This is a genomic window from Paenibacillus sp. FSL R5-0470, assembly GCF_037975205.1.
Classification (GTDB): Bacteria; Bacillota; Bacilli; order Paenibacillales; family Paenibacillaceae; genus Paenibacillus_AQ.
Genome location: NZ_CP150238.1, coordinates 5,247,538 through 5,305,208, shown reverse-complemented (window position 1 = coordinate 5,305,208; position 57,671 = coordinate 5,247,538). Strand labels below are relative to the sequence as shown.

48 protein-coding genes and 1 pseudogene (2 of these 49 only partly in view) are annotated in these 57,671 nt (G+C 45.6%); 45 read left to right on the top strand and 4 right to left on the bottom strand.

Annotation, left to right across the window (positions count from 1 at the left end; translation table 11 throughout):
• From MKY99_RS23505 to mtaB, 11 genes are all read left to right on the top strand, one after another.
• Positions 1-172: the 3' end of a hypothetical protein gene (locus tag MKY99_RS23505; RefSeq protein WP_042190997.1), read on the top strand. The gene continues 188 nt to the left of window position 1, outside the view; only the last 172 of its 360 coding nucleotides appear in the window; the start codon falls outside the window, past its left edge; it ends in the stop codon at positions 170-172.
• A 39-nt stretch (positions 173-211) separates the two neighbouring features.
• On the top strand, positions 212-391 hold the full coding sequence (locus MKY99_RS23500; protein WP_042130382.1) for a YfhD family protein: 180 nt from the start codon (positions 212-214) through the stop codon (positions 389-391).
• Positions 392-484: 93 nt separating this feature from the next.
• Positions 485-859 (top strand): hypothetical protein, encoded by a 375-nt coding sequence (locus tag MKY99_RS23495; RefSeq protein WP_076299679.1) that lies wholly within the window; start codon positions 485-487, stop codon positions 857-859.
• Positions 860-1,221: 362 nt separating this feature from the next.
• The gene (locus MKY99_RS23490; protein WP_339266617.1) at positions 1,222-2,133 is read left to right on the top strand and encodes a methyl-accepting chemotaxis protein; all 912 of its coding nucleotides are present in this window, start codon (positions 1,222-1,224) and stop codon (positions 2,131-2,133) included.
• A 197-nt stretch (positions 2,134-2,330) separates the two neighbouring features.
• Positions 2,331-2,891, top strand: a complete 561-nt coding sequence (locus MKY99_RS23485) for an RNA polymerase sigma factor (RefSeq protein WP_339266616.1) — start codon at positions 2,331-2,333, stop codon at positions 2,889-2,891.
• Entirely contained in the window at positions 2,851-4,527 is a 1,677-nt protein-coding gene (locus MKY99_RS23480) for a DUF4179 domain-containing protein (RefSeq protein ID WP_339266614.1), read from the top strand. Before MKY99_RS23485 ends, MKY99_RS23480 begins: the two co-directional genes overlap by 41 nt.
• 136 nt (positions 4,528-4,663) lie before the next feature.
• Entirely contained in the window at positions 4,664-5,242 is a 579-nt protein-coding gene (locus MKY99_RS23475; RefSeq protein WP_339271769.1) for a DNA-3-methyladenine glycosylase I, read from the top strand.
• Positions 5,243-5,368: 126 nt separating this feature from the next.
• Positions 5,369-6,424 carry a 50S ribosomal protein L11 methyltransferase gene (gene prmA, locus MKY99_RS23470; RefSeq protein WP_076299675.1) on the top strand — a complete coding sequence of 352 codons (1,056 nt, stop codon included), beginning with the start codon at positions 5,369-5,371 and terminating at the stop codon, positions 6,422-6,424.
• Positions 6,425-6,426: 2 nt separating this feature from the next.
• Entirely contained in the window at positions 6,427-7,110 is a 684-nt protein-coding gene (locus tag MKY99_RS23465) for a site-2 protease family protein (RefSeq protein ID WP_042190984.1), read from the top strand.
• A gap of 278 nt (positions 7,111-7,388) precedes the next feature.
• Positions 7,389-8,153 carry an RsmE family RNA methyltransferase gene (locus tag MKY99_RS23460; RefSeq protein ID WP_042190982.1) on the top strand — a complete coding sequence of 255 codons (765 nt, stop codon included), beginning with the start codon at positions 7,389-7,391 and terminating at the stop codon, positions 8,151-8,153.
• 3 nt (positions 8,154-8,156) lie between these two features.
• Positions 8,157-9,500 (top strand): tRNA (N(6)-L-threonylcarbamoyladenosine(37)-C(2))-methylthiotransferase MtaB, encoded by a 1,344-nt coding sequence (mtaB, locus tag MKY99_RS23455; protein ID WP_339243213.1) that lies wholly within the window; start codon positions 8,157-8,159, stop codon positions 9,498-9,500.
• Positions 9,501-10,200: 700 nt separating this feature from the next.
• Here mtaB and MKY99_RS23450 read toward each other — a convergent pair.
• A pseudogene (locus MKY99_RS23450) lies at positions 10,201-10,526 on the bottom strand (AzlD domain-containing protein).
• Positions 10,517-11,251, bottom strand: a complete 735-nt coding sequence (locus tag MKY99_RS23445) for an AzlC family ABC transporter permease (protein WP_339271767.1) — start codon at positions 11,249-11,251, stop codon at positions 10,517-10,519. The pseudogene MKY99_RS23450 and the gene MKY99_RS23445 overlap by 10 nt, the downstream one beginning before the upstream one ends.
• A gap of 229 nt (positions 11,252-11,480) precedes the next feature.
• Between MKY99_RS23445 and MKY99_RS23440 the strand changes: the two genes are divergently transcribed.
• The 4 genes from MKY99_RS23440 to MKY99_RS23425 all read left to right on the top strand — a co-directional run bounded on the left by MKY99_RS23440 (position 11,481) and on the right by MKY99_RS23425 (position 17,053).
• The gene (locus MKY99_RS23440; protein WP_339266612.1) at positions 11,481-13,691 is read left to right on the top strand and encodes a hypothetical protein; all 2,211 of its coding nucleotides are present in this window, start codon (positions 11,481-11,483) and stop codon (positions 13,689-13,691) included.
• Between the two features lie 158 nt (positions 13,692-13,849).
• Complete coding sequence (locus MKY99_RS23435) at positions 13,850-14,410, top strand: ECF-type riboflavin transporter substrate-binding protein (RefSeq protein WP_339266610.1); 561 nt, start codon at positions 13,850-13,852, stop codon at positions 14,408-14,410.
• A gap of 110 nt (positions 14,411-14,520) precedes the next feature.
• The gene (locus tag MKY99_RS23430; protein ID WP_339266608.1) at positions 14,521-16,290 is read left to right on the top strand and encodes an ABC transporter ATP-binding protein; all 1,770 of its coding nucleotides are present in this window, start codon (positions 14,521-14,523) and stop codon (positions 16,288-16,290) included.
• On the top strand, positions 16,223-17,053 hold the full coding sequence (locus tag MKY99_RS23425; protein ID WP_339243205.1) for an energy-coupling factor transporter transmembrane component T: 831 nt from the start codon (positions 16,223-16,225) through the stop codon (positions 17,051-17,053). Before MKY99_RS23430 ends, MKY99_RS23425 begins: the two co-directional genes overlap by 68 nt.
• A gap of 52 nt (positions 17,054-17,105) precedes the next feature.
• Here the strand turns inward: MKY99_RS23425 and MKY99_RS23420 are convergent, their stop codons facing one another.
• Positions 17,106-18,092: a Na/Pi symporter gene (locus tag MKY99_RS23420; protein WP_339243204.1), complete on the bottom strand. Its 987-nt coding sequence runs from the start codon at positions 18,090-18,092 to the stop codon at positions 17,106-17,108.
• A gap of 99 nt (positions 18,093-18,191) precedes the next feature.
• On the opposite strand from MKY99_RS23420, the gene MKY99_RS23415 reads away from it, so the two are divergent.
• The gene (locus tag MKY99_RS23415; RefSeq protein ID WP_339266606.1) at positions 18,192-19,616 is read left to right on the top strand and encodes a class I SAM-dependent rRNA methyltransferase; all 1,425 of its coding nucleotides are present in this window, start codon (positions 18,192-18,194) and stop codon (positions 19,614-19,616) included.
• A gap of 357 nt (positions 19,617-19,973) precedes the next feature.
• On the opposite strand, the gene MKY99_RS23410 is transcribed toward MKY99_RS23415, so the two are convergent.
• Complete coding sequence (locus tag MKY99_RS23410) at positions 19,974-20,648, bottom strand: DUF4097 family beta strand repeat-containing protein (RefSeq protein WP_339266604.1); 675 nt, start codon at positions 20,646-20,648, stop codon at positions 19,974-19,976.
• 249 nt (positions 20,649-20,897) lie between these two features.
• On the opposite strand from MKY99_RS23410, the gene MKY99_RS23405 reads away from it, so the two are divergent.
• The 29 genes from MKY99_RS23405 to MKY99_RS23265 all read left to right on the top strand — a co-directional run.
• Positions 20,898-21,692, top strand: a complete 795-nt coding sequence (locus MKY99_RS23405; RefSeq protein ID WP_339266602.1) for a MerR family transcriptional regulator — start codon at positions 20,898-20,900, stop codon at positions 21,690-21,692.
• Positions 21,693-22,196: 504 nt separating this feature from the next.
• Positions 22,197-25,709: a helicase-exonuclease AddAB subunit AddB gene (addB, locus tag MKY99_RS23400; protein WP_339266600.1), complete on the top strand. Its 3,513-nt coding sequence runs from the start codon at positions 22,197-22,199 to the stop codon at positions 25,707-25,709.
• 2 nt (positions 25,710-25,711) lie between these two features.
• Entirely contained in the window at positions 25,712-29,830 is a 4,119-nt protein-coding gene (addA, locus tag MKY99_RS23395) for a helicase-exonuclease AddAB subunit AddA (protein WP_339271765.1), read from the top strand.
• 41 nt (positions 29,831-29,871) lie between these two features.
• Positions 29,872-31,053, top strand: coding sequence for an exonuclease SbcCD subunit D (locus tag MKY99_RS23390; protein ID WP_339266598.1), 1,182 nt, complete (start codon positions 29,872-29,874; stop codon positions 31,051-31,053).
• Position 31,054: 1 nt separating this feature from the next.
• The gene (locus MKY99_RS23385) at positions 31,055-34,468 is read left to right on the top strand and encodes an AAA family ATPase (RefSeq protein WP_339266596.1); all 3,414 of its coding nucleotides are present in this window, start codon (positions 31,055-31,057) and stop codon (positions 34,466-34,468) included.
• A 366-nt stretch (positions 34,469-34,834) separates the two neighbouring features.
• Entirely contained in the window at positions 34,835-35,194 is a 360-nt protein-coding gene (locus MKY99_RS23380) for a histidine triad nucleotide-binding protein (protein ID WP_042130338.1), read from the top strand.
• Between the two features lie 139 nt (positions 35,195-35,333).
• Positions 35,334-35,507 (top strand): 30S ribosomal protein S21, encoded by a 174-nt coding sequence (gene rpsU / locus MKY99_RS23375; RefSeq protein WP_036657994.1) that lies wholly within the window; start codon positions 35,334-35,336, stop codon positions 35,505-35,507.
• A gap of 15 nt (positions 35,508-35,522) precedes the next feature.
• The gene (locus MKY99_RS23370) at positions 35,523-35,966 is read left to right on the top strand and encodes a GatB/YqeY domain-containing protein (RefSeq protein ID WP_042190953.1); all 444 of its coding nucleotides are present in this window, start codon (positions 35,523-35,525) and stop codon (positions 35,964-35,966) included.
• 118 nt (positions 35,967-36,084) lie between these two features.
• The gene (locus tag MKY99_RS23365) at positions 36,085-37,470 is read left to right on the top strand and encodes an NfeD family protein (RefSeq protein ID WP_256721658.1); all 1,386 of its coding nucleotides are present in this window, start codon (positions 36,085-36,087) and stop codon (positions 37,468-37,470) included.
• 63 nt (positions 37,471-37,533) lie between these two features.
• Positions 37,534-38,535, top strand: coding sequence for a flotillin-like protein FloA (floA, locus tag MKY99_RS23360; protein ID WP_042190951.1), 1,002 nt, complete (start codon positions 37,534-37,536; stop codon positions 38,533-38,535).
• 18 nt (positions 38,536-38,553) lie between these two features.
• Positions 38,554-39,105 (top strand): hypothetical protein, encoded by a 552-nt coding sequence (locus MKY99_RS23355; protein ID WP_076284785.1) that lies wholly within the window; start codon positions 38,554-38,556, stop codon positions 39,103-39,105.
• Between the two features lie 171 nt (positions 39,106-39,276).
• Positions 39,277-39,570: a sporulation protein YqfC gene (gene yqfC, locus MKY99_RS23350; protein WP_339266593.1), complete on the top strand. Its 294-nt coding sequence runs from the start codon at positions 39,277-39,279 to the stop codon at positions 39,568-39,570.
• Positions 39,567-40,748 carry a sporulation protein YqfD gene (gene yqfD / locus MKY99_RS23345; RefSeq protein WP_042190946.1) on the top strand — a complete coding sequence of 394 codons (1,182 nt, stop codon included), beginning with the start codon at positions 39,567-39,569 and terminating at the stop codon, positions 40,746-40,748. The genes yqfC and yqfD overlap by 4 nt, the downstream gene beginning before the upstream one ends.
• Positions 40,749-40,763: 15 nt before the next feature.
• Entirely contained in the window at positions 40,764-41,735 is a 972-nt protein-coding gene (locus MKY99_RS23340) for a PhoH family protein (protein WP_042190944.1), read from the top strand.
• Positions 41,736-41,749: 14 nt separating this feature from the next.
• The gene (locus tag MKY99_RS23335) at positions 41,750-44,005 is read left to right on the top strand and encodes an HDIG domain-containing metalloprotein (protein ID WP_076299663.1); all 2,256 of its coding nucleotides are present in this window, start codon (positions 41,750-41,752) and stop codon (positions 44,003-44,005) included.
• Positions 44,002-44,499, top strand: coding sequence for an rRNA maturation RNase YbeY (gene ybeY / locus MKY99_RS23330; RefSeq protein WP_076117315.1), 498 nt, complete (start codon positions 44,002-44,004; stop codon positions 44,497-44,499). Before MKY99_RS23335 ends, ybeY begins: the two co-directional genes overlap by 4 nt.
• Positions 44,499-44,894, top strand: coding sequence for a diacylglycerol kinase family protein (locus tag MKY99_RS23325; RefSeq protein ID WP_042190936.1), 396 nt, complete (start codon positions 44,499-44,501; stop codon positions 44,892-44,894). The genes ybeY and MKY99_RS23325 overlap by 1 nt, the downstream gene beginning before the upstream one ends.
• Positions 44,895-45,094: 200 nt before the next feature.
• Positions 45,095-45,514, top strand: coding sequence for a cytidine deaminase (locus MKY99_RS23320; protein WP_149647613.1), 420 nt, complete (start codon positions 45,095-45,097; stop codon positions 45,512-45,514).
• A gap of 665 nt (positions 45,515-46,179) precedes the next feature.
• A complete protein-coding gene (gene era / locus MKY99_RS23315; protein ID WP_339266590.1) occupies positions 46,180-47,073 on the top strand; it encodes a GTPase Era in 894 nt (297 codons plus the stop codon).
• 112 nt (positions 47,074-47,185) lie between these two features.
• Complete coding sequence (locus tag MKY99_RS23310; RefSeq protein WP_076117313.1) at positions 47,186-47,329, top strand: YqzL family protein; 144 nt, start codon at positions 47,186-47,188, stop codon at positions 47,327-47,329.
• 36 nt (positions 47,330-47,365) lie between these two features.
• Positions 47,366-48,121, top strand: a complete 756-nt coding sequence (gene recO / locus MKY99_RS23305) for a DNA repair protein RecO (protein WP_339266587.1) — start codon at positions 47,366-47,368, stop codon at positions 48,119-48,121.
• A 425-nt stretch (positions 48,122-48,546) separates the two neighbouring features.
• Positions 48,547-49,434 carry a glycine--tRNA ligase subunit alpha gene (gene glyQ, locus MKY99_RS23300; RefSeq protein ID WP_042130314.1) on the top strand — a complete coding sequence of 296 codons (888 nt, stop codon included), beginning with the start codon at positions 48,547-48,549 and terminating at the stop codon, positions 49,432-49,434.
• The gene (glyS, locus tag MKY99_RS23295; RefSeq protein WP_339266585.1) at positions 49,427-51,502 is read left to right on the top strand and encodes a glycine--tRNA ligase subunit beta; all 2,076 of its coding nucleotides are present in this window, start codon (positions 49,427-49,429) and stop codon (positions 51,500-51,502) included. Before glyQ ends, glyS begins: the two co-directional genes overlap by 8 nt.
• Positions 51,503-51,741: 239 nt before the next feature.
• Positions 51,742-52,218, top strand: a complete 477-nt coding sequence (locus MKY99_RS23290) for a DUF188 domain-containing protein (RefSeq protein WP_042194373.1) — start codon at positions 51,742-51,744, stop codon at positions 52,216-52,218.
• Between the two features lie 39 nt (positions 52,219-52,257).
• A complete protein-coding gene (gene dnaG, locus MKY99_RS23285; RefSeq protein WP_042190927.1) occupies positions 52,258-54,078 on the top strand; it encodes a DNA primase in 1,821 nt (606 codons plus the stop codon).
• Positions 54,079-54,118: 40 nt separating this feature from the next.
• On the top strand, positions 54,119-55,252 hold the full coding sequence (rpoD, locus tag MKY99_RS23280; RefSeq protein WP_042130309.1) for an RNA polymerase sigma factor RpoD: 1,134 nt from the start codon (positions 54,119-54,121) through the stop codon (positions 55,250-55,252).
• A 106-nt stretch (positions 55,253-55,358) separates the two neighbouring features.
• Positions 55,359-56,183: a hypothetical protein gene (locus tag MKY99_RS23275; protein WP_339266582.1), complete on the top strand. Its 825-nt coding sequence runs from the start codon at positions 55,359-55,361 to the stop codon at positions 56,181-56,183.
• A gap of 5 nt (positions 56,184-56,188) precedes the next feature.
• Positions 56,189-56,959, top strand: a complete 771-nt coding sequence (locus MKY99_RS23270) for a class I SAM-dependent methyltransferase (protein WP_339271763.1) — start codon at positions 56,189-56,191, stop codon at positions 56,957-56,959.
• Positions 56,935-57,671, top strand: the 5' portion of a protein-coding gene (locus tag MKY99_RS23265; protein WP_076284780.1) for a Nif3-like dinuclear metal center hexameric protein. Its footprint extends 379 nt past the window's final position; only the first 737 of its 1,116 coding nucleotides appear in the window; its start codon is at positions 56,935-56,937; its stop codon lies off the right edge, out of view. Before MKY99_RS23270 ends, MKY99_RS23265 begins: the two co-directional genes overlap by 25 nt.

Here is a 57,671-nt window from a genome sequence, read left to right as displayed (position 1 = left end):
TGAGCGTGCACACACAGGCATACTAGCTGCTGCTGATACCAGCGCCAGTGGGATGAGTCATGGCGGAGATGGAGGACCGACGGGTAGAGATATTTTACTTACGGTGATCTTGAATTCGGAGTCCCATGATCAAGCATTACGCTTAATTGAAGAAGCAGGCGGGATGATTTGAATAATAATTTTCTTAATAAGAAGGGAGACGATCGATACTATGGATAGAGAGAACTCGCAAATATTCTCAAAGACCGAGAAGATGAAAATGCTGTACGAGGCGAAGGCAGAGGACGTAGAGTTTTCAGCAGCGGAGGCAGATCTGGAGGATATCGAAGCCCAGGCCCGGGCGTTAGAAGCAGACAAACGTCAGCTGCATGAAATTATGAAAAAAGAATAGATGCTAAAAGCTAAGGCAGATACCTCACATTGTGGGGTATTTTTGCGTTCTGGTGTGTATAATTAGGAGAATAGCCCAAGCAGGGGGGAGAATATGGACAACGTTATTTTATGGATAGGTTTAGCACTGCTTATCGCATTCTTAACTTTTATGAATCAGAAGCAACTGTACTCTTCAAAAGTAAAACAGGCCTACCGTGAGCTGCGGGAGCTAACTGAAAAAGTTCGGCTGGAACGATCTGAGGCAAGCGATTTATACCGTTGGGAAGTAGAATTAGCCGAGATGGAGAAACACCCGAACGAACTTAATAAACTGGATGCTGAGATTGGGGTTCGCCAGGCGTTTGTGATGTATTTGGAAAGACATAGTCCTCTGGATGCAAGACTTCCAAGTTTAAAGGAGGCTGCTGCCCATCAGAAGGATTCAGTATGGGGAATCAAGATGGGAGATTACGGATCCAAGAAATAAGGAAATGTACATATAAGGGCTATGTTTGCTGGACCGTTTGGTATGTGCATTTTCAAGAGACAAATTAGTATTAATAGGAACTTGCTTCGAACCCTGGCTGGAATTACGGCTGGGGTTTTCCAAATTTATCATCACTTAAAAGTATCTCGATATTACTTGCCCCTCGTCAGAAATCGGCGTATAAACATCCGGGATGAAAGCTGGACTCTACCGAACGTTGGTGGGGTTATTTTTATTACGAATTAGATGCATTTTAATGAAAATCATGTATTTCTCTCTGCGCAATAAGAGCGTATAATTGTTCAGATATACTTCATGATGACGCGACGAGTAACTTATAGATATCCAGGAGGAATTATTATATGGGAATGGTACACTCTCAGGGAGTTACCGATGAGCTTGTTGTCCGATCTTTAGAAAAAAATTTAGCGATTATAAGGTTTGATCTTGAGCGACGAGTGGCTTATGTGAATGACGTTTTTGCTAGTTCGATGGGGTATAACAAAGAAGAGATGTATGGGATGCATCATAAAGAGTTTTGCTTTCCTCACTTTGTAAATAGCCCGGGCTATGAGCTGTTCTGGCAGGATCTTTTTTCAGGAAAAAGTGTTCAGGATAAGATCGAACGAATGGATGCAAAAGGAAATGCGGTATGGCTGGAAGCTACATATATGCCTGTCTTTGATGAAAATAATGAACAGGTCATTGGCGTATCTAAGATAGCGACTAATATCACGGATCGACAAAATAACATGAGTGTTGTGGTACAGCGGATGCAAGAGATGTCGGACAGCTTAAATCATAGAGCCGAGAAAGGCATTGAACGTAGTCAAGAACTATTGCTGAGTATCGATAAAATAGCCGAAGTATCCATTGAAAATACACAGACTCTAGCTAATCTGGAGACACAAGCGGTATCGATTCAGGGAATTGTACAAACTATTCGTAACATTGCTTCGCAAACGCAACTGTTAGCGCTTAACGCAGCAATTGAAGCGGCACATGCCGGGGAGTTTGGGCGTGGTTTTGACGTGGTTGCAAAAGAAGTTAGGAAGCTATCTTCCATGGTGCAGGATTCGATCATTCAAGTGAAAGATAGTGTGGATGCCATTACGCTGGAAATCAATAAGATCTCCAAAGGAACAAACCAGGTGCAAGAAAATATAGAAGCTAGTCAACAGCAGATTCAAATAGCCGTAGATGATTTCAATAATATTTCTTCCTCAGCCCAGGATTTAGATACACAAGCACGAGAGGTTATGAATATCATTTAATTTCTGTATGCTGTTAGCGTGAATATAAAGGAAAGCCAGTTCTCAGATTTATGGGGAGTGGCTTTTTGTGTTGCGAGTTTAATTGTTATCTTTCATCTGTTATTACTAGCATCTATAGTTTATGCTCAGAAAAACGAACCTTTTCCAGAGATTGGTTGTCATATAGATATCACAGATAAGAAAGGAGGGCGCGAGATTTGGAGACTAACCGGGAATTATTCGAAGCCTACAACAAGGATGTATATCGGACCTGCTACTATATGGTGCATGACGCCGCGGATGCGGAGGACTTGACGCAGGATGTGTTCATTACCGTATTTCACACGAATCGTGAGAACGTAGAGCATTTGAAGGCTTGGATTATGAAAATAACGGTCAACCATTGCCTGAATCATTTGAAACGGAAGCGTACTTTACAACAAAAAATCTCAGACAATCTTTATTTATTTAAGAAGTCTCCTGAAATCCCTGTAGAACGATTGATTGAGCAGCGGGAGACGACAATGGAATGGGCGAAATATTTGAGCCAGCTCCCAGTCAAACTTCGGATGGTGATTACGCTTAGGTACATGCATGATTTCAGCTTGGCTGAAGTATCAGACCTGCTATCCATCCCGCTCGGGACGACCAAATCAAGGCTGCATAAAGGGCTAAAGGTATTGCGGAGAATTTTGCTGGAGGCTGGGGTTCAAATTGAACGGAAAGAGGGCGAATCTTATGAAAAAGTTGGAGAATATGCTGGAGCATCAGCTAAATGAGGGTCAAAGTGTAACATATCCTGATTTTGAAAGCATGTGGGAGAGAATTGAACATAAAAATACAACATCTTTTCACGCTCGGATGAGCAGTGGTAGCCAGAAACAGGGGAGAAACTGGAGCAAAATAGCACTTGTTTCATCGTTTTCAGTACTTCTAGCGGCGGCGCCAGTATATGCGGCAGTTCATTATAATTGGGATACAATGCTCCGTGAAAAAGGTGGTATTCAGGCGGCACTGGCACAAAACCTCGGTCAAAAGCTGGATCAATCGGTGACAAAGGACGGAGTGACGCTAAAGCTACATACCGCCATTGTGGATGAGAATCGAACGGTCATCTTATTCACATTGGATGTTGGACAACGACAGGACAGTGAAACTTGGCGTGTGACTGAGATGACCCTGAAAGGTACTGAGGGGGGAAATAGTTCTGGAGAGTACAATTATCTGAACTGGGACGAAAAGAACCAAATTTATAACGGTTATTTCGAAAGTGAATGGACACCAGAGAAGGACACCGTGAATGTTCAGCTAGTTACAAATGATATTCAGGCTTTTAGTGAACAATCGTTAGATTTGCCGCTGGATATTCACTCGACGGAGACACAGAGCTTCCCTATTGGACAGGAGGGGATGCGCAGCATAGAGGTGAAGCCGTTTACCCAAGGTCAAGAGAAAATGTTATTCTCTTCAGCGATCATTTTTGATCAGCCAGAAGCAAAAGAATGGGCCTATCCAAATATTGTCGGTTACAAAAATGGAACGCTCATAAATTCGCTGCCTGGAGGTACTTTCGGTACACCAGGAGAAAAAGGGGAGTATACAGCGCAGCAATACTTTAAGGCGGAGGATGTTTCCGGTGGTCAAACGACTTATAAGCTGCAATATATGAAGAAAGAAAAAGATGTTAATGGACCACTTTCATTCGATCTTCAATTAAGTAAAAAGCAGATGGAGAGCGGGACGATAAAAACCAGTCTAAATCTGCCGCTCGAGGCAGGTGAGACTGATTACACGCTGGAGAATATGGTTGTGTCGCCTACTCAAATTCGAGTCACAGTTAGAAGTAAGGATATAGACAATGGCTTCCCTTATAAAAAGTATGCTCTTGAAGTAGCAGGCAAGACGCTTGAGGGGAATTTATGGAGATCTCCAGAGGGTGAGCCGGAGCTGACAGTGCTTCGTTTCGAGCGGCCAGTCGATCTTGAAATTACGAAAGAGACTCCGATTACCTTTGTAGCTAAATATAAGGTGACTCAGCATGGCAGCTATAAAATTACCAAAAATAATGATGACAAAATACCGCTTCTTTTAACGAACATCTCTCAAAAGAAACAGACGATTATCCAGCAACTCAACGGGTATCCGGTGAAGTGGACATACTATATGCAAGGATCCGATCTTTATGTAGAAACTGGAAGTGAAGATGCTCGCTTCGGTGGAATTAACCAGACACACATCGGGTTGGGTAAGGAGCGCATCCTAGGTAAACCGCTAACCGTCAATTTCGCGGGGGATGGAAACAACAAGGCCATTGATGTGTATAAGGATTTTAAAGGTACAGAAGCTACTATCTATATGTTCTACTATACAACTGATGATCCGGATAAAGAAACGAGAGTGCAGATCCAGTTATAAGAGTTAGAAGAAGCATAATTAAAGGAAATAGAATAACTTTTTTAGGGGATGAACCTTGTGTTCTTCCCTTTTTTTCGTTTACAGTGAGTAGACGTTGTAAAGGTTTAGCTATGAATAATTAAAGGGGGAGGAAATGATGGAAGTCACTCGCTGTGCTTGGGTCAATGATGATCCTCTATATATTGCCTATCATGATGAAGAGTGGGGAAAGCCTCTTTATGGTGACCAAAAGCTGTTTGAATTGCTTATGCTGGAAGGGATGCAGGCAGGGCTGAGCTGGTACACGGTACTAAAAAAACGGGCGCGTTTCAGAGAGGTATTTGACGGATTTGATCCGAATAAGATTGTCCATTATGATGAAGCCAAAATGGCAGAGCTAATGAGTGATCCAGGGATTATTAGAAATCGATTGAAAATTGATGCTATCATTCGTAATGCGGGTGTGTATTTGCAAATTTGCGAGGAATATGGCAGCTTTGCAGAGTATCTCTGGAGCTTTGTCGGAGGTGTGCCAACTATTAATCATTGGAAGACTCGTGCAGATGTACCTGCTTCGACGGCTCAGTCTGATGAGATGAGTAAGGCATTAAAGAAGAAAGGCATGAAGTTCGTGGGTACTACAATATGTTATGCTTTTATGCAGGCATCGGGGATGGTGGATGATCATTCGCTCAACTGCTTTTGTAGGTGTAAAGAGGACGTCGTAGGTCGTTGAGCTGTAGTTTGGCGTTACACCAATAAGAAATGTTATACTATGAAGCGAATGCTTTCGAAGCGAGTTTTGCACGAAGTAAATCAATGAAGCAAATGCTCACAAAACTTTTAGGAGGATTACATAAAGATGTTATGGCATGAAGTGACGATACATACAACAGAAGAAGCACAGGAAATGATTTCGAATTTTTTATATGAAGCTGGTGCGGGTGGGGTTTCTATCGAGGAATCCGGCACACTGAATAAAGAACGGGATACACGTTACGGTGAATTGTACGACCAACCTTTGAATGATATTCCTGAAGGGGAAGCGGTCATAAAAGGGTATTATGCCGATTCCACAGATATGGATGCTGTTATAGAAGAATTGACTCCACGGGTAGCCGAATTGCATGAGTACGGGATTGATCCAGGCAAAGCGTTGATTTCTTGGAAGACTGTGGATGAAGACGAATGGGCGCATGCTTGGAAGCAATATTTCAAACCGCTACGCGTATCCAAACGTCTTACCATTAAACCAACCTGGGAGGAATATACGCCTGAGAGTCCAGATGAAGCCATCATTGAGATCGACCCTGGCATGGCATTTGGTACTGGGACTCACCCTACAACAGCTCTGTGCCTCCGTGCACTTGAAAAGAATATTAGCGGCGGTGAAGAAGTTATCGATGTCGGCACCGGTTCAGGAATTCTGGCTGTAGGTGCGATGCTGCTAGGTGCAAAATCCGTATTGGCCTTAGATTTAGATCCGGTGGCTGTGGAAAGTGCACGGGAGAATGTAGCCCTTAACAAGCTTGAATCATCCATAACGGTAAAAGAGAGCGATCTTCTATCGCTGCTGGGCGGGGAAGGCGTAGCGGATACAGCGGCTGGAGAGATGTGGCCATCCGCTAGACCTGGTCACTCACTAGAAGGAGCCGTTCCTGCTAAGCAAGAGCAAGAAGGCAGCCTTGGCGTGACATTGCCTGTACAAATTGTAGTTGCGAATATTTTGGCGGAAATCATCGTATTGTTTACGGATGATGTGTACCGCGCGCTTCAGCCTGGAGGCCTCTACATTACCTCAGGTATATATAAAGATAAAGAAGGACTTGTAGCGAACGCGCTGAAAGCGTCTGGTTTTGAGATTATTGAAATATCCCGTGAGGAAGATTGGGTGGCGTTTACAGCCGGAAAGAGGTAAAGATGGATATATTACAAAATATAATTCGAGTAGATTTAGATCAGCTTCCTTTCCTGCTCATTACAATTTTAATTGCTTTTACAGTACATGAATTCAGTCATGCATATTTCGCGAATAAGTTCGGTGACCCAACAGCAAGATTACTTGGCCGCATGACGCTTAATCCTGCTGTTCATTTCGATTTCTTTGGTATTTTGCTGCTGCTAGTTGCTGGCTTCGGTTGGGCACGTCCGGTTCCGGTAAACCGCGATAACTTTAGTCGTCCTCGTCTCATGGGAGTCATCGTGTCGGCTGCGGGACCAATCAGTAACCTGCTCTTAGGAATTATTGGTGCTATAATATACGGTGCACTTGCGGCAACTGGAGTTCTAGATAATATCTCGAATGATCGCATGCTTGAGGCTGTATACTTATTCTTTGGCACCTTCATTCAATGGAACTTCTTTCTGTTTCTGTTCAATCTTATTCCGCTGCCGCCACTGGATGGCTATCGGATTGTGGAAGATATCGCCCCACGTTCGATCCGCGGCAAATTACAGCAATTTGAACAATGGGCTGTATTTCTCTTTTTATTGATTCTGTTTATTCCTGGGCTACGGACGTATACGATTGATCCGCTCGCAGGCTGGGCTAGTGAAATGTCGAGAACATTTGTACAGTTGTCTCTAAGAATTTTTGGCAGCTAAGGCAAGGGATGAAGTCTGTTCAACCTTTGTCAAACATTGTATTATGTAATTTGATCAAAATTTTATCGTTAATTTTCGTCTGACCGAACCTTATATTTCTTGAAGAAACGGGTGATGTCCTTATAAGGGCGACTAAGCCGTTTCTTCAAATATAAGAAAGTATAAGTACCACTCTATACTTTATGACTTGTATTTTTCGATTAAACGCTTACCGTCCTTATAAGGACGCCGAAGGCGTTTATACTTGTTACTGAATTTATGAACAGGATGATGATGAGATGCAGCGATATTTCGTTACACCGGAGCAGTTTGGTGCGGATACCGTGAGAATTGATGGGGAAGATGCCCGTCATATCGCTAAAGTGATGCGTGGTAAGGCAGGGGACAAGCTTATTGTTAGCGATGGTGTTTCCCGTGAGGCATTAGTAGAGATTGCGCAGATTGAAATTGGGGAAGTCACTGTGAACATTTTGGAGTCCCTGGAGATGACGCATGAACCTCGAATTAAAATTACAGTTGCTCAGAGCTTGCCTAAAGCCGATAAGATGGAAACTGTCATTCAGAAGTGTACAGAGATTGGTGCTGTAGGCTTTGTTCCTTTTCTGTCAGAACGCACAATAGTGCAATACGACGAGCGTAAAGAAAGCAAACGACTGGATCGCTGGCGTAAAATTTGTAAGGAAGCTGCCGAACAGGCTCATCGGAACATCGTTCCGTCTGTAGGGTCACCGTTGTCCTGGAAGCAGCTTTTGCAGACTTTTAGTGAGTATGATGCTGTTTATTTCTGTTATGAAAAAGAGGAAGGCTTACAGCTTCGAAGCAGCGTCGCTCCATGGTTAGCATCGCTTTCGCCGCAGTCTGGCGGGAAAGTTATGGTTGTGGTAGGTCCTGAAGGAGGTTTTACTCCGGAGGAATGCCTCAAGGCAGAAGAAGCCGGGGCAGTATCCGTAGGACTAGGACGGCGAATTCTGCGCTGTGAGACAGCGGGCATGGTTGCCGCTGCTTGTATATTATATGAATCTGGAGAAATGGGAGGAGCTTAAGAGATGCCATCCGTAGCGTTTTATACTTTAGGTTGTAAAGTGAATTTCTATGATACCGAAGCCATTTGGCAGCTATTTAAAAATGAAGGTTACGAGCAGGTTGATTTCGAGGGTCCCGCCGATGTATATCTGATTAATACTTGTACAGTAACTAACACAGGTGACAAAAAAAGCCGTCAAATGATCCGACGTGCCGTGCGCCGTAATCCAGAGGCCATCGTAGCCGTAACAGGCTGCTACGCACAAACCTCTCCTGGGGAGATTCTAGATATTCCTGGAGTTGACCTTGTCATCGGTAACCAGGACCGCGATCAGATCATGACACATGTGAAGAATATTGAAGCCTCACGTCAGCCGGTCAATGCTGTGCGTAATATTATGAAGACACGTGAGTTCGAAGAGATGGATGTGCCAGGCTTTGCGGATCGGACGCGTGCTTTTATGAAGATTCAGGATGGTTGTAACAACTTCTGCACCTTCTGCATCATTCCATGGTCGCGTGGACTTTCTCGCAGTCGTGATCCAAAAAGCATCGTAGCTCAAGCGCATCAATTGGTAGAAGCAGGGTATAAGGAATTTGTACTAACAGGTATTCATACCGGAGGTTACGGTGATGATCTTGATAATTACCGTCTTTCCGATTTACTGTGGGATCTAGATAAGGTAGATGGTCTGGAACGGGTGCGTATCAGTTCTATCGAAGCTAGTCAGATTGATGAGAAGCTGCTTGAGGTGCTGAACCGTTCCTCCAAAATGTGCCGTCATCTGCATATTCCGTTACAAGCCGGACATAATGATGTACTGAAAGCGATGCGCCGTAAATATACGACAGAAGAGTATTACGCCAAAATGCAATTGATCCGCCAGGCGATGCCAGATGTCGGGATTACCACTGACGTTATCGTTGGATTCCCGGGTGAGACCGATGAGATGTTCCGTGCCGGATACGATTTCATGAAGGCTGTAAATTACTCGGAGATGCATGTATTCCCGTATTCCAAGCGGACAGGTACTCCTGCAGCGCGGATGGAGAATCAGATCGATGAGGAGATCAAAAATGTACGCGTGCAGGAGCTGATTGATCTATCCGAAGAAATGCAATTAGCATATGCCCGTAAGTTTGTAGGACAGACGCTTAGTGTGATTCCGGAAAGATCCGCTAAAGGAGCTCCGGGCCGCAATATCCAGCATGGATTCAGCGACAACTATTTGCAGGTCTTCTTTGATGGAGAGGATTCACTTCAAGGAGAACTTTGTGAGGTGAAGATCACCGAAGCAGGTGTGAATGAATGCCGAGGCGAATTGGTCGGGGTTAGTCAGAGCGGTCTTAAGCTGGCTGTTCGTTAAGGAATAGACGTTAGTTAAAAGACAGCAAAGGAGCAATTCTCCCGTTAATGGAGAATTGCTCCTTTGTGTGTTTGGCGTTAGCTGAGAAATGCAACCGCATAGCAGAGGAATAGCTGCTACATGGGAGAAGTATAGCTCTCTCCTAATCTTGCGGTTTTCTATGGAGATACCAGCATACTTTTTAGTCATTTGAGCATACTTTCGGACTCCAGGGACAATATTCTTGGAAAAGTGGTACATATATTAGCAGTGATTTTGTAAAGAAGCCCAAAACTGCGCCCGTATCGTCCGGAAGGCGCGAAAGGTGAAAAAGAGGGGTATAAGTCCCCCACATATCGCCCGGAAGGCGCGAAAGGTGTGAAACGTGAGAAAGAGGGGTATAAATCCCCCAGATATCGCCCGGAAGGCGCGAAAGGTGAAAAAGAGGGGTATAAATCCCCCAGATATCGCTGAGAAGGTGGTGCGGAGCGCCTGAAAGAGAAACTCTCGCTTACAATCACTATAAATGACTTGTACTATGTCATCTTTTTAACTCTTTTATGGACGAAACTGGCATGATGAATCCTGATCGTTACGCAGAAATAATGAAGCTATTCCTGATAACGAATTCTTACGAGTAGCGCCAAGAAGTGGTCAGATAAGAGACGGGGGGGGGAGCAGCAGCCACGGTAACTCATTGCTTTTGGGGTCCCCTGCATGATCAAAAAAACATCCGCAGGATCATGATCGAAACAATCCCAACCAGTACAGTTCCTAGCAAACTCCAGGTCTTAATAGCGATCCAAAAGTAGGGATTGCCGCAAAAAGCTCAACGTTATTAGCAATAGGCGAGAATTTTCCATCATTTAAGAGGATCTCCTGACCTATTAGTGCCGCCATAACATAGATAGGAACATAATTTAACCAGCGCATTCCCCATTCAGGCAATTCGAATCGGCTTAGAATCATTAATGGAACCACCCTTGGTATGAAGGTTACCAAAGCCGCCCCTAGAATAATCCAAAATACATCCCATCTCACTTCCATTTTTCAAGCACCATCCCTACTGTTGACGCAATGACCGTTGCAATAATGACACCCACACTACCGGAGAATACGAAGGAGCTAGCTACAGCGATGATTACTGCTAGGATTGCGACAACTAAATCAAGTTTTATTTTATTACGATCAATCATGGAAATAACAAGGATGCCAATGAACATGGCAGGTAAAGCAAACTGTAGACCGAATTGATCTGGATCAGAAATCCACTGTGCCAAAAAAGCTCCTGCTATATTCGCAATAAACCAATTTAAATAGGCAGTGAGATTAAGGCCATGCATCCATTTTTCACTGATTTGTTGCTTATTCACTGTTTGATTAATAGCAACTCCAAAGGTCTCATCTGTCAGCAGGGTTCCAACCAGCATATTTCTCAGTGGGGTAAGATGCCGGAAATAAGGTGAAAGAGCTGCACTAAGCAAAATATGACGAAGATTCACGATAAATATCGTAACGATAATAGCAACAGGCGAGCTGCTTACAGCTATCATTCCAGCAGCTATAAACTGTGCTGAACCGGCATAAAGCATCAGACTGATCAAGGCAATCTCAGCAATGCTCAGCCCGGCGGTCTTTTGAACAACACCTGCTGCAAGTCCAATGCTCAAATAACCGAGTAGTGTAGGAATGCAATCTTTTACCCCTTTAAGGAAGCTATTCTCCTCTTTTGGAGTAGGGATTGTCTCTAGTTGAAAGTTCTCTAAACTCATCATAGCCCCCTTGGTTCAAAAAAAGAATGTAGTAGCTAGCATATTACTTCCTAATATATTGATCAACCTATCACCTGATTATCTAGTCTGAAAGTCCTGAATTTGGCTTTATGGAGTTATAGGGTAAACACTTGGTGTACAATTGTCGATATAAGTAAAAGAGTGTGGGGATAAACCACCAAACGACATTATAACCTAAGGGAGAGAACAAATGACTGTGTACAGGAAAATGACGAAAATGCTCCTCATCATGATATTGTTAGCTACTGCGGTTTTTCCGGTAAGTGTCTTTGCAGCTGCCGGCGATATCAACTCGATTGAGTTTGAAAGCTCAGCCAAAGTGCAGCTTACGGTTGGACAAACGCCAAAGCAACTGAAGGTATATGCGAATGTGGAAGGGTCCTCCTCCAAAAGAGATGTGACCGGTGCAGTGGTATGGAATTCTTCTAACACTAACGCTGTAAAAGTAGTAAATGGCTTATTGACTCCAATAGATAGCGGAAAGGCTATTATTACAGCTACTTATAATCATGCACTCGCTACTATAGAAGTAGAGGTTTCACATCCGATCAAAGAATTGAAGCTTGAATATAGCTCCGAAGGGAACTATAAATTGGGTGACGAAGAGGATAAACTGTTGGTCAAAGCCAATGCGATTGGTGGCGAAACAGCGACTTCTGCCAAGGATGTTACGGCTGATACCACTTGGAGCAGCTCCAATACAAGCGTATTGACGATTGCAGAAGGTAAAATCACACTGGCGGGTGAAGGTACCTCAACCATTACTGCCAAATACAAGGATCTAACAGCAACCTTTAAAGCTGTAGTCAAATTGCCTTATTCTGAAATTGAGCTTAAAAATGATAAGGGTATCGTAATTAAGGAAATTGAAATGCTCGTTGGCGATAATCCGGTGAAAGTAGCTGCGTTTACCAAAGAGACTACAAAGACGACCGCAAATGATATTTCAGAGAAAGCGGAATGGTCATCTTCTAATACAAGTGTCGCTACTGTAGACAAGGGAGAAATCAAAGTACTGTCCGCAGGAAAAGCTGTAATTACAGTATCTTATCTGGGGATTACACAAACTGTGGATGTATATGTACGTGCTCCTTACGAGGCGTTATTGCTTACTCCATCAGGCGATCAATTCTTGTTTATGGGTGAGAGCTTGAACGTTAAAGCAGAAGTTAGAGATGCTGCGAATTCCACTCCGAATGTATCCAGTAGTGCAGTATGGAGTTCGGACAACCAACTCGCGGCGACGGTTACTGCGGGTACTGATGCTGCAGCGATCACCGCAAAAGCAGTGGGAACATCGGTTATTAAAGCAGAGTACAGAGGGATTAGTAAAAGCTTTAAGTTGACGGTATATCCTACGATTACTGAGTTGGAAGCTGATAAAAAGGAACTGGACATGTACACAGAGGATTCCGTTAGTTTGCCAAAGATCAACGGAACCAAGCTAGATGGAACGAAGCTGGATCTCAGTCAAGAAATCGAGTGGACTTCTGCCAACGATGAGATCGCCACCATCAAAGATGGCAAGCTCGTTGCTGAAAAGGCTGGTACTGTTAATATTGTCGGCAAAATAAAATCAGAGAATCCTACCTCCTCCAAAGCGGCTATCCGGGAAAAAAGTGTTGTAGTGAGTGTTACAGTTAAAGATAAGGTTCATATCCTGCTCGGACCAGAGGAAAACGTTGTGATTGTTACTGGTGAAGAGAAGGCTGTTCCTGAAGTCAAAGCTGTGATGGAAAATGGGAATGAACTCGATGCTACAGGTACTATGGAATGGGAGATTACCGGTACGAATGCAATTATCAAGACAACCTCTTCCGGCAAGGTAATCAAAGGACTGGTGAAGGGTTCTGCTACTTTAAAGGGAACCTACGCTAATAAGACTATTAGTATCCCGGTTACTATTGAACAAAAGGTTACTAAAATTGTTGTAGAACCGAATGCGATTGAATTGAATATTAAAGGTTCTAAATCCATAAAGGTAACGGCTTACTACTCTAATGGTAAGACGGGGAATATCTCCAGCAGCATGAATTGGGAGTCCTCGAATGAAGCAGTTGCCACGGTTAAAAGTACATCTGTTAAAGCCATAACAGAAGGAACTGCGACGTTATCAGGTTCTTACCAAGGGCTCGCTGCTAGTGTCAAAATTAATGTAGTTCCTAAGCTAATGAAGTTGACTGTCAACGAGAATAGACTGAAGATGGCTCCGGGAGCTGTTCAGAATGCAGTTGTGATTGCGCAGTATGATACGGGGAAGACCGCTATTGTTACTGGAAGTGCGGCGTGGACTAGCTCTAAGCCTTCTGTAGCTAGAGTATCTGCTAGCGGCCAGATTGTAGCTGTGAGCAAAGGAACGGCATCCATTAAAGGAAAGATTGGCACCAAGACAGTGACGGTAACCGTTACTGTGAAATAGATAAAGCAAATCATATAATAACTCTATAAGTGGTCTGGGTCTGCAAAGCCAACATTAATGTTGCTTTGCAGATTTTTTTATTTTAATCTATATTAATTCCGACTATTCCGATGTATAATTACATAAAATAAAAGAGAAGCGTTGGGGGAGATGAAAATATGGCAAAACAAAAGGTGTTATCGATTAAGACGATTGTTGCGATTGGTATCGGTTCTGCTTTATTCGTTATTTTGGGCAGGTTCGGTTCGATTCCATCCGGAATTCCAAACACTAACATTGAGACTACATACGCTTTACTGGCATTGTTTGCACTGTTGTACGGTCCGTTTGCCGGATTACTCATTGGCCTGATCGGACATACACTGAAGGATGCGATTTTTTATGGTTCCCCTTGGTTCAGTTGGGTGATCGCTTCTGGAATTGTTGGGCTCGTTGTTGGTCTGCTTGTGGCTAGAATTGGGATTCATGACGGGGAGTTCGGACGAAAGGAACTGATTCGTTTTAATCTGGCCCAGATTGTAGCAAACGCAATCGCCTGGTTCTTAGTAGCACCTGTACTGGATATTCTAATCTATGCAGAACCAGCGAATAAAGTATTCACACAAGGACTTATCGCCGGAGTATCCAATATCGTCACTGTAGCAGTGATTGGCTCACTACTCGCAATTGCATATGCAAAGACAAGAACGAAGCAAGGCAGCTTGACCAGAGAAGCCTGAGTAGCATATAATCCAAACCAAAAGCCGGTGGAGATCACCGGCTTTTTTATGGCTGTAAAACATATAATGGAAGTGAAATTTTTCAAACGAAGCTAAGAGGAAGGTAAAGGATGAAAAAAGCAGTGATTGAATTTAAGGATTTTAGTTTTCAATATCGAGCACAGCAGGAGCCTACACTCATAGATATCAACTTAACGATTGCCGAAGGGGAGAAGGTACTTATTGTGGGACCCTCTGGTTCTGGAAAAAGTACGCTGGCTCATTGTATAAACGGACTCATCCCTTTTGCCTATAAAGGTGAAATGTCTGGGTCATTGCGAATTATGGGTCTGGAGCAGAAAGAACTTAGTATTGCAGCATTGTCGGACCAGGTAGGGACTGTATTGCAGGACCCGGACGGACAATTTGTTGGATTAACGGTTGGAGAGGATATCGCCTTCAGTCTGGAGAATCACGCAGTTCAACAGGCTGAAATGATAGAAAAGGTAGTGGCTGCGGCAACAGCAGTGGATATCCACGAATATTTGGGAGCGTCACCTCAGGAATTGTCAGGCGGTCAGAAGCAGAAAACGACCTTAGCTGGTGTTCTAGTTGGTGATGTGGACATCCTGCTGTTTGATGAGCCTTTGGCAAACTTAGATCCATATACCGGCACAAAAGCGATTGAGCTTATTGACCGAGTGCAAAAAGAGACCGGTAAAACGGTTATTATTATCGAGCACAGACTCGAGGAAGTACTTCATTGTGCGGTGGACCGCATTATTGTGATCCATGACGGACGCATTGCTGCGGATATGCCAGCCGCTGAGCTGTTAAGCACTGGCTTACTTTCAGAAGTAGGCATTCGGGAACCTCTTTATTTAACGGCTTTAAAGTATGCAGGATGTACGATTGCATCAGATATGAATCCACAGCATATAGATGAAATTTGGCTGGTCTCTTGCTCCAGCAAGCTTGAGTACTGGTATGATAATAATAATTCGCAGCAGGATAAACGTGAGAGTCTACCTATCCTTGAGCTACGTGATGTTTCATTCGGTTATGAGAAGAACAGACCAGTACTTCATAAACTTAACCTTCTTATTCATAAAGGAGAAATGGTCTGTATAGCTGGGAGAAATGGTGCTGGGAAATCGACGGTCTCTAAGCTTATCTGTGGCTTTTATAAGCCCACTTCCGGTTCGATATTGATGAACGGAAGGGATATTGCCAAGGATACGATTAAGGAGCGGGCAGAGCGGATCGGTTTCGTGATGCAGAATCCTAATCATATGATTTCTAAGACGCTTTTATATGATGAGGTTGCACTAGGCCTTAAATTACGAGGGGTGTCTGAGGAGATTATTCGTGAGCGAGTGCATCATGTTTTGAAAATATGCGGTCTATACGCTTTTCGTAGCTGGCCCATCTCTGCGCTCAGCTACGGTCAGAAGAAACGTGTGACTATTGCTTCTATTATGATCCTGGAGCCGGAAGTGATCATATTAGATGAGCCGACTGCAGCACAGGATTATAGGCACTACAACGAAATGATGGAATTTCTTTTGACGCTTCGGGAACAGGGAATGACGGTCATTATGATTACCCATGATATGCATCTTATGCTGGAGTATGCCGATAGAGCTGTAGTGTTGTCTGATGGTGTTAAGCTTGCTGATGATAGCCCTGAGCGAGTATTAACCAATATAGAAGTAGTGAGGAATGCTAATTTGAAAGAGACCTCACTATTTACATTGGCTATGAGGGTCCAATTGGATCAGCCAGAAGAGTTCGTAAGAAGATTTATTGCATACGACAGGAGGAGCCGGGCGGATGAAGGCCACAATGTTAACTTTTACGAAGCAAGATTCACCTATTCACCGTCTTACAGGCGCTACTAAGCTAATTTTATTTATAGTGTGGTCTGTGACAGGGATGATTACATATGATACAAGATGTCTAATTGTGATGCTATTATTTAGTTTGATTGCCTTTAGAGTCTCTAAAGTTCAATTTCAGGATTATGCTTTCGTGCTATATTTTATCCTGATCTTCTTTGTGCTTAATCATATAGCTATCTTTATTTTTTCTCCTTTGGAAGGTGTAAAGGTTTACGGTTCACGTCATGATATTGTTCATCTTGTAGGTCGGTATACCGTTACATATGAGCAGCTATTCTATCAATTAAATATTGCCCTTAAGTATGCAGTAGTCATTCCCATGGCACTGTTGTTCCTTCTAACGACAAATCCTAGTGAATTCGCAGCGTCTTTAAACCGGATTGGTGTGAATTATAAAATTGCATATTCTGTATCGCTTGCGCTGCGGTACATTCCGGATATCCAAAGAGATTATGAGAATATATCGTTCTCTGCTCAGGCACGGGGAATAGACATCTCTCGAAAAGAAAAGCTGCCTAAGCGGCTTAAAAATATCATTTCGATTCTAATGCCCTTGATTCTGACTAGCATTGAGCGAATTGAGAATATTAGTACGGCTATGGAGTTACGTGGCTTCGGAACTAATAGAAAACGGACTTGGTACAGCAGTCGTCCGTTCTCAAGAAATGACTATATTGCTTTAATCTTATTCGCTCTGATCGCAACATCTTCGACGGTAATCACTTTTTACGATGGATCGCGGTTTTATAATATTTTCGATTGAAGTATAATAGTACAGTTGTGGAAAGTTTGGGATCAGGCGTTACAGTATATTGTTACGATTGAAGACGTTTCTCCAGTCTTGACCATACAGGCAGGTAACATAATGGCAGTGCGATTAGCGAGCATACTACGTTAAAAATAGTCTGTGCATGGGCGATTTGTGAGGCGGCTCCTCCGCCAATCCATGCAGCAGTTGCTTGTAGGGGCCCAATAAGAGGTAGGAACAGTAGCGCACCGCTTACATTGAGGACAACATGCGACCAAGCGACAAAGACGCCAGAAGACGAGCCGCCGATGGAAGCGATGACTGCCGTGACGCAGGTACCGACGTTGGCACCGAGCACGATGGCTATGCCGAGCTCTGGTGGCATGGCACCCGAGGCAGCAATGCCCATGGCCATGGCGATAACTGCTGCGCTGCTATGTAACAGGGCAGTTAAGCAGGCACCAGCGGCGAGTCCCCATAGGGCACTTGTGGTAGCATGATTCAGGAACCAAAGGAATAGGCCACTCTCCTGAAGCGTCCCGCCAATGGACTGCATGACTGCGATTCCCCATAGGACTAGGGCGAATCCTGATACAGCCAGGCTGATGAATTGCAGCGGCTCTGATATTTTCCGGCATAGTGCTGCTGCCCGTGATGTATGCGGTAACTCGCCAGCTATAACCGCTGCGGCCCACAGACTCAGTGAGGCAGCCAGCAGTGGCGATGCCATGGAATTGATCTGAAGTCCGATTAACTCTGTGGTCAAAGTGGTGCCGATGTTGCTGCCTAGGATAATGCCAAGTGTACGAGCATAGGTGAGCAGGCCGGCATTCACCATACCGATCGTTAGCACAGTTACAGCCGTGCTGCTCTGAAGCAGGGCTGACAGTACACTGCTTGCGATCAAGCCTTTGATAGGTGTAGAGGTTGCCTTATTCAGGCTTGTAGTTAACAGTGGCCCTGCAAGCTTGGACAACGCTGTTTCCATTAGCTTCATGCCAGCCAGAAAAATGACAAGACCATATATAATAGGGAAAAGCAGATCACGGAACATTGGGCATACTCCTTTGGACGAGGGTTGTACACCAATATATGAAAGTAACGTGTAGGACATGTATAAAATCATTTTTAGAGAAACAGGGAGTTGAAGTCATTGGCATCGGTTATTTTAGAACGCAATCGCAAAAAAAGATTAGAACAGGGCCATCCATGGGTCTACGCAGGTGAAGTTGCATCAGTTGAAGGAAACCCAGAAGCAGGGGGATTAGTAGATGTCCTAAATCATCAAGGCCGGTTTTTGGCCGTGGGCTATTACAATCCAGCATCGCAAATCCGGGTGAGAATTGTATCGCAGGGACCACTGGCGATCATGGATACAGCTTTTTTCGTAGAACGGTTTACGAATTGTCTGCAACATAGAGAACGTTTCCTCCCTGGGGCAGATGCATATCGTTTGGTTTATGGTGAGGCGGACTTTTTGCCAGGGCTTATTGTGGATCGGTTCGGAGATATTTTGGTTGTACAACTCCTTACACTCGGAATGGACAAGCGCCGTACAGAGATTGTTGAAGCACTTGTACAGGTTATGGCACCGCGTGGTATTTATGAACGCAGTGATGTTAGCGTGCGCGAACTGGAAGGGATGGAGCAGACTACAGGTGTGCTGTACGGGGAATGCCCACGTCATGTTACCGTAAGTGAGAATGGCCTTAAGCTGGTAGTAGATATCGAAGAGGGCCAAAAGACAGGCTACTTCTTTGATCAGCGTGAGAATAGAGCATCCATTGCCCCACTCATGAAGGGCTGGGGTGGACGAAGTGGCATTACGCTGCAAGAAATCGAAACAGAAGATGGCTCGTTACAAACTTTGCCGGTAAACAAGAGTGGTAAACACGTAACTTTCCCTTATTGGGATGGTGCTACAGTGCTGGAATGTTTCTCGCACACAGGTAGCTTCACTCTGCATGCTTGCAAGTACGGTGCGAAAAAAGTAACCTGCCTTGACGTTTCCGCTCATGCTATAGAGAGTGCCAAGGTCAATGTGGAGCTGAATGGCTTTAGTGATCGAGTGGAATTTGTAGTGGATGATGCTTTTGCCTACCTGCGCAATCAGGTAAAAGGTCTGGAGGAACGTTCGGAGCGGGCGACGATTGCAAGCGGAACGGAATCAACAGTAGCGTCTACAAATGCTAAATCCGGAGGCAAAACAACCAAAACAGATACCTCCAAGCCGATGACAGCAGGTGGAGGTAAAACTTGGGATGTAGTTATCCTAGACCCTCCAGCGTTTGCGAAAACTAAAAGTGCAGTAGCAGGTGCTTGCCGTGGTTACAAGGATATCAATCTACACGGCATGAAGCTGGTGAACGAAGGCGGATATTTGGTTACTGCAAGTTGTTCTTACCACATGCAGCCGGATCTATTCCTTGAGACGATTGCTGACGCAGCTAAAGATGCAGGTAAAGTATTGAGACTTGTGGAATGGCGTGCCGCAGGCAAAGACCATCCGCAGATTCTAGGCGTTAACGAAGGACACTATCTGAAGTTTGCGATTTTTGAAGTGCGGAGTAAGAAATAAGCTGGCTGTTCATATATAGGCAATGGATTTTAATCCGTAAAAGGAGTCTTCGATCGAGGCCTCTTTTTACGGATTTTTTGCTGTGTTCTAAGAAGAGTAGGATTCGGGATTAACAAGGTATGTCCGCTTAGTCCGATAAGTTGCCAAAACAGCACGAAATTCATGAATAGCGACTCCTGAGTCCGAATGTAATCCAGAAAGTATAAGCCGCTGTTTTCCATTACAAGACGGATATTTTATCGGTTATAGGCCGGTAGAATAGTCGAAGAGGTAGGACCAGAAGTTTCAAAAGTGAAACAGGGGTTATCCCTTTCAATATTGTATCTGACTTCATACGATCCAATATTTAACTACTGGCTACTCAGAAAATTGTAAGGTAATATCGCCGTTATTTGTATAAGCAGATAATTTTTTCGAACCATTCTCTTTATTGGCAGGCAAATTGCTTTCTCCTTTTTTTACCTTGCTTAAGATCGCGAAATCATCATATGACCCTGAAATTGAACCGCTAATATTTCCGTTTTTTGTTTCAAGGGTTATAGCCGTCCCTACATTCAATTTGTCCAGTTGGATATTTCCGTTATTTATGTTTACTTCCACTGTCCCTAAAAACACGATTGTTGGTAATACAATACTTTCATTTGATGTTTTTAAAGTCAAATTTTTTAAAGTTGCATCAGGTATCGATACCTGAATAGTTCTGGTTACTTGCGAGCCTTTTCCTCCGATATAGTCGTTCCATTCCTTATTACTGTCACTTACCATTGACAGTTCTTTATCGTCAGATAGATCAATCTTGTAAAAATCTTTCTCACTTTCATAGTAAACAATATGAATTTGTTCATCTTTAGATTGGAGGATATTTATTTTTTTGTCCTTTACATCAATTGTTAAGGTATCAATCTTTTGGGCAGGTATGGTGTAATTTTTTTCCTCCATGGAAGTGGAGTCGGAGGAACATCCTGCTAATGATATCAATAGTGTCACCAATATGCCTGTAGTAGTTAGTAATTTTTTTGCAGTACTTTTCATTATAAAACGCTCCTTCGTTAAATCACTTTTCTTTTAAAATATTGCCAGTCCTACGAATGCCAATCTTAAGCTGCTATGCAGACAAATTCCGATATGCAACAAAGGATAATCCTTTGATACATGATTTAGTTCTTCATATTTGCCTTCTTCTCTGGTAATAAATTCATTTTGTATTTCGTTGCGTTTATCAGTCGCATATGTTTTAATCATCATAAACTTTTGTGTTACAAAAAGGTCAAGAGGGTAGATATGAACAACTATTTTACAATTAAGCAAGCAGCAGAGATCGTAGAGATGACCACTGAGACCTTGCGGCACTATGATCGTATTGGATTAGTCAAGCCATGCCATAAAGATGAAATGTCGGGATATCGATATTATTCCGAGCAGGAGCTCGTAAAGCTGCAAACCATTGAACTGCTCAAAGCAATGGATCTTACTTTAATGGATATTAAAGATATTTTGCAGCAGAATGATCTCTCTAAAGTAATTGCATTTCTAAAACAAGCAGAAAAAAGAGCAGACGATAAAATTGCTCGACTGCAGTATGCAAAATCGAAAATTAAACGTGCCTATCTACATTATGAAAATAAGTTCCACGACGGCTATAGTCAAAGTGAAAATTACTTTGTCAGACACATAGAGGAAAGGGTAATTATGCTTTCGAATAAAATGGAAAGCCCCACACTTAAGAATTTATGGGACTATCACAGACATTTCTATCAACAAATTGAAACGTCTCTGCATTCACAATTTCTGTTTGAAGATATGGCAGGAATGTTCACGACTGAAGGAATAACACGATTATTTGCTGTTTGCTTGAAATATCCATCTTTAGAGGGGCTGACTGTGCTACCAGAAGGGGACTATCTGTGTGCAATTTGTACCGAAGAGAATAAGAATGCTGTATTACAAAATTTACTTGAAAGGGCAAAGACGGAATACGATGTGTGTCCAGATTTTGTTCTTCATAACATTATTGTGACTGGAATATTGCAGTGGGATTATCAGATACAACTGTTCATTAAGAAACACTCATGTTAGATTAAATACAAAGGAAAAGGTTTAGGAAAAGAAAAATGTTGATTGAAAGTCGCTATTTTAGCGGCTTTTTTTTGATTAAGGAATCATGTTTCTTGCCCCTGACTTAGGACAAGAACGTTATACTTCATCGATTAGATAAATATTTAACTATAGTTCAATGTTATCTATTAAGCTAACTGGCAGATTAACGCTATAAGTGAACCCGAATCTCGAACCCTAACTCAACGCTCCAAACAGAAAGCATCGAACGTTGCGCACCAGGTATTAACAAACTAGAAATACTAAACAGCAAGTCACCAAAATACGTTAGTTGCTGTTTACTTCGTAGCTTTTTTATTGTAAATCATTAGAAAATACTAGCAAACGCATGTTCTGATTTGTGCAGCTATGTTATACTGAGGGGACGAGGAACGACTGAACTTTTTCATTTGAACATTATCAAACGGTGAGTATTTCACCTTGTTTCATATACATTTTCTCCGCTACGGAAGGAGTCTATCATTTATGACGGTAACCTTTTTACTAGGCCGCTCTGGTAGTGGCAAGACAACAAAAATATGGGAGTCTATTTCTTCTTCATTAGAGAAGGAGCCTCTTGGCGCGCCGATCATTATTCTTGTACCGGAACAAGGTTCCTTTGGAGCAGAACGGGGGCTTTTGACCGTAGGGAATGTGAAGGGAAGCATTCGGGCGCAGACACTGAGCTTTTCTCGGCTTGCCTATCGAGTGAAACAGGAAACTGGAGGCAGCGCTAGTCTGCCGATCAGTGAAGAAGGTAAAAAGATGTTGATTTACAAAATCATAAGTCGCCGTAAAGAGGAACTGAAATTGTTCGGTGCCTCTGCCGACAGACCGGGTTTTGTGGAACGGTTGAATCAACTGCATACGGAGATGAAGCGTTGCTGCTTGGCTTCCTCTGATTTAGAGGAGCAGTTATCCGCAATGCGAGGCGCTATTGCAAGAAGTCCTATTCTTGAAGGCAAGCTGGATGATTTACAGCTGGTATTCAGCGATTTAGAGAAGGAAATGTCACGCCTCTATATCGACGAAGAGGATCGTTTAGCGGAACTAGCTGAGCATATTCCTGATTCCTCTTACATTCGCGGGGCGGAGATTTGGGTAGATGGGTTCCACGGCTTTACCCCGCAGGAATTCGTAGTGCTTCGAGAATTGATGCAGCAAGCATCGAAGCTGACCGTGTCCCTTACACTTGATCGTTCGTATCCCTATGGAGATCAGTTGAATGAGCTTGAATTGTTTCACCCAACTGCGGTTACTTACATTAAACTGCGTGGAATAGCTGAAGAGCTGGGCATTGATGTGTGGGACGAGCTTCTGGAGCCAGCGGTTCTTCCGCGTTTTGAAGAAAGTCCTGTTCTTGCTCATCTCGAAAGGGGATATGACCGCCGAAAGGTCTGGATGGGTGCAGATGAACTGGCAAATGAAGCGATATCTATAGGCGCAGCAGTTTCTCACAGAGCAGAGGTTGAGGGAGCACTGCGTGAAATGATCAGACTGGCGCGAGATGAAGGTGCAAAATATGGTGAAATGGCCGTATTGATGCGTAATATTGGAGATTACGAGCAACTGATTAAACCGTTGTTCCAAGATTACGGAGTACCTTTTTTTCTGGACCAGAAGGTAAATGAGCTGCACCATCCATTGGTAGAGTTTGTACGCTCCGCATTGGATGTGGTGCGTCGACGCTGGCGCTTCGAGGATGTATTCCGCTGTGTAAAGACAGAGCTTTTGCTACCGCTGGACGGTAGTATTACGCGTGAGGATATGGACGCCTTAGAGAATTATGTGCTGGCTTGTGGGATTCAAGGGTATCGCTGGACGGATGGCCGTTCATGGAAAGGGATTCCTAGCTTGTCGCTGGAAGGCGGCAGACAGATGGATGAAGAACTGCTTGCTACAATGGAGCGATGCCGTGCTAGTATAACGGGACCTCTATTTGCTTTTGAGAAACGGATACAGAAGAGTAGAAGCGGCCTTGAACTATGTACCGCAGTGTACAGGCTGCTTGATGAAACGGATGTTGCCCGAAAGCTGGAGAAACTTAGTGTCGGTGCTATGGAGAAGGGGCAACCCGAGAAGGCTAGAGAACATAGTCAGCTTTGGGGTGCAGTGCTTGATCTGCTAGATCAGATCGTCGAGATGATGGGCAACGAGAGACTTGAATTTGATGTGTTCACCGGAGTCCTAGAGACAGGACTTGCTGAGCTTAAGATGGGACTTGTTCCTCCCGCGCTCGATCAAGTACTGGTTGGTAACATGGATCGGACTCGACCAACGGGAGTTAAATACGCTTTTTTGCTTGGATTTAATGAAGGTGTTGTGCCTGCGCAGTTTAAGGAGGATGGAATTCTCTCGGAAGGCGAACGCTCTGTGCTTGAGAACGCCGGTATGGAGCTTGCTCCTGGTGCTTCTCGTAAGCTGCTGGACGAGCGGTTTTTGATCTATAATGCGCTAACGACAGGAAGTCGAAAGCTCTGGATTAGCTACGCCACTGCTGATGATGAGGGCAAGGCGCTTCTTCCCTCTGAGGTAATCCGTCATTTGCATAGAATGTTCCCAAGTGTTCATGAGCACAGCTTGGCAGCACTTCCACCTGCAGGACTACTAGAAGAAGTCAGAGATTCCATTCACCTCGGTTACATTGGTCATCCAGAACAGAGTCTTCGTGCATTGATTATGCAGCTACGCCAGTGGCGCCAGGGGACGGAGATACCTGAATTATGGTGGGATGTGTATAACTGGTTCGCTGCTGATGATATTCGTAGTCTCGAATTGAAACGTCTGCTCAGTTCATTGTTCTACCGTAACGTGGGAACGAAGCTAAAACGTGGAACAAGCCTTAGATTGTACGGTGGATCGACACTGCGAGGCAGTGTGTCCCGGATGGAGAAGTTTGTTGCTTGTTCCTTCTCCCATTTTGCATCTTACGGACTTAGACTGAAGGAACGCCAGCTATATAAGCTGCAAGCACCTGATATTGGACAACTGTTCCATGCTGCGTTAAGTGACATGGCGGTAAGACTGAAAGAAGAAGGCCGCGGCTGGGGAAGCTTGTCTCCAGAGGAATGTCGGCGTGAGGCAAGTGAGACGGTAGAACGTTTATCGCCGATGCTGCAGGGTGAAATTCTGATGAGCTCTAAACGTTACGGATACATCTCACGCAAGCTGAAAAATATTGTTGGACGTGCTTCTGTAATTCTGGGCGAGCATGCCCGCCGAGGCAGCTTTGAGCCGGTAGGGCTGGAGCTGGATTTTGGACCGGATAAGGAGTTGCCTCCTTTAAGAATTACGCTGCCGAATGGCTGTGTGATGGAGGTTGTTGGACGGATTGACCGTGTAGACATGGCCCGAGGAGAGAATGGAATTCTTCTGCGGGTGATTGACTATAAATCGAGTCAAAAAGACCTCAAGCTGCACGAGGTGTACTATGGATTATCGCTACAGATGCTGACCTATCTGGATGTGCTGCTTACGTACTCGGAGCAATGGCTCGGGCAACCGGCGCTTCCAGCAGGGACACTGTATTTCCACGTACATGACCCACTGTTAACCTCATCTAACGGGATGAACAAGGAACAGGCAGAACAAGAATTGCTGAAACGCTTCAAGATGAAAGGACTGCTTACAGCAGACCGCGAGGTAGTATCCCTGATGGATACGACTTTAGACAAAGGGTATTCTTCTATCGTGCCTGTAGCAGTAAAAGCTGATGGCAGTTTTTATAGTAGTGCTTCTGTAGCTACACCAGAGCAATGGGGATACTTATTATCATCCGTTCGGGGAACGATCTCGGATATCGGGACACGCATTACGGAAGGTGATGTGGCGATTGAGCCATACCGGATTGGGCAAGAGACAGCCTGCACATTCTGTTCCTTTAGACCCGTCTGCCAGTTCGATGAAGCCGTGGAAGGCAATGGCTACAACAATCTGGGTAAGCCAGGGAAGGACGTTATTTGGGATCTGCTGTCCCGCAAAGGAGGAACTACACCGTGAGTATGAAGTCTGAAATAGAAGCGAAACCGGAAGGAAGCATATGGAGTGATGACCAGTGGCGCGCCATCGCTGAGAGCGGTGATGATATTCTCGTTGCCGCGGCGGCAGGTTCCGGTAAGACAGCGGTACTTGTAGAACGGATTATTCGCAAAATCAGCAAGGAAGAGAATGTCTTTAGCGTAGATAGATTGCTAGTAGCTACGTTTACCAAAGCTGCTGCTGCCGAGATGCGCCAGCGGATTAGGGAAGCACTAGATCGGGAGCTTGAGGAGAATGGAGAGAATGACCATTTACGCCGTCAGCTGTCGTTGCTCGGGAAAGCCTCGATTACAACACTACACTCCTTCTGTCTGGAAGTGATCCGGCGTTACTATCAGATTATTCCTATAGATCCTGGTTTCCGTATCCTGAACGAACATGAAGCAGAGATGATGCGGCAGGAGCTGCTTCAAGAGCTGCTGGAGGAAAAATACGGTGAAGTAGGTGAAGATGGCGCGGATAGTGTATTTGTACAGCTTGCTGACTGGTTCAGTGGTGAACGAAGCGATGATGCGGTACATGCGCTCATACAGCGACTGCATGATTATGCCCGCAGCCATCCTTGGCCAGAGCAGTGGCTTCGTGATACCGCAGCTGATTTCTCATTACCAGACACAGATAGCTTAGGTGGAACTCCTTGGGTGCTAAGTATTCTTGAAGAAGCGAAGCTGACCCTTGCGGGTGCAGCCAGTCAGCTTATCCAAGGCCGGGAGATCGCGCTACAGCCGGGTGGTCCGGCGCCTTATGCCGAGAATTTGACGACTGACCTTGAGATGGTAAATGCATTGCAGGAGGCTGTGAATGAACGGCCATGGGCAGAATTATATGATATTTTCATGGAAGTATACTTTGGAAAATTGAAAGCTTGTAAGAAGGATTCGACAGATCCTGGACTGCAGGAAATGGTTAAAGAACTGCGCGATAGTGTGAAGAAGAGTATTTTAGATCTTCAGAAGGCATTGTTTGGCCGTCCTGCAGATGTTTTTTTGAGAGAACTGAACGAGGCGGCTCCTCTTATGGCAGAGCTTGCTGAGACGGTGATAGCGTTCGGTGAACGTTATCGAATCGAAAAAGCAGGACGGGGTCTCGTTGACTTTAGTGATTTGGAGCATTATTGTCTGCAAATTTTGCGCCATCCTGATTCTCTACCAGGCCATTCCCTGCCTTCTGATGCAGCGATGGAGTACCGTGCTCAATTCGATGAGGTTCTGTTAGATGAATATCAGGATACGAATAGTGTGCAAGAAGAGATTGTGCGGCTTATCTCCCGCGAAACACCTGGTAACCGATTTATGGTCGGAGATATGAAGCAAAGTATTTATCGGTTCCGTCTGGCAGAGCCGGGGCTGTTCCTGGATAAATACCGTAGCTTTGGCTCTAAGAATGCCGGAGGTGGCAGCAATACAGTTGGCGAATCCGAGTTAAGCGAGTTATCTGAGAAGCCTAATGAATCGTCCGGCGGTTCGGTTATCGATCTAGCCCGTAATTTCCGTAGTCGTATGGAGGTTGTAAATGCCGTAAATATGATTTTTCGGCAGATTATGAACGAGACAGTGGCGGAGATTAATTATGACGAACGTGCTGAGCTTGTGTATGGAGCGAATTTCCCGGGTGCAGCAGAGAAGGGGCCAGATACTTTTTTTGCACCAGAGCTATTATTGATCGATCGCGGAGCGGCAGCAGGTAAAGTAGAAGAGACTGAGGACAGTGAGACTCCACTTCAGGAAAGCGAAGCTATTGAGAGTGAGACTGCGCAACTGGAAGCACGGGCGATTGCTCGCCGCATTTTACAGATGACTGGCCTGAATGGCGGAGCTCCGCTACTGATTTATGATAAAGGGCTTAAGATTATGCGCCCAGTGATTTATGGTGATATCGTGATTTTGCTTCGTTCGGCGAGAATATGGACCCCTTTAATTATTGAAGAGCTTCGGATGGAGGGAATCCCTGCTTACGGGGATCTGAATAAAGGCTATTTTGAAGCTACAGAAGTAGAAATTGCACTCTCACTCTTAAAAATAGTCGATAATCCTCAGCAGGATATTCCACTCGCTGGTGTGCTTCGTTCACCTGTTGTTGGTTTAACTGAAGAGGAACTGGCTAAAGTTCGGATGTACAGCCATGGTTCTTTCTATCGTGCTGTACAAATGGCAGCAAACATGCAAGATGCAAACGAAGCTGAGGAAGAATACGATCTTTTCTCGGCTCATGTGATAGAAACAGCAAGTGCAGCGGAAGAGAAAGTTACCTCAGATAATAATGATGAAGTCATTAATGAGGTGGAATCTGGAAGTGGAGCTTTACCGCAAATCAGCCTAAAGCTGAAGCAAAAGCTTAAGAATTTTCTAGAACGGCTTGAAAGCTGGAGAGATGCGGCTAGACAAGGCAGTCTCAGTGAGCTGATCTGGCGTATTTATGGTGAGAGTGGCTATCTGGAATGGGTTGGAGGCTTGCCTGGTGGCTCACAGCGACAGAACAATCTTAAAGCTTTGTATGATCGGGCTGTTCAATTTGAGAATGATACTGCGGCGCGTGGGTTGTTCCGTTTTCTGGTGTTCATTTCACGGCTTCGTGAGAATGGCGGAGATCTTGGTGTAGCTGGTAGTGGCGGTGAAGAGGGCAATGGGGTCAGAATTATGACCATCCATAAATCCAAAGGCTTGGAATTCCCTGTTGTTTTTATAGCGGGCATGGCGAAGCAGTTTAATCGACAGGATTTGCATTCTCCTTTCCTGATGCACAAAGAGCTTGGCTTCGGGCCACGTTTTGTGGAGCGGGAAACACGGGTCAGCTACCCAACGCTTCCTTATTTGGCTATTAATCGTCGTACACGACTTGAATTATTGGCTGAGGAAATGCGGGTATTATATGTAGCTTTAACTCGTCCGAGAGATAAGATGATTCTAGTCGGTACCGTAAGAGATTTACCACGGAAAATTGCTAGCTGGAGCAGTGTGCAGAATCGGGATGAGCTACTGCTTGCTGATCATTTACTAGCCCGGGGTCGCAGCTATCTGGACTGGGTTGGACCGGCATTGATCCGGCATCCGGCGGCGGCTATTCTTCGGAAGCTAGGCGGCTCTGAAGGTACCGTCTCGACAGTGCTGCACAGCGATGTCTCGAACTGGAGCATCAGTGTGCAGAATGCTTCCGAACTGAATTCCGGGGCGTTCCTTCCTTCGGATGACTCAGAGGACAAAGCAGAAGAACGTCAATCTGTACTCAAGGCGCTGCAAAAAGGTGAATCTGTAAGCGTCTATGGATCAGTGAATAGCGATGAAATTGCTAGAAGACTAGAATGGCCTTATCCGTTTGCGGCTGCCTCTGGTATTCCGGCCAAAACCTCTGTTACAGAGTTAAAATCTTTGTTGTCGATGCAGGACCAGCCTTCTTATGATCTTCTAGAGGAAGGTGGCTATCCTGTCACCTCAACAGAAAACAATAAACGCACAGATGTGGCAGGAGCAGACAGTCTGCACTTGCGGCGTCCGAAATTTATGGAAAAGCGCAGTCTAACCCCAGCGGAGCGCGGGACAGCCTTCCATACGGTTATGCAGCATATTCCGCTGGAGGGTTCTGTTGATCCTAAAGTTGTGGAAGAAACATTAGCCCGTTTGCAGAGATTAGCTATTCTTACTGCTGAGCAGGTGGAGGCGGTAGCCCCTGATCAGATAGAGACTTTTTATGCGAATGAACTTGGTCGTAGATTAATAGATTCTTCTTGGAAGCTTAGAGAAATGCCATTCAGTTATATGCTTCCCGCAGGCGAGGCTTATATAGGGCTCGATTATATGAATAAAGCCGTCTCAGAGCTAAGCCATGGAAATAATAATGAAGGCTTTAGTGAAGGAGTGCTGATCCAAGGGGTGATTGACTGCCTGTTCCGCGAGGAGGACCGGATTATTTTGTTAGACTATAAGACGGACTCTGTTTTAGAACATCAGGGTGGGTTAGAAGCGCTTAAGGAAAAATATCGTTTTCAGCTAGAGTTATACAGCAAGGCATTACATGATATTTTGGGAGAACCGATCAGCGAGATTTGGCTGTACTTTTTTGACGGCGGACATGCTGTGAAATTATAAATCTATTCATTACCGCATAGGAGCGGGGAAAGAGGACGAAGATGCGGATATTGCACACGGGAGATTGGCACCTCGGCCGAACGCTGGAAGGAAGAAGCCGGCAGAAGGAGCAAGAGCAGTTCATAGATGAATTGGTGGAGATCGCCGATTTTCATAAAGTGGATTTGATAATGATGGCGGGAGATGTGTACGATTCCGTTAATCCACCAGCGGCTTCAGAACAACTATTCTATGAGGCTGCCGCAAGGCTGACTTCAGGGGGCAGGCCCCTTGTTGTGATCGCCGGAAATCATGATCAACCGGAGCGCGTATCTTCAGTTTCACCGCTTGTACTAAGGCAGGGGATTACATTAGTGGGGCTTCCTACCTCAGAGCCAGTGACTGTTCATGCTGCACGCACGGGTGAGATCGCCAAAATCGCAGCTCTTCCTTATCCCTCCGAGGCGCGTCTCGGTGAACTGCTTGCAGGAGATAGCGGAGAAGAGGAGCTTCGACTGGCTTATAGTGCACGGGTTGGCAAGCTCATGCAGCTGTTGGGACGGGAATTCACGCCGCAGACTGTAAATTTGGCGATGAGCCATATTTATGTGCTTGGTGGTGTGGAAAGTGATTCGGAACGTCCAATTCAAGTGGGCGGAGCGTATACCGTTGATCCTTCTGCTTTGGCTTGTGGAGCGCAATATACTGCACTAGGTCATCTTCATCGCGCACAACGTGTCAAAGGGGAAGGAATGATCCGTTACAGCGGATCTCCGCTGGCATACAGTTTTTCTGAAGCAGGACAGGCTAAATCGGTGACGCTTATTGATGTTGCGCCGGGTGGCGAGCCAACCTTTGAAGAGATTTATCTTCGCTGTGGGCGTCCGCTTGTAAGATGGAGCTCCACTGGTGGATTGCAGGAGGTATATAACTGGCTGGATGAAGGTAGAGATGCTTCTGCTTTTATAGATTTGGAGATTCGGCTTAGTGAAGCCATGTCGATGAATGATATTCAGCGCCTGCGCAAATCACGCGAGGGGATCATTCATATTCGTCCAATCTACCCGCAAATGGAGATGGAGCTCGAACAAACTGCCCGTTCACGAATGCCGGTGCAAGAATTGTTCCGTAAATTCTATCAGCGTCAGACAGGTGGAGCAGAACCGGAGGATAGCTTGATAGAGCTGTTCTTACAGCTAACCGAAGAAGAACGGCGTCAGCCGGAGGAAGGAGAGGAGAACTAAGGTGAAGCCTATTCTATTAAAAGTAGCAGGATTACAGAGTTATAGAGAAATGCAAGAAATAGATTTTGAAAGTCTGTGTGAGACGGGTCTGTTTGGGATTTTTGGACCTACGGGCAGCGGCAAGTCTAGCTTGCTGGATGCTATTACTTTGGCGATGTACGGGAAAGTGGAACGTGCCGTTAATGGAACACAGGGGATTATGAACCACTCTGAAGATTCACTCAGCGTGGCGTTTACCTTTGAGCTCACTTCTTCCGTGGGGGCACATCGTTATCGTGTTGAAAGGAAGTTCAAGCGGACTGGTGAACAAACTGTCAGCAACACGATTAGCCGTTTCATTGAAATCACACCTGACGGTGATAATGTTATGGCGGATAAGCTCGCAGATGTTACACGCTGTGTGGAGGAGCATATCGGTCTAAAAATGGATGACTTCACGCGAGCGGTTGTATTGCCGCAGGGGAAATTTGCCGAATTCTTATCACTTCGTGGCGTAGATCGTCGGCAAATGCTGCAACGCCTGTTTCATCTGGAACAGTATGGCGATCAGCTTGCGATTAAGCTTAGTCGCCGGGTGAAGGAGAATGAGGCTGCGCTCCGCGCGCTGGAAGCGGAGCAGCAGGGTCTTGGCAGCGCAGGCAAAGGGGATGTAGAGGCAGCGGCGGAGCGCCTCGAGCAGTCCACCCTTTATGCTGCGGAATGCCGCCGCAAGCTGGAGGCGGCGCTGCAGGTCTCGGAGCGTTTCGCGCGTATACGCGAGCTCCAAGAGGAACGGACCCGCCGCGAGTTGCAGCGGCAGGGGCTGCTCGCCAAGGAGGAGGAGATTCTCCTCCTTGAACAGAAGCTCGGCCAAGCTGACGAGGCCGAGGCAAGGCTTCCCGCGCTGAAAGCATGGCGAAGCGCGGAAGAAGCCTTTAAGAGCCGATTGGCCCGCGCGGAGGGCCAAGAGGTGCTGGCCGCCGCTGCCGAGCAGGAGGTGGCGCGTGCCGCTGCCGTCGCGGCTGCTGCGCAGGCCGCGCTTGCGGCGGAAGAGCCGGCCCTCCGGGAGGGGGCCGGCATCTACCGCCGCGCGCTCGAGCTCGAGTCCGAGCTCGGCGGCCTGCGGCGCGAACTCGCGGCTCTGCGCGAGCGCCGCGAAGAGGCCTCCCGCAAGCTGGCGGAGCTGCGGGAGGGCATGGCCCGGGAGCGTGAGCTTTTGGCCAAGGGCCAAAAGCGCCAGCAAGAGCTGCAGCAGAGCTTGCAGCCGCTCGGTGTCCGCTCCCAGGAGCGGCAGTCTCTGCAAGAAGCGATGCAGAGACTGCAAGGGCTGCACTCCGCCGAATCCCAGTGGGATAAGGCGGAGAAGGAGCGCCGCGAGCGTGCCGCTGCACTCGCGGCTGCGCAGGCGCGACTCGCGGAGGCCGAGGGCCGTCGTGAGCTGCAGGAAGCTGCTCGCGGGCAACTGATCCGCGAGGCGGCGCTGCATCAAGAGAAGCTGCTGGCGACAGAAGAAGCTGCGCGCGCCGCAGCGGAGCGCCTGGAGCAACATGTCAGCACTTTGGAAGCGGCTATGAAGGATCAAGAGCTTCACAGATTATCGTTAGCACTAGCTAAGGAGCTGGAAGAAGGACAACCCTGCCCTGTATGCGGCAGCGAGCATCATCCTTCACCTGCATTATTGCAGGATAGCTTAGAGCAACAAGAACTGGAAATGAAGCTTCAGCAAGTCCGAACATTGTCTAGACGGGCTTTGGAAGCTCGTCATCTGTTCCGTGGTCTTCGTGAACAGGATCAAGTATGGCTGGAGCAGGTATTTGGAAATGAAGTCATCGAAGCGGCAAATCACCCTGCAGCTGCAGGTTCAGAAGTAAGTAGTGCAGTTACTTCCACCGATTTAATCATTCCAGATGAAAAAGCCTTGGCAGAACTTGAAGCTGCACATTTGGGATTAAAAGGACAGTCAGGTGAAGTACGCCGAACTGCGGTACAGTGGCAGCAATCGATGCAGGAGGTCCAGCAGCTGTGCCTCAAAGAAGCGGCAGCTGTCGCAGGTGAACGGAGCTGGGTAGAAGGAATTGCTGCCAAAGCTGAGGAACTCAGCGCCCAGCTAACGGCTCTACGGCAGAATTGGACACAGCAGTTACCGGATCTGGCACCTGGAGAAGTGGAACAAGCTTACCGTGATCTGTTAGCTAAGGATGCACAAGCTGAAGAAATTAGATCTCGACTTGATATCAGTGTCAAGTTTCTGGAGGAGAAAAGTGCTTCAGTGCAGAACCTTCAAGAGACCATAACGGGGCTGGATAAAGAGCTGGCTCAGTGGATCACACAGATCGAAGGCAAGGAAGAATTGCAGCGTGAAAAAGAACAGCGTCTACTGGAGTGGACGAATGGTCGTGCTGCTGCTCCTCTTCTAGCGGAATGTGAAGGACGTATGCAGGAATTGTTAACTGCTCTGGAGACAAGCAAGCAGTCACATCTCGCAGCGGCGGAGAAGGCTCAGCATGAGGTTAAGGAAGCAGCGATTACTCGCCAGGCTGCGGAATCTGCGCGTGAACATTACGTAGCAGCTACCAGTCATTGGGAACAAAGCTTGGCTTCTTCACCGTTTAGTTCAGCCACCGAGGTTGAAGGAGCAGCGCTCACATCCGAAGCAAGGGAAATGGCTTATTCCCGCGTACGTGCTCATCGTGCCGAAGAAGCTGAGGTCTCGTTGCAACTGCGTAATATTGAAGAGAAGCTTAACGGAGCCAGCTTAAGTGAAGAAGAATGGCAAGAAAGTCAGGGGATCTTAAGAGAAAGCAAGGCTGAGGATGAAGTATCTCTTCAGTCAAGAGCACGTGCAGAGCGTGATCTGGAGGACCTGCGGCATCGACATATTCGCTGGATGGAGCTCGAAGCTAAACGGATTGAGCACGCTTCTATGCAAGATCAACTCTCCAAACTACAGACGGTCTTACGTGGGAACGCCTTTGTTGAGTACATTGCTGAGGAACAATTGATGCAGGTGTGTCAGTCCGCTTCCCAGCGGCTTCGATTCCTGAGTAAGCAGCGTTATGCATTAGAGGTTGATTCGGGTGGCGGCTTTGTGATCCGTGATGACGGGAACGGCGGGGTGAGAAGACCTGTCTCAACCCTATCTGGTGGAGAGACCTTCTTAACATCCCTTTCGCTGGCACTTGCGCTTTCAACTCAGATCCAGCTGCGTGGGCAATATCCGTTACAATTTTTCTTCTTAGATGAAGGGTTTGGTACTCTCGACCCAGAACTGCTGGATACAGTGATTACTTCACTTGAAAGGTTGCATAATGACCAGCTGTCTGTCGGTATTATCAGCCACGTTCCAGAGCTTCGTGCAAGGTTACCGCGCAAGCTGGTGGTAGTTCCTGCTGAACAAGGTGGAGGGGGATCTCGTATCCTTTTGGAAAAAATGTGAAGCATTTTAAACTGTGTGATCGATATCACAGATACAGCATCAACGCGCTGTTATAATACAGCTAAGCCGACATTACTTTAGAAACACCTCGGCGGACGTATGACCGGGAATGTACTCCTTTTCATACGTCCGCCGCCGAATCAGCTTTATAAGCTGTGAAGGGTGTTTCTCTTTTTTTTGCCTTTTTAGGCCCTACGGGTATATATATAGCTCAACTTCATTTGTAAACGGATTTCATTCTGTAATAGATACAGTTTTAGAGTGTGGATGTTGAATCTTCTAGCGTCTTTCGTAATTGGTGATTATCCTGTATGATTATCTTATGATGAAGTGGAATTTCACCAATTTTTAGGAGGCAAGCACTCTATGGAGACCGTGTTTAGCAAAATTATTGAGGGTACTATTCCTTCCAAAAAAGTATTTGAGAACGAACGTATTCTTGCATTCTACGACATCGAGCCGGCTGCACCGGTACATGTGTTGATCATTCCAAAGAAGTTCATTGCTTCCATGAATGATGTCACACCTGAGGATCTTCCGCTAATTGCAGAAATTCACAGTGTAGCGCAACAGATCGCTATCGACCTTGGGATTGCCGAATCTGGTTATCGTTTGATCAATAATTGTGGTCCAGATAGTGGACAAGCTGTGCCTCATCTTCATTATCACTTGCTTGGTGGGGCCAAGCTGGGAGCTCTCACAGGAAACTCAGCTTCTCACGCATAGTACAATCATTAAATGTTGAAGAACTTGCCAGAAAAAAAGAATAACACGAAGGTTGACACCCTATTTCCGTTTGACCTATAATGGAATTTGATAAACCGTGTTATGCTCTTGGACGGTATGGTCGGAGGGAGGGGAAACTGTGTCTGAAACGAAAGTTCGCAAAAACGAGACAATTGATGCTGCACTTCGTCGCTTTAAACGTTCCATCGCAAAAGATGGTGTCTTGGCTGAGGTGAAGAAACGCAAACATTACGAAAAGCCAAGCGTTAAGAAAAAGCTGAAGTCTGAGGCTGCTCGTAAGAGAAAGTTTTAGGAGGATTACCCACGCATGAATCTTAGCGAGAGATTGAACGAAGATATGAAGCAAGCGATGAAGAGTAAGGACAAGTTCACGCTCTCCACGATTCGAATGGTTCGTTCTACAATAAAGTATCTTGAAATAGATTTGAAGAGAACATTGGACGACAACGAAGTGCTTGATATCCTTAGTCGTGAAATCAAACAGCGCAAAGATGCCCTCCAAGAATTTGAATCAGCGGGTCGCGACGAGCTTGCCGCGAGTACGAAGGCAGAAATCGAGATTATTATTAAGTATCTTCCCGAGCAACTTTCCGAAGAAGAAATTAAAGCAATTGTACAGCAGACCATCCAGGAAACCGGTGCTTCTTCGAAAAGCGAAATGGGTAAGGTCATGAGCGCACTGATGCCTAAGGTCAAAGGTCGCGCCGATGGTAAACTCGTGAACCAAGCGGTTCAGCAATTTCTGCAATAATATAGCGCCAGCACCCCTTGTAAAAGGGGTGCTTTTCTTTGTTTTGAAACGTAATTACGCTTACAACGTAATATAGTTTATGTGTCCCGGGTCAAGTTGAAGAAGGGAGGTAAAAACATTGAAAAGATTACGGAAAATTATGTTAGCCAGCATTCCAGTTGTTTTACTGCTACTGCTCTTAACGCCGTTTATCCCGAATGTCAGCGCTGATGTAACAGTACCAAAAGCACCGAATGCTGCGAATGGTGAGATGAAGAAAGGCCCTGTGTTTATTATTCCGGTTGATCAGAAAATTGAAAGAGGTCTGCAAAGCTTTTTGGAAAGAGGGTTCGCAGAAGCTGCTAATTATGGAGCGGTTCTAATTGTACTGGAGGTGGATACACCGGGTGGACTGGTGAGTTCAGCAGAACAGATTGGGACGATGGTAAGAGATAGTGACATACCTACGGCTGCTTTTATTAAAGGTGATGCCGCTTCCGCAGGCAGTTACATAGCACTTAACGCAGGTGCAATCATCATGAAGCCGGGCAGCATGATCGGTTCTGCATCTCTAGTAGATAGTAGCGGCCAGAAAGTAGATGACGCGAAGATGGTCTCCTACTGGAAATCAAAAATGATTGGAGCCGCTGCTCTAAATGAGCGTGATCCTGATATTGCTGCGGGAATGGTCGATAGTAATTTGGTTGTGGATAAGCCAGATCTTGGCGTATCTAAAGCGCAGGGCGAAATTATTGCCTTGTCTAGTGACGAAGCTTTAAAAGCTGGTTATGCTGATCAAATTACAACCACTCCAGAAGAGGCGATTACTTGGTTAGGTTATACTACAGATGACATTTTTCGTGTGGAGCATACGGGTGCCGAGAAAATGTCGCAATTTCTGACGAATCCGATTATTATGACGATTTTGCTATTCATCGGGATCACAGGCATTGTGATTGAGTTGATCGTTCCGGGCTTCGGTGCACCTGGGATTATTGGGACATTAGCCTTTGTTTTATATTTTTTCGGAAATTCTGTAGCAGGGTTTGCCGGATCAGAGACTTGGCTTTTGTTCATAATCGGACTTGTCATGCTTGTGCTGGAGCTATTCGTGCCGAGCTTTGGGATATTGGGGATACTTGGTTCCGTGAGTCTTGTGGCAGGTGTCGTACGCGCAGCATACAGCTTCACACATGCATTGTTTAGTCTCGGTATCGCATTCGCGGCTGCAACAGTAGTCATTGTGATTGTGGCTGTCGCATTTAAAGAACGTGGAATTTGGAATAGGTTTATTTTAAAGGATACGCTCTCTAAAGATCAGGGATTTGTACCTGTTGAAGAAAAGTTAAGCTTAGTTGGAGCTATAGGAAACAGTATTACTCCACTTCGTCCATCCGGAACGGCTATGATTGGCGGCGAGCGAGTAGATGTCGTTACTGAAGGCAGCTTTATTAGCGTTAATGCACCGGTCTCTGTTGTAAAAGTTGAGGGCGGACGGATTGTGGTGAAGGAAATTAAGGAATAAGGTAAAAGATAAAGGGTATGGCGAATAGTAGCTCCACAATAATTTACTGGAGGTTGTAAAGTTATGGAAGCATCTTTAATTACTTTTTTGTTGATTGCGGTAGTCGTAGTCATTTTGTTGAGTGTCTTTTTAAGCTTCTTCCCGGTCATGCTCTGGATTTCTGCACTGGCGTCAGGGGTTAGGATTAGTATTATTACCCTAGTAGCGATGAGACTGCGTCGTGTAACACCAAGTCGAATCGTTAATCCAATGATTAAAGCGACTAAGGCAGGTCTTGGACTGAATATTAATCAACTGGAGAGCCACTATCTCGCAGGTGGTAACGTAGACCGGGTGGTTAATGCGCTTATTGCAGCACAACGTGCAGATATTCCTTTGGAATTTACACGCGCAGCGGCTATTGATCTTGCAGGACGCGATGTGCTTCAGGCTGTGCAAATGAGCGTTAACCCTCGTGTAATTGAAACACCAGTTGTTGCGGCTGTCGCTAAAAACGGGATTGAAGTTAAGGTAAAAGCACGTGTAACTGTACGTGCCAATATCGACCGTCTCGTGGGTGGTGCGGGTGAAGAAACAATCATTGCCCGTGTTGGTGAAGGGATTGTAACGACAGTAGGTTCAAGTGATTCACATAAAGATGTCTTGGAAAACCCGGATTTGATTTCTCGGACGGTATTGTCGAAAGGTCTGGATTCAGGTACTGCTTTTGAGATCCTCTCTATTGATATTGCGGATATCGATGTAGGCAAGAACATCGGTGCGTATCTTCAAACCGAACAAGCAGAAGCGGATAAACGTATTGCACAAGCTAAGGCAGAAGAACGCAGAGCAATGGCTGTCGCTCATGAGCAAGAGATGAAAGCGCGTGTAGTTGAGATGAAGGCGCTGGTTGTGGAAGCTGAATCTCAGGTGCCTATGGCGATGGCTGAGGCACTCAGAAATGGTCAAATCGGTGTGATGGACTACATGAACATCAAAAATATCGAGGCAGATACCCAAATGCGCGGTTCCCTCGGCAAAATGAATGATCAGGACGATAATAACCGTCCTAACAATAATAAATAAAAGGGGATGTGAATCTCCATGAGCTGGATCTATATTGTTGCGGTTATTATCTTCGCGATTGTATCCAATGTGAACAAAGCTACGAAGAACAAACCCAAAGGTACTACACGCGGAGGGATGCCTACCTTTGGCGGAGGAGACGGGAATCCTCTCCACCGTAATAAGGATGTAGACGGGAACAGAGATCAGCCAGAACAGTCTGGTAGCGGGTTTCCTGCTCCTGTTACTACATCCTCCCGTGAGTATGACGCATCACCTGCCTTTCCAGAGCCTGCGTACATCCCGACACCAGATTATTCTACTGGAGAAGGTATGTCTTTGGAGCATGCTGATGACGGAGTTGAGTTACGCACACAAAGAATGCAGGAAGAGGTGCGGCGTCTTCAATCTGCTTTTGATGGAATAGCGGGAGCAGATCCCAGGTCGAAGAAGACGAAGAGTTCATCCCCTGATACAGATGTTCAGTCAAATAGAACAGGGAATAGGGATGAGCTGCGTAATGGTGTGGTTTGGGCGGAGATTCTAGGACCTCCGCGTGCTCGCCAGCCGCATTCCTCCCGAAGATCGTAATTTTCGCTCAAGTAAACAATTAAGCCTTAGCTTTCTTATCTTAACGATAGGAAAGCTGAGGCTTTTTTTATGTTTTTTATACTTGAAAGGTGCTCCTTTATGAGTTCTTCTCATAAACAAAAGCGTTGCCGCATAAGGTGTACAGAAGGCAGGAAGGGGGAGCGTCTACTTATGACCCGTATTGGCCGCAGGCTGCGGGGATGGACAAACGGGGTGTTGGATTTACCACAGGACTTACTACAGGAAATGCCCCGGATCACCCTGATCGGCAATAAGGAACTGTATATCGAGAATCATCGCGGCGTGCTGCATTTTTCCTCAGGCCAGCTTAAGCTCGCGTTAGCTAAAGGATCGCTTGAAATCATAGGCGAGGATCTTGTCATTCGCAATATTCTTGGTCAGGAGCTGGCGGTAGAAGGCATTATCGGAGAGATCAGATATAAAGAAAGCGAGGGGAAATCATGAAGGAACCACCTCTTTCATCACTGCGGGGATTCGTTACACTGCATGTGACGGGGCCTCAGGTGGAGAGATTCATTAATGTCATTTCTGAAGCAGGTATAGTGATTTGGGATGTGAGGCCCGCTGAGGGCGGCGCTTCCCTTAAGCTGCTTCTGAATGATTTTTATGTCCTCCGTCCGATTTTAAAGAAGACAGGCTGTCGGATGCACGTTACAGGAAGAAGCGGACTGCCTTTTTTGATGGCGCGGCTTTGGAAACGTAAATTTTTTGGCATGGGAATATTGATATTCGGGATTATGCTCTTTATGTTATCTACGATGGTATGGAGCATTAGAGTCGAGGGGAATGAAAAAATTGCCTCCGAGGATATATTGGCAGCTGCTCGCCAGGAGGGGGTGTATCCTTTTCAATGGATATGGCGTCTGGATGAGCCGGACAAGCTCTCTAAGGGGCTCCTGGCCCAATTACCCGGCGTTTCATGGATAGGGGTGCAGCGGACGGGGACGAGCATTAAAATTCAGGTGGTAGAATCTAAACAGCCGGATATCAAACCTCTGCTTAGTCAGCGGCATTTGATTAGCAGAACAGATGCGGTGGTAACTGAAATATATGCGGAGCAGGGCAGACCGGTTGTGGCGCGTAACTCACGGGTTAAAAAAGGGGATATCCTGATCTCGGGTGCTTTAGGCGACGAAGAGAATGTACAGTACGTGGTGGCTAAAGGTGAGGTTAAGGGTCTAGTGTGGCATGAATACAATATAGAGGTGCCTCTTACAACAACAAATAGCTCATATACAGGGGAGCGTAAAGATCGAACCTATCTGGTGCTTGGTAAATGGGCTATCCAGCTATGGGGTTATGGCGATTCTCCTTTTGAGAAATCACGAACACTTACTGAGCACGATCCGCTGTCCTGGCGGTCCATTAAGCTGCCGCTGGGCCTAATGACTGAGAAAGAAATGGAGATTAGTGAAACAAGTGAGACATTAACTCCAGAGGCTGGATTTGAAAAGGGAATAGAGCGAGCGAAGAATGATATTTTGGCGCGTTATGGCGTTGATAGCGTCATCAAAAGTCAAAAAGTTTTGCATGAGAAGAAAGAGAATGGTAAAGTTTATATGAAAGTGATCTTTGAAGTAGAAGAAAAAATTTCCGAAGAACTGCCAATAGTAAACAATTGAGGAGAATGAGGCTACTTGTCAGAACAGACTGCAAGCATTCGTATTACTTTGCAAAATGCGGGAGAAGCGCAATCGCTGTTCGGCCCGCAAGATGGATTCCTAAAAATCATCGAGAGTGAAATTCCTGCTATTATTGATTCCCGTGAAGCAGAGTTAACGATACGTGGTGCGGAGCGGGAAGTAGACATGCTGGGACAATTGTTTAATGTGTTGCTGTCCCTCATTCGGAGCGGTTACATACTTACTGAACGTGATGTGCAGTACGCTGTGGAGCTGGCGAAAGACTTTCGAGTCGATCAATTGCTCGATTTGTTCAAGGGAGAAATTACAACAACTTTTCGTGGAAAGCCTATCCGTGTCAAAACGATTGGCCAGAAGCATTATGTGACAACGATCAAGAAGCGTGATATTGTATTCGGAATCGGTCCTGCAGGAACGGGTAAGACCTACTTGGCGGTAGTGCTTGCAGTTACGGCACTAAAAGAAGGTTCTGTTAAGCGTATCATTCTTACGCGCCCAGCAGTAGAAGCAGGAGAGAGTCTAGGGTTCCTCCCAGGGGATTTGCAAGAAAAGGTAGATCCATACCTCCGTCCGTTATATGATGCCTTATACGACGTTATGGGGCCCGATCAGGTGGCTAAGGCACTTGAACGGGGATTGATTGAAATTGCTCCGCTCGCTTATATGCGTGGTCGTACGCTGGATGATTCATTTATTATTTTGGATGAAGCCCAGAATACAACGCCTGAGCAAATGAAAATGTTTTTAACTCGACTCGGCTTCGGCTCTAAAATGGTGATTACGGGTGACGTTACCCAGATTGACCTGCCTCGCGGCAAGAAATCCGGTTTGATTGAGGCTAAAGCGATTTTATCCGGCATAGAAGAACTCGGTTTTGTTTATTTTGCGGAGCAGGATGTAGTACGGCATTCCCTGGTGCAGAAAATTATCGTTGCCTATGACCGCTCTGCCGAAAACCTCCAATAAAGGGGATTGTCTTCATGGCTTCAAAGCAACCATCTAAATTAAGCGGATTTGTATATACGAACAACGGATGGAAGTATAGCGCGGCGACACGCTATGCTCTTTTCCTGTTACTCGGACTTGTGTTCTACTTCAGTCTGTCGCCCGATCTACTACCTAAGCGGTACGATATTAAAGAGAATACGCTCAGCGCGAAGGAGATAACAGCGCCTAAGCAAATTTTGGACAAGAAGGCAACACTAAAGGCGGCGGAAGAAGCGGCCGAAGGTGTATCTCCAAAGTATAAAATCATCCCGATGAGGGCCGATAATCTTGTGACATCGCTGCTGGACCGGATTGATCGCCTGAATCAGGATGATTTGATTTCGCAAAGCGATAAGACTGAGATTTATCGTGATGAGATCCCGCAGAGAGCCAATGATTTTATTTTGAATTTCATAGCCTCAAATCGGGGTGGAGGCACTTATTCCGATCATCTTTTGGAGGAAATGCAATCTGTCATAAAAGAGCAGACCTATGTCATTCCAGATGAAACTTACATTAAGATTCCGCGACTGACCTCTCAGGACATTATCGAAATGAAGCCTGTTGCTCGTGATATTGTGACTAGGCTGATGAACGATCAGATCACAGATGCCCAGACTGCGCGCGCCAAAGTGGCGGAGCAGGTCAGTATCAGCTCTCTGAGTCAGCGTACGGCACGTGAGGTTGTGCAAGAGTTAGTCCGGCTCGTTATTACAAGCAATAAGTTCTATGACGAAGATGCAACGAAGGAAGCGAAAGTACAGGCTCGTGAGAACACACCTGATGTGTTTATTGAGCAAGGGGAGGTTCTTGTCGCTAAAGGGCAAAAAATCACCCCTGAGCTGTACGCCCTATTGGATGAGAATGGCCTGCTAAGCAATGAGGTCAACTATTGGCCTCAGGTTGGATTGCTATTACTTGCTACCATGCTATCTGCGGGTCTGATGGTGTTTATCCGTTACTCTGGCGGAACTGCGGGCTTCAAGTATAATAATTCCCAGTTATTAATGCTGGTGCTTGTGTTTGTTATTACGATCATCTCCATGCGGTTGACCGCAATTTTGCAGACGGATGTCCATTCCTATCTCGGGTATCTGGCTCCAGTAGCCATTGGTGCTATGCTGATTACCATGCTTCTGGATATGACATTAGCGTATTTCTGTTCTATTCTGATCAGTATACTCGCCAGTATCATTTTGAATGTTCAGCAGAATTCGGTGTTTGATTTTACCTTTGGCTTCTTTTCAATTGTTGTTTGTTATGTAGCTATTTTTGCCACTCATCGTGCAGGCCAGCGTTCCACATTATTAAAAGGCGGGATTATGGTATCCCTTTTTGGCTGTGTGACCGTCTTTATGCTGACCCTCTTAGCTGGTGGTGAATGGAAAGATGTAAGCACGCTGTATGCCGTTGGTTTTGCTTTTGCGAGTGGGCTTTTGACTGCAGTGCTTGTGATTGGTCTGATGCCTTTCTTTGAAGCTACCTTTGGTATTCTATCTGCCCTGAAGCTGGTAGAGTTGTCTAATCCGAACCATCCCTTATTGCGCAAGCTTCTTACGGAAACACCAGGAACCTATCACCATAGCGTAATGGTAGGTAACTTGTCAGAAGCGGCCGCAGAAGCGATTGGAGCAGATGGTCTATTGTGCCGGGTAGGATCGTATTATCATGATATTGGTAAAACAAAACGTCCGTTTTATTTTATTGAAAATCAGAATAATATGGAAAACCCACATGATTCTATTGAACCGAAGCTTAGTAAATCTATCATTGTAGCTCACGCCCGCGATGGGGTGGAGATGCAACGAGAATATAAGCTGCCCAAACCGATTCGTGATATTGCTGAGCAGCATCATGGGACGACGTTCCTGCATTATTTTTACCATAAAGCCCTGAAGCTGGCGGAAGAAAAAGGTGTAGAGCCTGATTTTACCGAGGAAGATTTCCGTTATCCTGGCCCGAAAGCCCAGTCGAAGGAATCGGCTGTTGTAGGAATTGCCGACAGTGTTGAAGCTGCGGTGCGATCCTTGCGCAAACCAACCGTCCTTCAGGTGGAAACGATGATTGAGAAAATTATTAAAAGTCGACTGGATGATCATCAGTTTGACGAATGTGATTTAACGATTAAAGAATTGGACATTATTGCACGGACGCTGAAAGAAACGGTCATGGGGATTTTCCATTCACGGATCGAATACCCAGAAGATGTGCGTAAGCCGAAAAAAGAGGAAGGGGCAGCTAACCCATGAGTTTGGAGATCGTTTGGGATAACGAGCAAGAAGAATACGAGATAAAGGACGATCTCATAGCACTGCTGGAGAGCATTTTGCAAAAAGCAGGTGAAGCGGAAGGGATTGATCAGGGAGAGGTTGCGCTTACTTTTGTCGATAACACTCGTATTCATGAGTTGAACTTGGAATACCGGGGAATTGACCGTCCGACGGACGTACTTTCTTTTGCGATGAATGAAAGCGGAGAGGACGAGCTGGACATTATATACGAAGTAGAAGAAGGCGAAGCGCTGGAAGATGTTCCGGATGTACTGGGAGATATCATCATTTCCGTAACTCGTGCTCAGGAGCAAGCGCAGGAATATGGTCATTCGCTGGAGCGTGAGCTTGGTTTCCTCTTTGTGCACGGATTTCTGCATTTGTTAGGATATGATCATCAGGATGAAGCTTCAGAGGCTGAAATGATGTCTAAGCAAGAGAAAGTACTAGCTCAGGTTGGGTTGACTCGCTAATGGTGAAGAACACGGCGGTAGGACATAAGAAGTTCTGGCACTCTTTTCGGTTTGCATCGCAAGGTATCGTGTCGGCATTCAAATCCGAGCTTAACATGAAGGTGCATTGCTGTTTGGCTGTGGTTGTACTTGTTGCCGCTGCCGTGTTCAGACTTCCGCTGGCCAGTTGGATGTTGCTGCTCTTCTCCATCACGCTTGTCTTAACCGCCGAGTTGCTCAATACAGCAATTGAAGCGACGGTAGACTTGATCTCGCCGGAGATTCACCCACTGGCTAAGAGAGCAAAAGATACCGCCGCAGGAGCTGTGCTTCTTACGGCGGTGTTTGCTGTCTTAGTCGGGGTCTATGTTTTTTACCACCCGGTGATGGACTGGATTACCGGACTTATGTCATAATCAGGTTACAATTCAGGGGAGAGGCGGACCCGCGTTTTGCGATTCCGCCTCTTTGGTTACTGGATGTTTAGGAAGCAAGTTTTGTACGAAGAAAATTCAATGAAGTATTGCTAACAAAACTAAGTGGATGCTTTCGAAGCAAGTTTTGTACGAAGTGATTCCACGATGTAGCGCTAACAAAACTTTAGGAGGACCCAAATATGGATTCCGCTCTTCTTATGCAAGAAGCGATTAAAGCACGTGCTAAGGCATATATTCCTTACTCCCGATTCGGAGTTGGAGCCGCCCTTCTTGATCAGGATGGTCATATTCATCACGGATGTAATGTAGAAAATGCTGCTTTTGGCCCAACCAATTGTGCAGAGCGCACCGCGTTATTCCGTGCCATCGCTGACGGTCATGCTATCGGTTCTTTCAAGGCAATTGCCGTTGTTGCCGATTCCGATGGCCCCGTATCTCCTTGTGGTGTATGCCGCCAAGTTCTAATTGAGTTGTGTTCACCCGACATGAAGGTTATCCTTGGAAACATGAAGGGCGATATTGTTGAAACGACGGTGGGAGAATTACTTCCCGGCGCTTTTGGTCCCGTAGATCTGAAGCAAGGACAAGCTCCAGAGTAAAATGAGAGTTTGATTTAATGCCTATTTAAAGGAAAATCAGGTATAGTTAGACGAAGGTTGCTACTTTAATTGCACAATGTACAGTTAAATGCTACTCTTTCGCACAACAATGAATTTAGTTGCAGATAGTGCAATTAAATTTATGATATAGTCCATATTTGGCTCTTAAGACAGGATTTAATTGCACAGAATACAACTAAAACACCAAAAGCATAACTCAAACTCAAATTAGTTGTACAAAATACAATTAAAAGTGTGCGCTAACAATCAAGTTAGGCTAAAATCGTGCAAATTATGTGTTGTTAGAGTAACATTACGAGGTAAGCGCCGCGGCAACGCCGCCAGCGATTCTAATTACGTAAGGTTACTTGTAACACAGCCTAAAGCCAATCATCTCAGTAATCTCTATCCATGGTGAGCTTAATGCGAACCGTGTGAATAAGCGACAGTGAAGCGTGTCCCCGATAGGGGACGAAAGCGCTCATGCACAACCGTTTCTAATCCCGCCGAACGTTGCAGGTACGCCTATTTCCGGGTGTCCAGAGGGCCGGGGCCCTTGGGGTCCCCCTTGGCTAAGGGGGATTTAGGGGGATCGAAAAAGCTTTGAAAAAGATTGAATGATTGAAAAAGATTGAACTAGAAGGAAAGTATGGAAGGAAGATAATATGAAATTCAAATCAGGCTTTGTCGCAATTATCGGCAGACCGAACGTAGGCAAATCGACACTCATGAACCAGGTTATTGGACAGAAGATTGCAATCATGTCGGATAAGCCACAGACCACTAGAAACAAAATCCATGGGGTCTATACAACGAATAATTCGCAAATCGTGTTCCTGGACACACCAGGTATTCATAAAAGACAGTCCAAGCTAGGCGACTACATGAACCAAACTGCAATGAGCACGCTGGGTGAAGTTGAGGCTGTGCTGTTCCTTGTGGATGCTGCAGATGGCTTGGGCGGTGGAGACCGATACATTGCTGAGCAATTAAACGGACTTAAGACGCCAGTTATTCTTGTACTCAACAAGATCGATAAAATAGAGCCGGAAGCATTGCTCCCACTTATGGCTCAGTATAACAAGCTGCATAACTTTGCTGAAATTATTCCAATTTCTGCCAAGGTGGGTAGCAATGTTAACACGCTGTTAGAGCAAGTCGCTAAGTATTTACCAGAAGGTCCGCAATACTACCCAGAAGATCAAATTACGGATCACCCTGAGCAATTTGTGTGCGCAGAACTAATTCGTGAGAAGATTCTGCATTTGACGCGCGAAGAAGTACCGCATTCCATTGCTGTGGCTATCGAAGATATGAGGGTTGAGCCGAATGGTGTTGTGCATGTGTCTGCCGTTATTTTTGTTGAACGTGATTCTCAGAAGGGGATCATTATCGGTAAGCAAGGTGCGCTGCTGAAAGAGGTTGGCAGACGCGCTCGGACAGACATTGAGAACCTTTTGGGTTCGAAGATTTTTCTGGAGCTATGGGTAAAAGTGAAAAAAGACTGGCGTAATCAGGACCGCGTTCTGCGGGATTTGGGCTTCCATAAAGACCTTTAAGATCTTTATCCGTCATTCCTCGTTTGGCAGGAATTGCAAGGATAGAACCTGGCTCATCGCACATCCTAATTCTTGAAGAGACATCGTCTTTCCCAAGAAAGGATGAATACGAATGCGAAACTTTTCGTGGAAGTATTTTGCAATGACAGGAGACGTCGATGCTTACCTGCTATACAAGGAAGCTGGCTATCCACTTGAAGACAGTGGATTACAGCTAGTGGAAGAAGAGAAGGTCTGTGATGAAGAAGCGCAATAAGGACTGGTTGCTTGCCGAATGGTTGGGGGAAGAGGCATGCTACACAGGGTGGAAGGGATCGTCATCCGCAGCATGGACTACGGCGAGGGGAACGCAATTATTACGCTTTGCACCGAGAACGCCGGGAAAGTAGGAGTTCTGGTACGAGGTGCTAAGAAGGTTAAGAGCCGCCATGCTGCCCTGATCCAGCTGTTCACCGTCGGGGAATTTGTTTTTTTTAGAAATAACGGAGGTCTTGGGACGCTGAATTCCGGCGAGATCACGAAGTCTCACCATCCTCTGCGTGAGGATTTGTTTAAAGCAGCATATGCATCATACGCTTGTGAACTGCTTGATAAAGTCCTGCATGATGAGGAGACGGGGAGCTTCTGGTTTCGCCAGCTTACGGCCTGCTTGAACGCACTTGAAGAAGATAAGGAACCTGGAGTTATCATAAATGTTTATGAAATGAAAATTTTGCAAGCAGCCGGTTATGGTCCAGAGTTCGACACCTGTGTGATATGTGGAGCTGAAAAGCCTGATGAACAACTGCTGATAAGCCCTCGCCTTGGTGGAGCACTCTGCCGCAGCTGTAAACATAATGATCCTCCAGCAATGGAGGTCTCTGCTCGTGCGTTGAAATTACTACGCTTATTCGCCAGACTTGATCTAACTAGATTAGGGAATGTGGATGTCAAAGAAAGCAGCCGTGATGAGCTAAAAAAAATTATGCGTGCCTTTATGGATGTGCAGCTTGGATTAAAGCTAAAATCACAGAATTTCCTGGATCAGCTCGACAAGTACAAGATTTGACGAAATCTGATTTTTCCGTTACTATAGGAACAGTTTAATTATAAGATTATCGCCGTTTTGCTCCACTTCGGGAGAACGTGCATTGATCGGGAAAGTAATGAGCGATATTGTCGCGATTCAGCGAGCTGGGGGTAGTGAGAGCCTGGCGGGACAATGTTCATGAACATGGCACCCGGGAGTACGGATACGGCGAATGAAAGTGGATTTCGTTCTTGTCTTTAGCAAGTGATATTGCTGAATCAAGGGTTGGAATCAAGTAGGGTGGAACCGCGGGAGAATAAGTTAAGCTCTCGTCCCTATGTCTGTTAATCAGGCATGGGGGCGGGGGTTTTTTGTTGCTGTCAGGAGCGAAAAATGCCGCCTCCATGGTAAGAAGTTTTAAGCAAGATGAACTAAAAAACTTGTAAAGCGAAGGAGACGGTATTATGAACTTTCAGCAGATGATTTTGACGCTGCAGCAGTTCTGGGCTGAACAGAACTGTATTATCGTACAGCCTTATGACACTGAAAAAGGCGCCGGCACGATGAACCCTATGACATTTTTACGCTCACTAGGTCCTGAACCATGGAGAGTTGCGTACGTAGAGCCTTCACGTCGCCCATCCGATGGACGTTATGGGGAGAATCCGAACCGTCTGTATCAGCATCATCAATTTCAAGTCATTATCAAACCATCGCCTGATAACATTCAAGAGATTTACTTGGATAGTTTGAAAGCACTCGGCATTGATCCGCTCTTGCATGATATCCGTTTTGTTGAGGATAACTGGGAGAACCCTTCGCTGGGTTGTGCAGGCCTAGGATGGGAAGTATGGCTAGATGGTATGGAAATCACTCAGTTTACGTACTTCCAACAGGTCGGTGGAATTGAGGCCAATCCAGTTGCCGTAGAAATTACTTACGGAATGGAGCGGCTAGCATCCTACATTCAAGATAAAGAAAATGTATTTGATCTTGAATGGGTTAGCGGCATGACTTATGGTGATGTTTTTCATCAACCGGAGTTTGAGCATTCTACTTACACCTTTGAAGTATCTGATGTAAAAATGCTATTTTCACTGTTCAACATGTACGAAGAAGAAGCGCGTAGAGCGATGGAGCAGCATCTTGTGTTCCCTGCCTATGATTACGTGTTGAAATGCTCACATAGCTTTAATCTGCTGGATGCACGTGGAGCCATCAGTGTTACTGAACGGACTGGATTTATTACCCGAGTGCGTAATCTTGCCCGCTCTGTAGCGGCAACATATCTTGAGGAACGCGAGAAGCTTGGCTTCCCGCTGCTGAAGAAAGAAGGTGCTGACCGTGTCTAAAGATATCCTGTTTGAGATCGGTCTGGAGGAAATTCCTGCACGTTTTATCCGCGCTGCGATGGAACAGCTGCAAGATAGAACATCCAAGTGGTTGGATTCTGCACGGATTACCCATGCTGGAGTTACTGCTTATGCAACGCCACGTCGTCTCGCTGTTTTTGTTAAGGATGCGGCTGAGAAGCAAGAGGATATCAGCGAAGAAGTCAAAGGACCATCACGCAAAATCGCACTGGATGCAAACGGGGACTGGAGCAAAGCTGCTTTAGGGTTTGCCCGTAGTCAGGGTGTATCTCCGGAGCAATTTACGTTCAAAGAGCTTGCTGGAGTTGAGTATATCTATGCTACTAGAAATAGTGCTGGGGTAGAGACAGCTTCGTTGCTTTCTGAAGGTCTTTTAGGGATCGTAAATGCGATGACTTTTCCGAAAAACATGCGTTGGGGAGCTTACGATTTTAAATTCGTGCGTCCGATCCGCTGGTTAGTTGCTCTTTTCGGGAAAGATATTATTGATTTGGAAATTACGGATGTAAAAGCGGGTAATGTGAGCCGTGGACATCGTTTTCTGGGTACAGAGACTGTAATTTCGGAGCCTGCACAATATGTTGAGAGCATGCGTGCGCAGCATGTCCTTGTAGACGTGAAGGAACGGGAAGAATTGATCCTGAAACAAATCAATCAATTGGCTGAAGAAAAAAGCTGGACGATTGCGATCAAAGAGGATCTTTTGGAGGAAGTACTGTTCCTAGTTGAAACACCAACCGTGTTGTTCGGAACCTTCGACCCATCTTTCTTGAACATTCCACAGGATGTGCTGATTACTTCGATGCGTGAGCATCAGCGGTACTTCCCGGTATTTGATGCAGCGGGCAAACTTCTACCTTTCTTCGTAACGGTGCGTAACGGGAATGCAGTATCTTTGGATGTTATTGCTAAGGGTAATGAGAAGGTACTCCGTGCTCGTCTATCAGATGCCAAATTCTTCTATCAAGAAGATCAAAAGATGAAGATTGATGATGCACTAGCCAAATTGGAGAATATCGTCTACCATGAAGAGCTTGGCAGTGTTGGAGATAAAGTGCGTCGTATTCGCCAAATCTCCGATCGTCTTGCTGTAAAGTTGGGATTGTCTGATATAACCCTTTCTGAAGTAAGTCGGACTGCTGATATTTGCAAATTCGACCTTGTGACTCAAATGGTTTATGAATTCCCAGAACTTCAAGGCACCATGGGTGAAGATTATGCACGCAAAGCAGGAGAACCTGAAACTGTGGCAAAAGCAATCTTTGAGCATTATCAGCCAAGGTTCGCGGGTGATGCAGTACCATCGACAGATGCCGGTTCAGTTGTCAGCATTGCGGACAAGATCGATACGATTGTAGGTTGCTTCTCTATCGGTATTATCCCAACAGGCTCACAGGATCCTTACGCACTGCGTCGCCAGGCTGCAGGGATTGTTCAAATCGTGCTGGAGCATAAATTGCCGATTACGCTGCGAAAGATTTTTGAAGCAGCGATTGAAATTCATAAAAATTCAGGGAATTCGAAACATTCTGACGATGAACTACGTATAAACCTGTACGAGTTCTTCGGTCTGCGTGTTAAACGACTTTTATCCGACAATGTACGCTATGATGTTGTGGACGCTGTTACAGCAGCTGGCTTTGACAACGTGGTAGATGTTGTGGGCAGAAGCCGTGCGCTTATGGGTGCTGTGTTAGACCAAGCAGACTTTAAAATTACAGTAGATTCACTCACTCGTGTCAGTAATTTGGCAGCTAAAGCAACCAGCGAAGTGATTGATCCTTCTTTACTTAAAGAAGATGCTGAGCTGAAGCTGTACAAGACATGGCAGGAATTACACACACCGTATCTTGAAGCGATGTCCGCGAATAATGCCGAAGAAGCACTCCGTATTCTCTCGGGTCTAAAAGATGCTGTTACAGCATTTTTCGATTCCGTTATGGTTATGGCAGAGGATGAGCAGGTACGTGCTAACCGTTTAGCTTTGCTAGCTGGTATTGATGCTGACTCCAAGGCGTTTGCTGATTTTGGCAAGCTCGTTTGGTAAACGACTGAGCATCGGAGTTCCCGGCTGAATTCAAGATTCGACATTTGATTAAAGGACAGCTTTTTCAACAACATCTATAAGAAAAGTTTGTGTCTTATGGTATAGAATGTTGGTTTGGGGTATAAATATACGGAACGGTGCCAATGCGTCATTTGACATCCGTTCCGTATTTATGCATAGAAAGAAGGAATTCTTGCGGTAAGGGCGTATATATATTACACAGGAAATTGGTGATGATCATGGAGAAGAAGTCCCGGTCTAGAACTATAGTCGTGGATGGGGATGCTTGTCCGGTCAAAAAAGAGATTGCTGAAGTTGGCCGCGCCTTTGGTGTGCCGGTACTGATGGTATCTTCTTATGACCATGCACTGAAAGCTGAAGAGGGTGTAACGGTTGTGCAGGTGGACCGGGGAGATCAGAGCGCCGATCTATATATTGCCAATCATATTTCTGCTGGAGATGTGGTATTGACTGGGGACTATGGTCTCGCTGCACTTGCGCTCGGGAAACGTTGCAGTGTTCTTTCTTTTCGTGGCCAGGAATATGACGATTCCAAAATGGATTTTATGTTGGAAGGCAGGCATGCCAGGGCCGTGGAACGAAGACGGGGACATTATTCTAAGGGTCCAAAACCTATAACGGCAGAAGAAAAAATTTATTTTCAACATAAAATGACAAAACTTTTAATACTTTTGCAGGAGAATGTGGAGCAATAGCGAATTATATTTATTTGTTAAGAATTGAAGGTGGTTGAAGTGGCTAGCGGACACGGGAATATTCCGGAAGAAGTTATCGAAAGCGTGCTTGCACGTCATGATATTGTCGATACAGTCGGTAAGGTAGTCCATTTGTCCAAGCAGGGGAAATATTTATGGGGCCTCTGCCCGTTCCATTCGGAGAAAACCCCTTCCTTTACAGTTACCCCCGACCGGGGAGTATTTCATTGCTTTGGCTGCGGCATGGGTGGAAATGCCATCAAATTTAGGATGGAAATCGAAGGATTAACCTTCCCCGAAGCCGTCAAAATAATGGCTGAAGAAAGTGATATTCCCGTTCCTGAAGGTAAGGGAGGCCTAATGTCTCCTCCTGATCCGGAACGCGATCGGTTGATTCAAGCTTATGAATGGTCTGCAAAGTTTTATCATTACTTGCTGAAGAATACGGAACACGGCAAAGCCGCAATGGAGTATTTAAGAGCCCGGAACTTCAGCGATAAAATGATTGACCAGTTTCAGATCGGATATGCTCCGGACCGCTGGGATACTTTGCTACAATTTTTGGAGAAACGGAATTTTGACCTTGCTGAGATGGAGAAAGGTGGACTCTTGTCTGCCCGAGGTGAGGGTAAAGGCTATATAGACCGTTTCCGTGGTCGGATTATTTTTCCGATTGCGAACCGCACAGGCAAGGTGATTGCGTTTGCCGGAAGAATTTTTGGTGAAGGACAACCCAAGTATCTTAATTCTCCAGAGAGTAGATTGTTTAACAAAAGCCGGATTTTATACAATTTGCACCAGTCCAAAGCATCCATCCGCAAAACGCGGCAAATCGTCCTCTTTGAAGGATACGGAGATGTCATTTCGGCCTGGGAAGCAGGTGTGCATAACGGTGTAGCAACAATGGGAACATCTTTAACTGAAAGTCATGTAGCACTGATGAAGAGTCTGGCCGATGAAATTGTACTGTCTTATGACGGTGACCGGGCAGGACAAGCAGCTGCTATGAAGTCCATTCCAATGCTTGAAGGCAGTGGCTTGCGTGTAAAGATCGCCTTACTGCCAAGCGGGCTCGATCCAGATGAATTCATCTCAATGCATGGTGGAGAAAGGTTTATGGATCAAGTTATTGATTCAGCGGTTTCATCCATAAAATTTAAGCTTATATATCTGAAAAAAAACCATATACTCCTAGAGGAAGATGGCAAAATTGCCTACGTCAAAGAAGCTTTGGAGGTCATTGCTTCGTTACATTCCTCGACAGAGAGAGAGGTTTACCTAAGGGAAATCGCTTCTGAGCTGGAACTTTCATATGATAGTTTGAAGCAGGATTGTAATTTACTTAGGGCATCGATGCAAAAAAACATCCCTGAAGGGGATAATAACGACAAAAGGTGGAATAATGGTAGGCATAAAAAAGGGCAAGTGCAGACACCAACTTTGCTGCCCGCTTATCATGTCGCGGAACGGCGTCTACTGTCCTTTATGATTCAGGACCCGGAAGCTGCCACGTATGTGGGCGAACGCCTCGGAGAAGATTTCAACATCGATGATCATGCGGCAATTGCCGCTTATCTATATGCCTATTACGCGCAAGGCAAACCACCCGGCATTAGTCGGTTTCTATCATCGCTTCAGGATGATCGTCTAGAGAAAACTGCTACATCAATTTCCATGATGGATACACCTCCAGACTGGAATATGCAGGTGCTGGATGATTGTATCCGTGAAGTACGGAAATACCCACTGCAGCGCAAGATGGATCAAAAGCGTGAAGAGATGATTCAGGCGGAAAAGTCAGGTGACTTTTTGCGTGCGGCACAAATAGCAAGTGAGATTATAGCCCTAGAGAGACAATGAAATGTTGACAGGATGTACCTAGGGAGGAGGGAGTCGAATTATGGCGAACGATCAGCATACTGAATTGGAAGCAGAATTTACTTTGGATCAGGTTAAGGATCAGCTTATTGAGCAAGGCAAGAAAAGATCATCATTGCTATACAAAGATATTATGGAGAAATTATCGCCGTTTGATCAAGACCCCGAGCAAATGGAGGAGTTCTATGAACAACTCAGTGATTTGGGGATTGAAGTTGTAAACGAGAACGATGAGGAGGTTAACAGCCTCCGGCCAAATGAGGACAATGAAGACAAAGAGGGCGATGAGTTCAGCTTTGATGATGATTTGTCACTGCCGCCAGGGATTAAGATTAATGACCCTGTCCGTATGTATCTAAAAGAAATTGGACGCGTTCCGCTGTTGTCGGCTGACGATGAAGTAGAGCTTGCTATGCGTATTAAGAATGGTGACGAGGAAGCCAAACGTCGTCTCGCTGAAGCGAACCTACGTCTTGTAGTAAGTATTGCTAAACGTTATGTTGGACGCGGTATGCTGTTCCTTGATTTGATTCAGGAAGGTAATATGGGTCTGATCAAAGCGGTAGAGAAATTTGACCATAACAAAGGGTTCAAATTTAGTACGTATGCAACTTGGTGGATTCGTCAGGCCATTACCCGCGCGATTGCGGATCAGGCACGTACGATTCGTATTCCTGTACACATGGTTGAGACGATCAACAAGCTGATTCGTGTCTCTCGTCAATTGCTGCAAGAACTGGGACGTGAACCTTCGCCAGAGGAAATTGCGGCTGAGATGGAGCTGACGGTTGAGAAAGTTAGAGAAATCATGAAAATTGCCCAAGAACCAGTATCGCTCGAAACACCGATCGGTGAAGAAGACGATTCACATCTGGGAGATTTCATTGAGGATCAGGAAGCCTTGGCTCCTGCGGATGCAGCAGCTTATGAACTGCTGAAGGAACAGCTGGAGGATGTACTGGACACGCTCACGGAGCGTGAAGAGAATGTACTTCGTCTGCGTTTTGGCCTAGATGATGGCCGGACGAGAACACTTGAAGAAGTGGGCAAAGTGTTCGGTGTTACCCGCGAACGGATTCGCCAGATTGAAGCTAAAGCATTGCGTAAGCTTCGTCACCCTAGCCGCAGTAAACGGCTTAAGGATTTCCTTGAATAGTATTTCATGAACTGGACCTTCTGCTGCTCAGTAGCAGGAGGTTCTTTTATTTGAATTACGACCCTAAAAGTGCTGACCTTGTGTATCTGGAAAGAAGGATGAGCCAGTGAATTTGGAAAAACGCGAAATTATTATAAAAGAGATACAGTATTGGAGAAATAACAAATTGCTGCCAGAGCAATATTGTGACTTCTTAACCAACCTGTATGATGATGAAGCTGCGGCGAAGGATAACAATCCGATTTCGCTGAAGAATCTACAGCAGGGAAACATCAAAATTTGGCTGTTTGGTTTTGGAATTATTTCCTTGATTTTCTTGATTAGTCTTTATTTTAGCGTTTTTCCCTGGCCTTTGCAACTTGCAACAGCACTATCCGTATTAATTATTTGTTATGGATACTCAGCGGTTTACAGGAACCGAAATCATGTTATTAGTCTTATCCTGGCGGGGCTGGGCAGTGTGTTATCGCTTGGTTTTGGGCTATGGCTGATTGCTTTGCATGATCTTGATCCTCAGCTCTGGAGACCGATTCTGATTGGGGCTTGTGGCTTGTTATGGTGCATTCTGGGATTTGTGCTCCGTATAGGCTTGCTTCAGTATTGCGGTTATGCTTTTTGGGCCTTATTATATGCGGGATTCTTCGGTGGAAAACGCCCTGAGGCTTCGATGCTAGAGCTTGAGCTCTTATGGCTTCCACTCTGTGTAATGATGGTGTGGCTGAGCTGGCTATTACATCACAAAGTTAAAGGCGTTGCCAGTGTTTTTTTTGCAGTGGGAGTATCACTATGGATGATGCCGGAACTCGATGCTCTTTTATTGAGGCAGGATTATCCACAGTGGATTTCGTTTATGCTAATTTTAAAAATTGCGGTAGGCTTGGCCCTGCTGTTCTTGTTTCGAAAAAAATGGATAACGTGGGTGGCAACATGAACAATGTGAAATTATCAGATCGACTTCAGCAATTGCTGGAACAAATTCCGCAAGGAAGCAGGTTGGCAGACATCGGCTCTGATCATGCTCTGCTTCCTGTGGCTGCTGTAGAAAGCGGTAAGGCTGTATTCGCAGTAGCAGGTGAGGTAAACCCGGGTCCCTTTGATGCTGCTTGTAAGGGCGTTGCAGAGGCCGGATTAGGGAAGATAATCTCGGTGCGTCGAGGAGATGGCCTTGAGGTACTGGAACCTGGTGAAGTTAATTGTATCACGATCGCTGGCATGGGAGGGGCTTTAATTGCCTCGATTTTAGACCGTGGTCAGAGTCAAGGCAAGCTTAAGGATGTTACAACACTGGTACTTCAACCGAATGTGGGCGAGGATATTTTGCGCCGCTGGCTGTTAAATAATGAATGGGTTCTTACCGCTGAAAGTATTCTGGAAGAAGACGGCAAGTTATATGAAGTATTAACAGCTGTACCAGAGGATGCAGGTGCCGGAATTACAAATGCCAATGTATATCGAGAGATAACGTTAGGCGATTCCGCTATGGTTCGTGGTCAGGAGACCTTGCTACAGATGGGACCTTTTCTGATTCAAGCACCGAATGAAGTGTTTTTTGCCAAATGGCAGGGAGAGGTTCAAAAATTGGAAGGCATTCTTACTTCATTGTCACGTTCAGAACTCGAATCTGCGGAGAATAAACGAAAATTAATTCGAGAACAGATCAAGGAGATTACGGAGGTGCTGCAATGCTTGCCAAAGGACAAACAGTAATTCAATATATGGAGCAGCTGGCTCCAAAGCATTTAGCTGAAGATTGGGACAAAGTCGGTCTGCAACTAGGTTCCTTACAGAAAGAAATAACCAATGTACTGGTTGCACTGGATGTGAACGATGAAGTCGTTGAAGAGGCAATTCGTCTCGGCTGTAATCTAATCATTGCCCACCATGCGATTATTTTTCGTCCGCTGCAAGGGATTCAAACAGACACTCCAATGGGCCGAATGTATGAAAAATTGATTAAAAATGACATCGCGGTATACATCAGTCATACTAATCTGGATGTTACCGAAGGTGGAATGAACGATTGGATGGCGGAAGCTCTTGGTATAGAGAACGGAGTGCCTATTAAAGACATTCATTCCGAGCAATTGTCAAAGCTGGTTGTGTTTGTGCCGAAGGATCATCATCAGAAGGTACTGGATGCCATTTTGAATGCAGGAGCAGGGGCAATCGGCAACTATAGTCATTGCAGCTTCAATATCGAGGGATACGGGACTTTTATTCCGGGAGAAGGCACAGATCCTTATATCGGGGAGAAAGGGAAGCTGGAGCGTGCTGAGGAGATCCGTATTGAGACAATCGTGCCACACAATATCCGCAATAAAGTGGTACAGGCTATGCTCAAGGCTCATCCTTATGAAGAGGTTGCCTATGATTTGTACACGATGGATCTTAAAGGCCGCAGTTTAGGGCTTGGGCGGGT

What these genes read in the sequence shown, in the direction of transcription:
- MKY99_RS23500 (WP_042130382.1), top strand. Translation starts at nt 212, where the DNA reads ATGGATAGAGAGAACTCGCAAATATTCTCAAAGACCGAGAAGATGAAA.
- MKY99_RS23495 (WP_076299679.1), top strand. Translation starts at nt 485, where the DNA reads ATGGACAACGTTATTTTATGGATAGGTTTAGCACTGCTTATCGCATTC.
- MKY99_RS23490 (WP_339266617.1), top strand. Translation starts at nt 1,222, where the DNA reads ATGGGAATGGTACACTCTCAGGGAGTTACCGATGAGCTTGTTGTCCGA.
- MKY99_RS23480 (WP_339266614.1), top strand. Translation starts at nt 2,851, where the DNA reads ATGAAAAAGTTGGAGAATATGCTGGAGCATCAGCTAAATGAGGGTCAA.
- MKY99_RS23475 (WP_339271769.1), top strand. Translation starts at nt 4,664, where the DNA reads ATGGAAGTCACTCGCTGTGCTTGGGTCAATGATGATCCTCTATATATT.
- prmA (WP_076299675.1), top strand. Translation starts at nt 5,369, where the DNA reads ATGTTATGGCATGAAGTGACGATACATACAACAGAAGAAGCACAGGAA.
- MKY99_RS23465 (WP_042190984.1), top strand. Translation starts at nt 6,427, where the DNA reads ATGGATATATTACAAAATATAATTCGAGTAGATTTAGATCAGCTTCCT.
- MKY99_RS23460 (WP_042190982.1), top strand. Translation starts at nt 7,389, where the DNA reads ATGCAGCGATATTTCGTTACACCGGAGCAGTTTGGTGCGGATACCGTG.
- mtaB (WP_339243213.1), top strand. Translation starts at nt 8,157, where the DNA reads ATGCCATCCGTAGCGTTTTATACTTTAGGTTGTAAAGTGAATTTCTAT.
- MKY99_RS23445 (WP_339271767.1), bottom strand. Translation starts at nt 11,251, where the DNA reads ATGAGTTTAGAGAACTTTCAACTAGAGACAATCCCTACTCCAAAAGAG.
- MKY99_RS23440 (WP_339266612.1), top strand. Translation starts at nt 11,481, where the DNA reads ATGACGAAAATGCTCCTCATCATGATATTGTTAGCTACTGCGGTTTTT.
- MKY99_RS23435 (WP_339266610.1), top strand. Translation starts at nt 13,850, where the DNA reads ATGGCAAAACAAAAGGTGTTATCGATTAAGACGATTGTTGCGATTGGT.
- MKY99_RS23430 (WP_339266608.1), top strand. Translation starts at nt 14,521, where the DNA reads ATGAAAAAAGCAGTGATTGAATTTAAGGATTTTAGTTTTCAATATCGA.
- MKY99_RS23425 (WP_339243205.1), top strand. Translation starts at nt 16,223, where the DNA reads ATGAAGGCCACAATGTTAACTTTTACGAAGCAAGATTCACCTATTCAC.
- MKY99_RS23420 (WP_339243204.1), bottom strand. Translation starts at nt 18,092, where the DNA reads ATGTTCCGTGATCTGCTTTTCCCTATTATATATGGTCTTGTCATTTTT.
- MKY99_RS23410 (WP_339266604.1), bottom strand. Translation starts at nt 20,648, where the DNA reads ATGAAAAGTACTGCAAAAAAATTACTAACTACTACAGGCATATTGGTG.
- MKY99_RS23405 (WP_339266602.1), top strand. Translation starts at nt 20,898, where the DNA reads ATGAACAACTATTTTACAATTAAGCAAGCAGCAGAGATCGTAGAGATG.
- addB (WP_339266600.1), top strand. Translation starts at nt 22,197, where the DNA reads ATGACGGTAACCTTTTTACTAGGCCGCTCTGGTAGTGGCAAGACAACA.
- addA (WP_339271765.1), top strand. Translation starts at nt 25,712, where the DNA reads ATGAAGTCTGAAATAGAAGCGAAACCGGAAGGAAGCATATGGAGTGAT.
- MKY99_RS23390 (WP_339266598.1), top strand. Translation starts at nt 29,872, where the DNA reads ATGCGGATATTGCACACGGGAGATTGGCACCTCGGCCGAACGCTGGAA.
- MKY99_RS23380 (WP_042130338.1), top strand. Translation starts at nt 34,835, where the DNA reads ATGGAGACCGTGTTTAGCAAAATTATTGAGGGTACTATTCCTTCCAAA.
- MKY99_RS23370 (WP_042190953.1), top strand. Translation starts at nt 35,523, where the DNA reads ATGAATCTTAGCGAGAGATTGAACGAAGATATGAAGCAAGCGATGAAG.
- floA (WP_042190951.1), top strand. Translation starts at nt 37,534, where the DNA reads ATGGAAGCATCTTTAATTACTTTTTTGTTGATTGCGGTAGTCGTAGTC.
- MKY99_RS23355 (WP_076284785.1), top strand. Translation starts at nt 38,554, where the DNA reads ATGAGCTGGATCTATATTGTTGCGGTTATTATCTTCGCGATTGTATCC.
- yqfC (WP_339266593.1), top strand. Translation starts at nt 39,277, where the DNA reads ATGACCCGTATTGGCCGCAGGCTGCGGGGATGGACAAACGGGGTGTTG.
- yqfD (WP_042190946.1), top strand. Translation starts at nt 39,567, where the DNA reads ATGAAGGAACCACCTCTTTCATCACTGCGGGGATTCGTTACACTGCAT.
- MKY99_RS23335 (WP_076299663.1), top strand. Translation starts at nt 41,750, where the DNA reads ATGGCTTCAAAGCAACCATCTAAATTAAGCGGATTTGTATATACGAAC.
- ybeY (WP_076117315.1), top strand. Translation starts at nt 44,002, where the DNA reads ATGAGTTTGGAGATCGTTTGGGATAACGAGCAAGAAGAATACGAGATA.
- MKY99_RS23325 (WP_042190936.1), top strand. Translation starts at nt 44,499, where the DNA reads ATGGTGAAGAACACGGCGGTAGGACATAAGAAGTTCTGGCACTCTTTT.
- MKY99_RS23320 (WP_149647613.1), top strand. Translation starts at nt 45,095, where the DNA reads ATGGATTCCGCTCTTCTTATGCAAGAAGCGATTAAAGCACGTGCTAAG.
- era (WP_339266590.1), top strand. Translation starts at nt 46,180, where the DNA reads ATGAAATTCAAATCAGGCTTTGTCGCAATTATCGGCAGACCGAACGTA.
- MKY99_RS23310 (WP_076117313.1), top strand. Translation starts at nt 47,186, where the DNA reads ATGCGAAACTTTTCGTGGAAGTATTTTGCAATGACAGGAGACGTCGAT.
- recO (WP_339266587.1), top strand. Translation starts at nt 47,366, where the DNA reads ATGCTACACAGGGTGGAAGGGATCGTCATCCGCAGCATGGACTACGGC.
- glyQ (WP_042130314.1), top strand. Translation starts at nt 48,547, where the DNA reads ATGAACTTTCAGCAGATGATTTTGACGCTGCAGCAGTTCTGGGCTGAA.
- MKY99_RS23290 (WP_042194373.1), top strand. Translation starts at nt 51,742, where the DNA reads ATGGAGAAGAAGTCCCGGTCTAGAACTATAGTCGTGGATGGGGATGCT.
- rpoD (WP_042130309.1), top strand. Translation starts at nt 54,119, where the DNA reads ATGGCGAACGATCAGCATACTGAATTGGAAGCAGAATTTACTTTGGAT.